The sequence below is a fragment of the Leucobacter sp. 7(1) genome (genome assembly GCF_900163635.1).
GTDB lineage: Bacteria > Actinomycetota > Actinomycetes > Actinomycetales > Microbacteriaceae > Leucobacter.
On record NZ_FUID01000013.1, the window covers coordinates 1 to 43,083 of the forward strand.

Sequence of the window (43,083 nt, forward strand, 5' to 3'; positions counted from 1 at the left end):
ACTTGGAGGCCGGCCACCGATCAGCCGGCTGCTACCAACCTGATGGCCGGGTACAACTAGCGCTGTGCGGCGCGGTATAGGAAGGCCGCCATCGCCTCGCGGGATACCTTGCCCTTCGGCTGATACACGGCACCCTTCGCGCTCTTGCTCCCGGTCGAGATCCCACTTGACCGCATCCAGGCGATTTCCTTCGCGAACTTGTGTGACCTCGGCACGTCCACGAACGGAGCCTGTGCGGGTGCTTTCCCGGAACCGGGACCCTGCAGGCGGTAGAGGAACGCAGCCATGGCCTCGCGCGACACCGCAGCTCGGGGCTCGTAGTATCGTTTGCCGTTCTTGGTCACTCCCGTCGAGATCTTCGCCTGCGCCATCCACGAGATCTCCCGATAGAACTTGTGATTCGTTGGCACGTCCACGAACGGCGAAACACGCGGTGCCTTGAACGATTTGGGAGCGCTCTGTCGGAACAGGAACGCCGCCATCGCTTCACGAGACACGGCCGCCTGGGGCTGGTAGGCCAGGCCCTGGGAGGTCTTCACACCCGTGGTGCGGCCGGTGCTGCGCATCCACTCGATCTCGGTGAAGAACTTGTGATTCTTCGGCACATCGACAAAAGCGGGTTTGGTGTCCTTTTGCAGCAGCGTCACCGTAAGTCGGTACTCCTCGCCGATAAACGCCTCAGAACTCGGGATCACGGACACGTAGGCGATGCCACGGGGCAGACGAACGTCCACCGTCTTTCCGCGCCAGTCCCCAGCTTTCACGGCCCACCGCTTGATCTGGTCACCCTTCGAGTTCAGCGCGGCCACGGTGTAGTAGTCGGTCGACGCGGGATCGTAGGCATTCCCGAACGAGATCTTCACACGGTACAGGCCCGCCTCGGCGTTGACCGAGTAGAAGTCCTTGTCGAGGCTCAGACCGATGTATCCGCACAGCGTCGCTCCCAGCGGCAAGGGATCAGGCCGGTACGTACTGTCGTTTTCATCCCAGCCATCAGGCTTCTCCCCCTCAGCAAGGCACCCCTCCGCGTTCGGCGAAGTGTTCGCCGGAGCACCCGACACCTTCGCCACACTCAAGGTGTACTTCTTCCCAACAACCTTGTTATCCAACGGCGTAATCGCAATGTACCCGCCACCGTTACTCAGCGTGGAGATCTGCTTCGCGAGCCACGTACCGTTTCCGGCCGAACCCGTAAGGTTCCAAGACTTGACGAAGTTCGCCCTGCCGTCATACAGCCACACCTTGTAGGCGTTGCCCTTCACCTTCGGGTCGTCGAACTTGAAGGTGACGCCATATCGGCCATCACCGTTTCCAAATTGGTAGAAGTCCTTGTCGAGGCTCAGACCGATGTATCCGCACAGCGTCGCTCCCAGCGGCAAAGGATCAGGCCGGTACGTACTGTCGTTTTCATCCCAGCCATCAGGCTTCTCCCCCTCAGCAAGACACCCTTCTGTACTTGGCGGAGTATTCGCTGCAGCACCTGACACCTTCGCCACACTCAAGGTGTACTTCTTCCCAACAACCTTGTTATCCAACGGCGTAATCGCAATGTAGGAGGTCCCGCTCGGGAATCGGGTCAGCTGCTTGGAGATCCACCCGCCGTTTCCGGCGGTTCCGGTGAGGTTCCAAGATGCGAGGTAGCGCTGACTCGAGTCATATGCCCACACCTTGTACGCGTTCCCCGGGGTCTGCGGAGAGTCGAAGCTGAAGGAGATGCGGTGTGTGCCCGCAGAGCTCTCGAACTTGTAGTAGTCCTTGTCATTGGTAGTGCCGATCCGGCCGCACGTGCCAGTCCCGAGCGTCAGCTTCGTGGCAGTACGCAGGCTGTCGTTCTGTCCGGACTGATTTGTCTTCTCCGGTTCAGAGGCCTTGCACGTTGCCGCAGCATTGGGGACGGCGTCGGAAACCGGCCCGGGCGTGGGTGCCTCCTTGACAATTTCCGAACCGGAGTTCACTTCCGGCTCCGTCGAGTCGGGAGCAGCGTCTTCCGTGGGGCTCGGCGCCACGGGTTCGGGCAGTTCCGGCTCACTGCCAAAGTCGCTGGACCCGTCGGGGCCCGGCGAGGGCTCTTCGCTCGGTTCGCTGTCGCCGTCGCTCACGCCGTCGACGTCTTCTCCCCCGGGCTCGTCAGTGGGAAGCGGTTCCCCATCCGGGGCCACGTCCTCCCCGATATTCACCGGTTCGAGCGCCTCGGTCTGCACGGCCTCGACAGGGGCGGAAACAATCTCGCGCTCCGGGGCCTGGGGCGCAAATGTCAGCGCTGACATCGCGATCACTCCGGAGGAGAGCACCCCAATACTTCCCCGGAGGATCCGACGCACACCCCACCTCGAAACAACAACTTCACCCTTGAAACCCAATTGTCCCCCACGTTAATAACAAAGAATCCTAATAGACTTCTCATCTTAATGGACAAAGTGTCCTGTGATGCGCGGTCGAGTGCCCTACCCGCCGCTTGCGTTCGGCGGGAGCTCCCCGGTCCGCACGACCTGCTTCGCGCCCGCGTCCCATGTGTAGGTCGACACGGCGCGCCCCGAAGCGGTCGCGGTGATCTCGCCGGGCTGCATCCACAGATAGTCGGCGCTGATCGAGTCATCGCTGATCCGCGTGACCGTCGGACGAAACGCGATGCCGTGTGCGCTGTCCGTGCCGACGAACTCTCCCCGGCTAAAGAACATGAGGTGTGTCGGAGAGGAACCTGTCGCTTGGGCGGTGGGCAGGAGAACCCACGACAGCGCCGCGCACTGATCGTAGCTGTCTGGTGCCCACGCGATCGCCTGCGCCAGATCCCAGCCGCCGAGCGAACCCGACGCCGCGCCTTCTGCCCGCGGCGCGATCCGCTTGACCCCGGCTTCGATGATTTTCGCGACGGGCTCCGACGCACAGGATCCGGCGTCGCTTGCGGTGGCGTCACCCCCTGCCGTACCTGCCGCATCACCGTCCGCAAGCGCGGGATTCGCGGCGAGCACCGCGTCAATGGCGGCCTGCTCGTAATTCTCGGCCCCGGTGTCGATGATCGTGATCCACACGTCGCCAAGGAAGATGTGTGTCGCGGTTGTGGTAATCTGGGCGATGCTCGTCGAAACACGATCCACCACGTGGGTAAACACAGTTGCTGCCCCGCGGGCGCTCTCAATGTAGTCGGAGTCACGGAGCGCAGCAAGGAACGAATCCCGCGTCTCCGGAGGCAACTCCGCCGTGGTCTGCGTCATCGCGTTCACCGTATACAGCGCCCAGCTGCACACGCGACGCTGCGACGCCTGAGCCGCGGCGTCCTGCGCACTCGGCCCGGTGTACTGCGCGAAACTCAGCACCTCAGTTTCGTAGTTCCAGGGCTGCAGACTGCTCGCCAGCCCGGACGCGAAGAAGGTCGCTTGCTCGCCCTCGGCCGTGGCGTTCGCTTCCTCGCAGTCGGGAAGCACGATCGGCTCTGGCTCGGGTTCCGCGGACTGTGTGGGTGCGGGGCGCTCTGACCCTGGGGCTGCGGGTTCCGCCGCGGGCGCTGTGCCTTGCGGATCCTTGGCCGGGGCGCTGCTGCAGCCGGCAAGCAGGATCACACCGCCGAGCACACCGCCGGCCACTGCGCGACGATACCAACCTCGCCATGTTCGCATCTCCACTACGCCGTCCCCTCGCTGTCCACGGGGCACGACTCATGTGAATACCGCGCCGCTCAGCTCAACCGTAGGGGCGTTCCCTTCCGGACGGACGCTCCCCGGAAAACCCGGACGTTTCCGAACGCGTACATGCGGCCCGCAGAACGCACTGCGGCCCCGCACCCATGTGGGTGCGGGGCCGCAGTGCAGTCCAGCAAACGCCCGACGTCGCGGGCGAGAGGACCTAGTCCGTGCCGGTGTCGAACGCGGCCGACAGACCGAGCTCGTCCGCGTTCTCGTCGATGCCGGTGACAGCTTCAGCGATCTCCGCTGCGCCGCCCTTTTCAAGCTCGCCAACGAGGTCTGCGACGGCACCGCCGACCATGCCCATCTGTGCGTACTGTTCGAGGCGCTGACGCGAGTCGGCGATGTCGAGGTTGCGCATGGTGAGCTGACCAATCCGGTCCTCGGGGCCAAACGCTGCGCCCACGGTGCGCTCCATGGAGAGCTTCTCGGGGTGGTAGCTCAGGTTGGGGCCCTCGGTGTTGAGGATCGTGTAGTCGTCGCCGCGGCGCAGGCGGAGAGTGACCTCGCCAGTGATCGCAGACCCGACCCAGCGCTGCAGGGACTCGCGCAGCATCAGCGACTGCGGGTCAAGCCAGCGACCCTCGTACATGAGGCGGCCGAGCTTGCGACCATCGTTGTGGTAGCTCGCGAGGGTGTCCTCGTTGTGGATCGCGTTGACGAGGCGCTCGTACGTGATGTGCAGCAGAGCCATGCCCGGTGCCTCGTAAATGCCGCGCGACTTCGCCTCGATGATGCGGTTCTCGATCTGGTCGGAGACGCCGAGACCGTGGCGGCCGCCGATCGCGTTTGCCTCGAACACGAGCGCTACGGGATCGGAGTACTCGACGCCGTTGATCGCGACGGGGCGGCCCGCCTCGAAGCGCACCGACACCTCCTCGGTCGCAACCTCAACGTCGTCGCGCCACGCGGCAACGCCCATGATGGGCTCAACAACGTCGAGGCCTGCGTTCAGGAACTCGAGGGTCTTCGCCTCGTGCGTCGCGCCCCAGATGTTCGCGTCGGTGGAGTACGCCTTTTCGGTGGCGTCGCGGTACGGGTAGCCACGCTCAACGAGCCACTCGCTCATCTCGTGGCGGCCGCCAAGCTCACGCACGAAGTCGGCGTCGAGCCACGGCTTGTAGATGCGCAGTGCCGGGTTGGCCATGAGGCCGTAGCGGTAGAACCGCTCGATGTCGTTGCCCTTGTACGTGGAGCCGTCGCCCCAGATGTCAACGCCGTCTTCCTTCATCGCGCGAACGAGCAGGGTGCCGGTCACGGCGCGGCCGAGCGGCGTCGTGTTGAAGTACGTCTTGCCGCCGGATCGGACGTTGAATGCGCCGGTCTGCAGTGCAACGAAGCCCTCTTCGACGAGGGGTCGCTTTGCGTCGACGTGGCGCGCGATCTCGGCACCATATTCTTTGGCACGATCGGCGACGCCATCGATATCGGGCTCGTCGTACTGGCCGATATCAGCGGTGTAGGTGCAGGGCACAGCGCCCTTTTCGCGCATCCACGCGACCGCGCACGAGGTGTCGAGACCACCGGAGAAGGCGATGCCGACGCGCTCGCCCACGGGAAGAGAAGAAAGAACCTTGGACATACTCTCTATCCTAGGGCGCACAGCGGGGTGCCCGCGCACTGTGGCACGAGCACCCCGTCATTTCTGCGGCCGATTCGGCTGCAGGCCACCCGCTAAGACGCCGGAATCAGGCCCATCCCGGCGACCTGGTCGCGCTCGGCGACAAGCTCGGCCACGGAAGCGTCGATCCGCTCGCGCGAGAAGGCGTCAATGTCGAGCCCGTGCACGACCTGCCAGGCCCCGCCCGAGGCTCGCGCGGGCACCGAGGCGATCAGGCCCTCGGGGATCCCGTAGTCGCCGGTGGAGTAGCGCGCGACCGAGGTCCACGCATCCCCCGTCCCCAACGTCCAGTCCCGCACATGATCGATCGCGGCGCTCGCAGCGGACGCGACAGAAGATCCGCCACGAACCTCGATGATCTCGGCCCCGCGGTTCGCAACGCGCTCGACAAAGGCACTGCGACCCCAGTTCTCCCCCACGGTCTCCAGCGCAGCCGATCCGGCGACGGTGGCATGGCTGAGGTCCGGGTACTGGGTGGTCGAGTGATTGCCCCAGATTGTGACACCCGCAATGTCGGCTACCGCCGCCCCGGTGTGCTCGGCAAGGAGCCCCACAGCGCGGTTGTGATCGAGGCGGGTCATCGCGGTGAAGCGGTCAGCGGGCACGTCCGGCGCATTGCGCTGCGCGATCAGCGCATTTGTGTTGGCCGGGTTTCCCACCACGAGCACGCGGATATCGGCGGCGGCGTTGTCGTTGATCGCACGTCCCTGCGGGCCAAAGATTGCACCGTTTGCGGCGAGCAGGTCCGCACGTTCCATTCCGGCCGTTCGGGGCCGCGAACCGATGAGCAACGCCACGTTTGTCCCCGCGAAGCCCTCGTTCGGATCTGTGGAGATGTCCACGCTCGTGAGCAGGGGGAACGCCCCGTCAACGAGCTCCAGGGCGGCGCCTTCTGCCCCCTTGACTCCCTGAGGGATCTCAAGGAGTCGCAGCGCGACCGGCTGCTCCGGGCCGAACATCGCGCCCGAGGCGATGCGGAACATCGCGGCATAGCCAATCTGGCCCCCGGCACCGGTAAGTGTGACGGTAATCGGCGACAGTGCAGTACTCATCTATTTCGCTCCAAACTCGCGGGGATCTGGTCCGTAATTCGTGCCGGACTCGAGTGCCGTCACAAACGCGTGCTCGGTCTCGGTCAGCTCGAAATCGAACAGGTCCGCATTCTCGATCAGCCGCGCGCGGCTGCTGGTCTTCGGGAAAATGATCGTGCCGTTCTCGATGTGCCACCGCAGCACAACCTGCGCGACAGTCTTGCCGTGCGCCGCAGCGACCTCGAGGAGGCTGGGCTGGGTGAGCAGGTCACTCTTGCCCTGGGCGAGCGGCCCCCACGCCTCGATCTCAATGCCGTTGGCACGGCAGAACGCGGTGAGTTGCTGGCGCTGGTGCTCGGGGTGCAGCTCGATCTGGTTGACCGCGGGGAATTCCCCGGTCGCCTCGATGATGCGTTCGAGGTGCTCGATCTCGTGGTTCGAGACGCCAGCGTCCACTGTCAGCCCCGCCTCTCGGAGGTCGAGGACCTGTTCCCATGCGGTGACATAGGTGTCCTGGCTGGGCACGGGCCAGTGCACGAGGTACAGGTCGACGCGGTCGAGGCCGAGCTTGTCGAGGCTCTCGCTGAGCGCGGCCCGCGCGTCGCGCTGGCGGTCGTTCCACAGCTTCGTGGTGATGAACAGTTCCTCGCGCGGGATCCCGCTGCGTGCGATCGCTGCCCCCACTTCTGCCTCATTGCCATAGATCGCGGCGGTGTCGATGTGGCGGTATCCCACCTCGAGCGCCTCGGACACGATGCGTTCGGTATCTCCCGGTGGCACCAAGAAACATCCAAAACCGAGCTGCGGGATCTGCGCCCCGCTCGTGAGTTCGATCGTGGGAATGGGCAGTGCGGCGGTCATAGACTCTCCCCTGCGAGTGGAATCGGTGAAGCGGTCATTCCGCAGTCTACGCGCGTGGGCCCCGTCGAAGCCGGTGACCTGAAATAATGGGTGGATTATGTCAAACCCCGCCGTGCGCATCGATTTCCCCGAGGACCTTCCGGTCTCCCAAATGCGGGAGGAAATCGCGACCGCGATCCGCGACAACCAGGTCGTGATCGTCGCGGGTGAAACCGGCTCGGGGAAGACAACTCAGCTCCCCAAGATTGCGCTCACGCTGGGACGCGAGCGCATCGCACACACGCAGCCGCGCCGGATCGCCGCGCGCACAATCGCGGAGCGGATCGCGGAGGAGCTGGGCTCTGAACTCGGCGGCCTTGTCGGCTATCAGGTGCGATTCACGGACAAGGTCTCGGCGGACACGAAGATCCGCCTGATGACCGACGGCATCCTCCTGAACGCGATCCACCGGGATCGTGATCTCACCGCCTACGACACGATCATCATCGACGAAGCGCACGAGCGCAGTCTCAACATCGACTTCCTGCTGGGATATCTGCGCACGCTGCTGCCCCGCCGCCCGGATCTCAAGGTGATCATCACCTCCGCCACGATCGATCCCGAATCGTTCGCGACGCACTTCGCGGATCAGCGCAGCGAGACCCCGGCCCCGATCATCGAGGTCTCTGGCCGCACCTACCCCGTGGAGATCCGCTACCGACCGCTCATTGAGCGCACCGAGGTGCCGGATCCGAAGGGCGGGCCGGCGAAGGTCCGCACAGTTGAGCGCGACCTCTTTGACGCGATCGGGGACGCCGTCGACGAGCTTGCGAAAGAAGCGCCGGGCGATGTGCTCGTCTTCCTCTCCGGTGAGGCCGAGATCCGTGACGCCGCCGACGCACTGAATGGACGCATGCGCGCGCAGAGCAAGGCGCAGCGCACCGAGATTCTGCCGCTCTACGGGCGTCTGAGCGCCGCCGAGCAGCACCGTGTATTCGAGCGCCGCAGCGGCGCAAACGCGGGGGCGCGCCGGATCGTCCTTGCCACGAACGTTGCCGAAACCTCGCTGACGGTGCCCGGGATCCGCTACGTCGTGGACGCGGGAACAGCCCGCATCTCCCGCTACAGCGCCCGCAGCAAGGTGCAGCGCCTCCCCATCGAGGCAGTGTCACAGGCGAGCGCAAACCAGCGTTCGGGCCGTTCAGGGCGCACGAGCCCGGGCATCGCGATCCGACTGTACAGCGAAGAGGATTTCCTGGGTCGCCCCGAGTTCACCGAGCCCGAAGTGCGCCGCACGGGTCTCGCATCCGTGATCCTCCAGATGCTCTCGCTCGGGCTCGGAGACATCGCTGCGTTCCCGTTTCTCACGCCGCCAGACCAGCGTGGGATCGCGGACGGCCTGGGCCTCCTCACCGAACTCGGTGCCGTCACCACGGCGGCGGATCCGCGCCGGCGAAACGGCACGCGCGGCGGCGAGCGCGCCCCGAAGCGCTCGGGTGCGACGCACCGCATCACGAAGATCGGCCGCGAGCTGTCCCGTCTTCCCATCGAACCGCGGTTCGCGCGCATGGTGATCGAGGCGAAGCGACACGAGGTGGTGCCCGAGGTGCTCGCCATCGTCGCGGGGCTCACGATTCAGGATGTGCGCGAGCGGCCTCAGGCCGAGCGTGGTCGGGCCGACGAGCTGCACGGCCGGTTTGCGGACCCGCAAGGCGATCTCATGACGCTGCTCAACCTCTGGAACTACCTCCAGAAGGAGCAGCGCGAGCGGTCATCGAGTGCGTTCCGGCGCCTGTGCAAGGCGGAGTATCTCAACTTCCTCCGCGTGCGCGAGTGGATGGATCTGTACCGGCAGATCGCGCGGATCGCGGGGGTCTCTCGCGAGGAGTCTGCGGCGCGTGAGGCGGCCGGCGGCTCGAGTGAGCCCGTACACCGCTCGATCCTCGCGGGCCTACTCTCCCAGCTGGGCGTGCGGGATGACCGGCAGGATCGCAGCGTGCCGCAGGGCCGCGGCGTGTCCGGTGCAACCCGGCGCAAGCCATCGCAGGAGTATGTCGGATCCCGCGGTACCCGGTTCGTGCTGTATCCGGGTTCGGTGCTTGCGAAGAAGCCACCCGAGGTGCTCATGAGTGTTGAACTCGTGGAGACTTCTCGCTTGTTCGCCCGTTCCAATGCGGTTGTGGATCCGGCTTGGGCGGAGGAGCTCGCGGGACCGCTCGCGAAGCGCCAACTGTCCGAGCCGCACTGGGAGAAGAACCAGGGCGCGGCGGTCGCCTACGAGAAGGTCACCCTCTACGGGGTGCCGATCGTTGATCGTCGCCGGGTGCAGCTCTCCCGATATGACGAGCCACTGGCGCGCGAATTGTTCATCCGCCACGCGCTCGTGGATGGTGACTGGGATTCGCCGCAGGCGTTCGACCGTGCAAACCGGCAGCTGCGTCGTGAACTCGAACAGCTTGAGGAGCGCACCCGCCGACGCGACATCGTGGGCGACGACGACGCGGTGTTCGAGTTCTACGACGCCCGGATCCCCGCAGACGTCACCTCGACACGCAGCTTCGAGGGCTGGTGGAAGAAAAAGCGCCTCACCGACGCGAATTACCTGCATCTGCGCCGCGCTGACCTGTTGGAGGACGAGACGCAGGAGGCTGACGAGGCCGAGTATCCGCGGCAGTGGCAGCACGGCGATCAATCGTTGAAGCTACGGTACCGCTTTGATCCGACCGCGGAGGACGACGGTGTCACGGTGAACGTACCTTTACCGCTGCTCCCCCGACTCGACGGGACAGACTTTGAGAAGCTCGTCCCTGGGCTGCGGCAGGAGCTCGTAACGGCACTGATCAAAACGCTGCCGAAGGCGATCCGGAAGCACGTGGTCCCCGCGGCGGACTGGGCTCGCACGCTCCTCACAGCGGTGGGTCCGCAGCTTGATGCGCCAGTGGCACCGGGGGCGCAGCCACCGCAGCTCACCGCGCTGCTCGCGACTGAGATCCGGCGTCGTACGAGTGTGCCGGTCTCCCCGAGCGACTTCGACGCGGAGCGGCTCCCGGCGCACCTCACGCCCACGTTCCGCGTGATCGATGCTCGGGGCCGCACCATCGGCACCGGCAAGGACCTCGGCGAGCTCAAGGCCGCGCACAAGGACCAGGCCACGCAGGGCGTGGCGAAGGTCGCCGCCGCGGCGCTTCCCAAGAGCGACCTCGAGAAGACCGGAGTGACAAGCTGGGACTTCGGCGATCTCCCCCAACACGTCGACACCACCTACGCGAAGGGCCGCTCGGGCGGTGCCGGGGTGGTGCGGGCGTACCCGGCGATCCGGGATCGCCGCACCAGCGTCGATCTCGTGCTTGTCGCCGACGAGCACGAGCAGGCGCGGCTCACACGACGCGGGATCCGGCGGCTCCTTGCCCTGAGTTCCCCGTCCCCAGCGAGCTATATCCGCGACCACCTTTCTAATCAGGAGAAGCTCCTCTTGGGTGCGGGGCCTTATCGTTCCTTGGACCAGGCGATTGCGGATGTGTCGCTCGCGGTGGCCGATCGGGTGATCCAGCGCCACGCCCCAAACGGCCTTGTGTGGCGGGCCGCAACGTTCGAGGCCATCGCCAATGACTACGCCCGCTCCCTCATCGACGACATCTACGCCGCGATCGCCCTGACCGCGCGCGTGCTGGACGGGGTACGGCTCGCACGCAAGTCCATCGACGCGGCGAAGTCGATCCAGGTGCTCGGACAGGTTGCCGACGCTGCGCAGCAGGTGGACGGGCTCGTCTTCGATGGCTTTGTGTCCCGGACAGGTCTCGCGCAGCTCGAACGGATCCCGGTCTATTTGGAAGCTGTACAGCAGCGCATGCGCGGGCTCACCGAGAACTCGGGCCGGGACCGTGCCTGGCAGAACGAGGTGGATCGGGTGCGCGAGGCGTTCGCGCAGGCTGGCGGCACGATCCCGCTGCCGGATCAGGCACCGCCCCACCTCGTGCGCGCGCGCTGGCTGATCGAGGAGCTACGCGTCAGCCTGTTCGCGCAGCAGCTGCGCACGGCCGAGCCGGTCTCGGCGCAGCGCATCCAGAAGGTGCTCGCGGGTTAGCTCGGTTCCGGCCGGACACTACCGAAGCCGTTCACCTCGCGGCCCAGGTGGCGGTAGAGCCTGAGCATTGTCATTCGGCTCTTCACCTCCATCTCGGGCACGAGCTGCGCGAGGGCGATCTCCGCAGTGAGGAGCCCGGGGCGATCCCGCGCTCCCATCGCGAGGATCACGTTCGCCGGTCCCGTCGAGACTGCCGCAAATTGGACGGCCTTCACCGAGATGATCTTCTCGAGAGCGCTCGCCACGCGTGGCGCGGGGAGCTGCAGGAACAACCAGTTCACCGCGGGGTAAGGGGTGAACCGCTCGGACATGTCGGTGCGCAATTGCAGCAGGCCTTGCTGCCGCAGCCGCGCAAGTGAATCAGCCGCGCGCTGCGCGCTGATCCCAACGCGCCGGCCCAGCTCTCCCACGGGCATCCGGACGTCACGCTGGAGGGCTTCGCGGAGCGCTACCGCGAGCCGTGGGTCGACGTGCTTCGCCGCCCCCGGGCGGGGCGGGCGCGGTGCGGGGATGTGGCGCACCTGCGCATCGCTGAGCGCCTGGATCGTCCATTCGGACCCCTCCCGCGCGACGTGGCTGACAAGGTGGGCACGCACGCCACGGATTTCGGGGATCGCCCCAATCTGTTCCAGCAGGAAGCCCGCGAGCGCGTCGTCATCCTCGGCAAACAGTGTCACGAAAAGGTCGCAGGCGCCCGTCGCGAGCTCGATCGATGCCACCCCGGGAAGCACCGCGATTGCCTGTGCCGCGCGCAGCACCTGTCCGGGAAAGCTATCGACCTCAATCAGTGCCAGCGCGTCAAGTTTCTTGACCCCGTGCAGCGCCGTCAGCCACGCCGCCCCGCTCGCCTCGATGCGTTCCCACCGTCGCGCCAGCGTGTGCGCGTCAACGCCGAGCACGTCGGCGAGCGCAACCCAGCGCACCCGAGGGTCGATCTGCAGGCCGTGAATAATTTGAAAATCAAGCTCATCAAGCACGAGTTCTGTCATTGCTTCCCCCTGAAATGCAGAGTATCGACATCTGATCCGAGATCTTGTGGTCTCTGCCAGAGTACCGATTCGTCACCCTTTCGTTTTTACTTCCCGTCAGGATTCAGAGCACCATGACAATTGACAGTGCCGTCATCGCCGCCCCGCCGCTTCATCGGCAAGCCCGGCTCCTCGTCCCCACCTTCATCGCCATCGAACTGTGCGCCGGGCTGATCCAGGGGTGGATCATGCCGTTGCTCGGGGAGATCGCGAAGTTCCACGGCGTCCCCGCCGGATCGATCAGCCTCTACTTCATGGTGACGATGCTGTCGTCGGCCATGTGCGTTCCGTTCCTCTCGATGCTTGCCGACCGCTATGGGAAGCGATTGCTCCTCGTGATCGCCGTGCTCTGCACCGCGATCGGCTCAGCGATGATCGCGTTCGCGCCTTCATTCGGCTTTGTGCTTGTCGGTGCAGCCGTCCAGGGCCCGGTTGCGGCGCTGCTCCCCATTGAGATGGGAATCGTGAAGCAGCAGCGCCCCGCACAGGCGAACCGAATCGTGAGTGCCCTCGTCGGCACGCTCACGTTCGGCATCGCCCTCGGAAGCCTCCTGAGCGGCGCAATTATGGACGCCTCCGGCGACCTCGTCCTCACGCAGGCAATCCCCGCGGTTCCCCTCTTTGTACTCGCCGCCGCCGTCATGGTGACGCTGCCGCGCGATGCGGGAAACCGCACGAACACCGTCGACTGGCTCGGTGCCGTGCTCTTCAGCGCATCGCTCGGAGGCCTGATGTACGGTCTCACGGCAGGCACTGAACTCGGATGGACCCACCCGGCAACGCTCGGCTCGCTCGTCGGTGGCGTGCTCGGAAGCGCGCTGTTCCTCTGGGTCGAATCGCGCGCAGCGGTGCCGCTGCTCGATTTCACGGTGCTGCGGCGCGTGAAGCTCGGGGTGCCCATGATCCTCGGCTTCCTCGTCGCGCTGACAGCGTTCGGCATGTCCACTCCCACCACGCTGTATCTGACCGCTCACCCCGGTGACGTCGGCTACGGTGCCGGAATGAGCACCGGCAACGCCGGCCTGATCGTGTCCCTCGTCTTCCTGAGCTCCAGCCTCGGCGCGTTCCTCGCCCCGCTCGCGGTGCGTCTGCTGGGCACGGCCTGGGCGATCAGCGTCGCCGCGGCACTCTCAGCAGGGTCACTGCTCGTGATGATGACGGCCCCCACGTCCCCCGTGTTTGTCACCGTCCTACTCGCGATCAACTCGCTCACAGCCTGGGTCGTCCTCGGGATCCTGCCCGGCGTCATCGTGGCGCGCGCGCCCCTCAGCGTCGCCACCACGCTCAGCGGTCTCTACAACTGCCTGCGCTCGCTCGGCGGTTCAGTGGCCGGCGCCCTTGTCGCCGCGGTCATGGCCACCCTCGTGCTCGCCCAGAACGACACCGCTGCTGTGGCGGTGCCGGCGCTCGGATCCTTCCAGGTTATCTGGGGCGTGTTCGCCGCCTGCTTGCTCGCGACCGCCGCGCTCGCGCTCCTGCTCTCACGGCAGCCGTCACACAGGACCGAGGCGGTCATGACCGCGCCGGCCGAGCCGCTCGTGACGCCGTAGCGGCACACGATCCCCCGTTCCGCACAGATTCCCAGAGAAAGCAGCACCATGACCTCCCTCTCCTCCGCACAGCAGCGCGCCGCACAGGCCATCCGCGACGCCGCCCCCGCGCTGCTGGAGCTCAGCCACGCGATCGGCGCGGATCCCGAACTCGGCTTTGCTGAGCATCGGGCCGCAGCCCGGGTCGTTGCCGAACTCGAGCGCGCCGACTTCACCGTTGAACTCGGTGCCTACGGGCTCCCCACCGCAATTGAGGCGGTGTTCGGCACCGGAGACATGACCGTCACCGTGGTGGGCGAGTACGACGCGTTGCCGGGGGTGGGTCACGCGTGTGGCCACAACATCATCGCGGCCGCCGGGGTGGGGGCTGCCATCGGGCTGCGCACCGTCGCAGAGGAGCTGGGGTGTCGGATCCAGTTCCTCGGTACTCCCGCCGAGGAGAACGGCGGCGGCAAGGTGATCATGCTGGAGCGCGGGGCCTGGGACGAGAGCACATTTTCGCTCATGGTGCACGCCTCAGGACGCGGCCAGATTCGCACGGCCGGTGGCAGTAGCCAGGCCCTCGACTACTGCGAGGCCACGTTCCGCGGCAAGCCCGCGCACGCGGCCTTCGCCCCGCAGGAGGGCATCAACGCCGGTAGCGCCGTCACCCTCACCGAGGTGGGGATCGGCCTCCTTCGGCAGCACCTGCCCAGCGACGCGATCATCTCTTCGGTTTCTGCAACCCCCTCGGCGGTCAACGTGATCCCCGAGACCGCAACGATCAAGCTCGAAGTGCGCGGCAATAACGCCGATACCTGGGCCGTCACGAAGGAGCGGGTGCGCCAGGTTGTTGCTGGCGCGGCCCTCGCAGCCGGGTGCGAAGTCGACATCGCAGTCCCTACTCCGGGCTACGCGCCGCTTGTACAGGATCCCGAGCTCGCGGAGTTCTTCGATGCCGCACTCGCCGAGCTCCGCGGCGACCGCGCGGAAGACTGGGGGCCCGGGATGACCCTCGGATCCACCGACATGGGTGACGTGTCGCAGTATCTCCCGTCGATCCACCCGATGATCGCGCTCGAGGGCACCGACGCGACCCCGCACCAGCACGAGTTTACGGCCGCCGCCGTGTCAGAGCTTGGCGACACCGCCGTCATGCACGGCGCGCTCGCCCTCACCAGTGCGGCGATCGCTGCACTCGAAACGAGTACCGTGCGCGAGCGACTCATTGCGCAGCAGCGCGAACGCGCGCCGCATCCGCGGGGCGTCTGGACCGATGCGGAGATCCCTGAGGCTGCAGGCACGCACACGGAGTAGCCCGCTACTGGGCGTTGCGCAGCGGGAGCTCGCGGTCGCTCGTGAAGAGGCGCTCCAATCCGTCGACTGGGTCACGGAAACGGAGCTCGCTCGCGAGCAACTGCAGCGGTGTCGAGAAATCATCGACCGCAACGTCCAGGACCTCCGGATAGAGCGGATCGCCCACGATCGGCGCACCCAGTCCCCACATGTGCAGGCGGAGCTGGTGGGTTTTGCCCGTGCGGGGCGTGAGACGGTAGACGCCCAGCCGGTCCGAGCCCGGCAGCTTCCCCTCGCACTCGACGAGGGACTCGGCGTTGGGTTCCGCGCCGGACACGACCTCACCCTGCAGGATCCCGCGCTGCTTTCGCAAATGGTTGCGCACCGTCACCGGCGTACTGAGTTCGCCCCGCAGTTCCGCGAGCGCCCGGTAGGTTTTCTGGACCTCACCGGGCCGCATGAACATGCTCTGATAGGCGCCGCGCCAGCGCCGCTCGGTCGCCATGAGTAACAAGCCTGAGGTAACGCGGTCGAGCCTGTGCATCGGCGTCAGTTCGGGAAGCCCCAGCTGATCCCGCATCCGAACGACGACGCTCTCGCGAACATGTTTCCCGCGCGGAATCGTGGACAGGAACGCGGGCTTGTCGACCACCACGATGCGTTCGTCCCGGTGCACCACGCGCACCTGTCCCGGTACCGGCGCTTCCGGGGCGAGGTCCCGGTGAAACCACACAAAGGTGTTGGGCCGGTACGGGGTATCCGCGCGCACCGGCGTCCCGTCCTCCGCGACAAATCGCTCGTCCGTGAGAAACGCGTCGACGTCGATATGCGCGGACAGCCGATGCGCGAGCCAGTCGCGCATCGTGTGCCACGGGGCCGGATTGCGGGGATCCCCGTCGAGCGTGCGCAGCCAGGCCGCGTCGAGCCCGAATCGCTGCGGGAGAGGGGAACGCGGAGGCACCCGTCGAGTCTAGTGCGGCGCGTCAGGCCCGGAAACCCGGCTCCCGGATGACATCCCCACCGACGGATTCTCTCCTCCCCGAGCGGTTCTTTGCGAAATTGCGCTCAGTTTCGATAGAACGCGTAGGTAGTCATGGTGTTTCGGGGTTCCGGGCTTCCGGGGTTCAGGCGAGCGGCACCCGGCAAGCGGCACCCTGAGAACCACACCCGGTGGTTGACACGCACCCCGCTGGCGGGGATCGTTGCAGTGTAGGAGCTCCGGCGAGCACTCCCACGCCCGCCCGGCGCCAGGAACGGGGATGATCATGATTGATGTTGCGGCGCAGATCGACGCGGTTACGCGAGAACTTGAGGACACCACACACGACGGCGAGGAGGCCCGCGTGCAACGACTGACGCAGGACCTTCCCGCCACGCTTCCGGAGGCCTGGGGGGCCGTAACGGATCCAGCGCGGATCACGTCCTGGTTTCAGCCAGTCTCTGGTGACCTCACCGTCGGCGGCAACTACCAGATCGAGGGCAACGCTGGCGGTACGGTGCTTGCCTGTGATCCGCCGCGCAACGGACGCGCGGAATTCCGTGTGACGTGGGAGTTCGGCGGCAACGTATCCTGGCTCGAAGTACGGCTCCGGGCGGTGACACCGGAGCGGACGCGGGTGGAGCTCGCCCACACGGCGCCGATCGCGAGCGTGCCCGCAGAGATGTGGAACACGTACGGCCCCGGGGCGACGGGAGTCGGCTGGGACGGCGGCATGCTGGGGCTCGCCCTCAACCTCGGCGCGCAGGACGCGGCGCTCTCCCCCGCTGAAGCCGAGGCCTGGGCGTTCACGCCGGAGGGGCAGGCGTTTTACCGCGCAGCGGCCGACAGCTGGGCCGTGGCTCACGTCGCGTTCGGTGAAGACCCAGAGACGGCAGCGCAAGCCGCCGATGCGACGTACCGTTTTTATACGGCTCAGGCACCACCCGCCTAGCGCGAGCAGTGCCTGAGCGGAATTTCACACGCGCCGACTATTGCTGCGCGGACTCCGTGAGTACCCGCCGCGCCTCGTGCACGAGATCGGGCGCGGTGATGAGGTCGTAGCGGCTCGCGACCATCTGCATCACTGACGAAAAGTCGCGTCGGTTGCGGTTCATCGCGTAAGAGAGCACGCCGAAGAGCATGCCGAACCCGGCGCCGATGGCAACCGCGGCAAGGAACACGCCAAAGATCGCGGTGTTGTCGGGCTGGAAGATGAACAGCAGCAGGCCGAGGAAAAGACCGAGGTACGCTCCCGAGAGCGCGCCCATGAGCGCCACACGGCCGTAGGTGAGGCGGCCCGTGACTCGCTCAACGCTGCGGACATCGTTGCCCAGGATGCTGATCTGCTGCACCGGGAAGCTCGCGCGCGCGAGCACGTCCACGGCGTGCTTTGCGTCCTCGTAGCGGTCGTACGTGGAGACGATGTCTCCCTTGGGGATCTCCGGCATCGCCGGGAGACGGGAGGCGGACAACGGCCTGGGATTACTCATAGTGTTGATTCAATCACTCCCGAGCCCCAAACGCACTCACGTTTCGCGCGCGGCTGAGCTACGGGGCGGGAAAACTCACGATCGCCTGCGGGTATCCGGGCACCGAGAGTTCCCGAACCGAGGGGGCGGCGGGATCCCCCAGCCCGACGAACGTGATGCCTTCCCACCCCTCCTCCCGCGTGTTTCCGCCCGCGACCGCGGCAAACTCGGAGCCGTCCGCAGCGCGCCACAGCGCCACAGTCTCGTGCGGGACGCGCAGCGGCACCTCCCACTCGCTGACCGCACTGAGCTCCGGTGTCGCGGTGTCTCTGATCGAAAGGTTCGGGCTGCCTGTGGCCGATCCGAAGGCTCCCGTTCCCACGGTGAGCAGCCGGGTCCCCGCGAGGGCAGTACCGTGGGCGTGCGAGTTCGCGGCGCTCGAGATCGACTCGGTGGCCCCGCTGCGCGGATCCAGTCGAACGATCACCTGACCCTGCACGGGCAGCAGGATCGTGCCCGCAGGTTCGACGGCACCGTAGTGCGTTTTCTCCCAGGAGGCGAGGCCGCCCTCCGTTCCGAACGGGGCCACCTCGTGTGTCGTAGTGGCGAGGGTGTGGGCGTCGAGAACAGTGACCGTAAAGCTGTCGTGATCAACGCTTGCTGCCCAACTCCCATCGGGCGCGACAAGCACATCGAATGGGCGGGTGCCCACCGGGGCGCTTCCCAGCCAGCTCGCGCTCGCCGAGTCGAAGACCTCGATGAAGGAATCCCCGGCCCCGGGCATCACCGCCACGTACACGCGGGAACCGTCGGGGGCGACCGCGAGCCCCAGCCCGCCCGGCCTGTATTCGCCCTGCCCGAGCCGCTCGGCCGGGTGCTGGTAGGGAACGAGCGCGGTGCGCTCCCCGGCGGCGAGGTCAAGCACGGCAAGCCCCTCGGCGGTCGCGACGTAGCCGATGCTCGAACCATCGTCTGCAGTGGACACACCCACGCCCCAGGGCGCGGCGCCCACCGGAATGTGGCGCACGGCCTCAGCGTCGGGGAGCGCCGGATCGATCACGGCCACGGCATCGCTGTGCGCAAGCGAGGCGAGGAGCAGCTGCCGTGCGGCGGCGCTGCTCGCCTCCGGTGGCGCTGGATCGGTCTCGGGCGTTGGCGAGGTCGACGGTGCCACAGGCACGGGCTCCGGCGCACACCCCAGAAGCCCGAGCGCAAGAGCCGCGGGCACGGCGAGGAGCAGGCTGCGGCGGGAGGGCGCATACGGAGACATGTGCCGAGTCTGCATGAGCCCAGCTGGCAGCAGGCCGAAAAACGGGGCTGACGTGAGGTTTCCTCAGCTTTCGTCTCCCGTCTGCCCCCGTCATTCACCCGAGCGCGCTAGCGTAGGGGTGTGAGGACTTCAAGGGTATTCGTGGGGCGGCTGGCGGGGCGAAACGTATTCGACCCTGTCGGTGACAGGATCGGGCGCGTCCGCGACGTGCTTGTTGTCTTTCGGGCCACCGCCGCGCCGCGCGTGGTCGGTCTGATTGTCGAAATTCCCGGCAAGCGCCGCGTGTTTGTGCCGATCAGCCGCGTCACATCGATCGGCTCCGGCCAGGTCATTACGACAGGGTTGATCAACGTCCGCCGCTTTGAGCAGCGCGGCGGCGAGACCCGGATGATCGCCGAGCTGATCGGCCGGGACGTGCAACTTGCCAACGACACCCCGGGCGCCGGCCCCATCACCGCACGTATCGAGGACGCAGCGATCGAGCGTGGCCGATCCGGTGAGTGGCTTGTGTCCGAGGTGTTCGTGCGGCTCCCGAAACCCGCCGCTCCTTTCAGCCGCGGCGATACCCGCACTGTGCGCTGGTCCGACGTCCGCCTGCCGGCGGCCGGTGCGCAGTCCGCGGAGCTCCTGATCCAGACGCTTGTTGACCTCAAGCCTGCCGACCTCGCTGAGAACCTGCTCGAGCTGCCCCTCGCCCGCATGGTCGAGGTCGTGGGCGAGCTGCCCGATGAGCGCGTCGCCGATGCCCTCGAAGAAATGTCAGAGCAGGATCAGCTCGCGCTGCTCGCGAATCTCCGGCCAGACCGCACCGCCGACGTGCTCGATCGTATGGAGCCCGACGACGCGGCAGACCTCATTTCCGCGCTCCCCGCCGCGAAGGGCGAGGAGCTACTCGACCTGATGGAGCCGGAAGAAGCCGAAGACGTGCGTCGTCTCTTGGAGTATGACGCGGACACCGCGGGCGGCCTGATGAGCCCGTCACCGATCGTCCTCTCCGCCGAATCCAGTATCGCCGAAGGTCTCGCGATGATCCGGCGCGCCGAGATCCCGCCCGCGATGGCGTCCGCCGTTTACGTGACGCACCCGCCCTACGAGACGCCCACTGGAGAGTTCTTGGGCATGGCCCACTTCCAGCGGATGTTGCGCTTCCCGCCCCACGAGAGGCTCGTTACCCTCGTCGACACCGAACTCGAGCCGGTCACCGTGCACGCGAGCGCTGCCGAGGTGTCGCGCCGCCTCGCGAGCTACGACCTCGTTGCACTCCCGGTCGTCGACGATCAGCACCGCCTTGTTGGGGTGGTCACGGTCGACGACGTCCTCGACCATCTCCTGCCGGACGACTGGCGGCACGCCGACGACGACGATCCTCGTCCCGCGAACGCCGCGAACCGGGTTTCCGGACGCACGATCATCCCCGGGAGCGCACGATGAAGCTGTTCCGGCTCGACCCTGGGCTCGACGCCCCTCGCGTCTCAGGATCCCGTGCCACGGGCAGCAACGCGGGAGTAAGCAGCAACGAACGCTTCGGCCGTTGGACCGAGAACATCGCGCGCGGCATGGGCACGCCCTGGTTCCTGCTGATCCTGACCTTTGTGTGTATCGCGTGGCTCGCGTGGAACACCTTCGGGCCCGAGCGGTGGCGCTTCGACTCCGCCGCGCTCGGATTCACCGCTCTCACACTGATCCTGTCGCTGCAAGCCTCCTACGCAGCCCCCATGATCCTGCTCGCGCAGAACCGGCAGGATGACCGCGACCGTGTCCAGATGGAGCAGGACCGGCAGCGCTCCGAGCGCGCGCTCGCAGACACCGAGTTCCTCGCCCGGGAGGTCGTCGCGCTGCGCCTCGCGATGAAGGACCTGCCCGACCGTGAGTTTCTGAGGTCCGAGCTCAGAGCATTGCTCGCCGAGCTCGAAGCAGATCCCGAGCTCGACGCGACCCCACTCCCCGCCGACGACCCGGACTCCCCTTCCACCGGCCCCGTTGCGACGCAGGACCCCGCATGACCGCCGCCGAGATTACCCCGGGCCGAGCCGACGCCAGCCCGAGCGAGCGAGCGGTCTGGGACGCCCTCGACCGCGTCCGCGACCCGGAGATCATGCGCCCCATCACGGAGCTCGGCATGGTTCAGGACGTCACCGTCTCAGAGGACGGTGCCACCTCAGTTTCCATCCTGCTCACCATCGCCGGCTGTCCGGCAGCCCGCCGCATCGAAGCGGACACGCAGGCTGCCGCGGCGAGCGCCGCGGGTGTCACCGCAGCAACTGTGGACGTGGGTGTGATGACCCCGACAGAACGTCGCGCATTTACCGAGCGCGTCCGCGGCCCGGGCGGTGCCCGGGCGCAACAGTTCGGCCCTGATTCCCTCACCCGAGTGATCACGGTCACGAGCGGAAAGGGCGGGGTCGGGAAGTCGTCGCTGACGGCAGGCCTTGCCGTAGCGCTCGCGCAGCAGGGACTCACCGTCGGGCTCATCGACGCCGACATCTTCGGGTTCTCAATTCCGGGCATTCTCGGCCTCAGCCGTGACGGCCACGTCACTCAGCCCACGCGCGTCGACGACATGATCCTGCCACCCGTCGCCCACGGCGTAAAGGTCATCTCCATTGGGATGTTCCTCGGCGAGGCCGATCCGCGCACAACTGCCGTGTCGTGGCGCGGGCCGATGCTGCACCGCACAATCGAACAGTTTTTGCGCGACGTCTGGTTCGGTGATCTCGACGTGCTACTCCTCGATCTCCCGCCGGGGACGGGCGACATCGCCATCAGCGTGGGCCAGTTGCTCCCCCACGCTGAGGTGCTCGTGGTCACGACCCCGCAAGAAGCGGCCGCAGACGTCGCGGTGCGTAGCGCCCTCGTTGCGCGGCAGACCGGTCAGCGCGTCATCGGCGTTGTCGAAAACATGGCCGGGCTAGTGCAGCCTGATGGCACGGTCATTGACATCTTCGGCAGCGGCGGCGGCGCGCTTGTCGCCGAACGTCTGAGCGACGAAGAGCACGGGACGGTGCCGCTGCTCGGCAGCGTCCCGCTCAGCCCTGACTTCCGGGCGGGCGGGGATTCTGGTGACCCGGCAGTCCTGACCGATCCCGCAGATCCCGCTGCCGCGCAGGTCATTCACGTAGCACAGCGCGTGGCGAGCCTCGGCCGCGGCTTGGCCGGGCGCTCGCTCGGGATCGCGACGCGGTAGCCGCGCGGCGGGTCCGTGCAGTCAAGGGCTGTGCGGTCAAGGGCTGTGCGGTCAAGGCCTGTGCGGTCAAGACCTGTGTAGCGAGTCCTGCGCAGTGAGCCCTGTGCAGTGAAGGGCTTATGCGGTGAGGATCATTTCGCCGATCGGGCGCGGCCGCCCAAACAGGTAGCCCTGGAACGCGTCCACGCCGATCTCTCGCAGCTTCGCGAACTGACCCTCGGTTTCCACGCCCTCGGCCACGATCTGGAGATTGAACGCGCGGCCCAGCCACACGATCGTTTCCGCGATCGCAGCGGCCTGGGCATCTTCCACGACGCTCGACACAAACGAGCGGTCGATCTTGAGCTGCTGCACCGGGAGCTGCTGCAGATAGCTCAGCGAGGAGTATCCGGTCCCGAAATCATCAAGCGAGGACTTGACGCCCTGGCGTCGAAGCGCACCAAGCAGGCCCACTGTGCGGTCGAGGTCGGTGTGGAGCACACTCTCCGTGAGCTCCAGAGTGAGCCGGTCCGGGCGTACACCGTGCCTGTCGATGATCTCACTGACCCGCTCCCCGAATCCGTCAACGCGCAGTTGACGCTCGCTCAGGTTGACCGAGAAGGTGAGGTCGGTGAGTGCGGGATCCACGCTCCAGTCCGACAGCGTGCGACAGGCCTGATCCAGCACCCACTCGCCGATCTCAACGATCGCGCCGGTCTGCTCGGCGAGCGGAATGAAGTCAGCAGGGGCGACAGTGCCGAGCGCGCTGCTAAACCACCGGATCAGGCCTTCTTCGCCGATCACCCGACGCTCGCGATCCACGATGGGCTGCGCAAAGAGCCGCAGCTCCCCGCGCTCGATCCCGCGGTGCAGCTCGGAGATCAGACGCACCCGATCTCGGGCCTCGTGCAGCATCCGCTGCTCGAACTGCCGCACGCGGTGGGTGCCCCCTTCACGGCGCACTCGCTTCCGCGCGATCTCCGAGCATTTCACAACCTCGTGTGGATCGTCACTCACGATGTAGTCGTTTGCCGGGCAGCGCGTCTCGCCCGCACGCACGGGTTCGGCCCCGATCGCCGTCCCCGTCCAGACGACGTACCCCACACTGGCAGACGCATCCACGAGCACGCCAGGGGCAAGTTCCATCGGTCCGGACAGTGCCTCCAGGACGCGGTCGATAAGCGCGCGGCACGCCACCGCGGCGGCCAGACAATCCGATCCGAGATCCGGCAGCAAGAGACCAAATGTGTTCGAACCGATCCGGCCGATGTTCACGCCGCTCATGTCCGCGTCGCTCAGGCGGCGGGCGGACTCCAGCAGCAAGCGGTCGCCAGCTTCGAAACCGAACGCGTCGTTCACCACGGACAACTCGTCGACGCTCACCGAGACGAACGCGTGGAACCCGGCTCCGGCTCCGACAGCAAACACGGAATCGATCGTGCGCAGCATCGACTCACGGTTGACCAGCCCCGTCACCGAGTCGTAGTAGGCGAGCCGGCGCACCTGCTCTTCGGCCTCGTGCCGCTGCGTTTCCTCGGTGCGGATAGAAACGTAGCGTTCCGGCTTGCCCCGCTCATCGAGAAGGGGGATAACCGTCGTGTCGACCCAGTATTCCGAGCCGTCCTTGGCCCGGTTGCAGATCTCGTTTTTCCAGACCTCGCCCCGACCGATCACGCGCCACATCTCCTTGAAGAATTCTTTCGGGTGCCGCCCCGAGTTGATGATGTTGTGCGTGTGGCCGAGCAGTTCCTCGCGGCTGTACTGCGAAATCTCGCAGAACCTGTCATTCACGTGAGTGAGGATGCCACGCCGATCAGTGATCGCAACAATTGACGTTGCATCGAGCGCATACATGATCTCATCGAGCACCTGCGCGGACGCCGTGTGCTGCGATCTCAACGGGGGGGAAAGGCCCTGTTGCCTCCCCGTCACCACTCTCTGCGTTCACTCCCGCTCCTTTGAGTCACGTGGCTTCCTCATCAAAGTAGACGCCACCCTCCGGCGGGCCCGCCGCAGCGGCCGCACTCCGTTTTGCGGAGGCCTCTGCGATCCGGGCGCGTCGTGCCTCAGCATGGGCTTCCCGCTCGTCTTCGACAAGCGCGTCGCGAATGATTCGGCGGGGGTCGTACTGGCGCGGATCCAACTGACGCCAGTCGACTTCGTCGAACTCCGGGCCCATCTCGTCTTTCAGACGATCCTTGGCACCATCAGCCATACGCTTCAAGTTTCGGACGAGCTCGCCGAGCTTTTTCGCGTACACGGGCAGACGGTCGGGACCCAGCAAAAAGAGGGCGATCAGCATGATCACCATAATCTTTTCGAAGTTGAGTCCCATGGGTGACCATCGTACCGCTCGCGCGCGCACAAACGCGGAACGCGCGGGGGTGAAATACAGGGCGAACAGGCGTGGGATCATCTGAATGCGCTCCCCCACCTCTACGCTGGGGACAGCGCGCACCAGGGTTCTCCGTCGAAACCCCGGCAATGCCGGAGTTCCGGACGGCGCAGCAGACATCCGGAGGGAACCGTGAGCAAGCTCGAACGTAACTGGCAGTTCGCCGAACAGTACCCGGAAGAGACAGCGGCACTCGTCCGCGCGCGCCGGCTCGCCCTCGAGCTGGGGATCGAACCCGTGAGTCGTTCCATTGGGGCGCAGCTGTCTGGGCTCGCCGCACTCACCCGCGCCCAGGCGATCTGCGAGGTCGGGACGGGTGTTGGCGTCAGCGGACTCTCCCTGCTGCGCCACACACCCGATGCCACGCTCACCTCAATCGAGGTCGAAGCCGAATACCTGCGCGAGGCACGCAACATGTTCGCCGAGGCGGGCGTACCGGCGGCACGCCTGCGGCTGATCGAGGGCGATGCCCGGCACGTGATGCCCCGGCTCAACCTCGACTCCTACGATCTTGTGCTTCTTGACGCGGATCCCGCGCAGCTCCTCGAGCACTTCGAGTACGCACTCGGTATTGTGCGCCCGGGCGGCTGCATCGTTGTGCCTGGTGCCTTCTCCCACGGGCGGGTGCCGGATCCCGCGGCCCGAGACGCCGAGACCCAGGCCGTGCGCGATCTCCTGACCCTCGTCGCAGAATCCCCCGCGATCGCCCCCATGCTGTCCCCCGCGGGCGACGGTCTCCTCACGCTGGTCCGCCTCGAAATCTAGCGGGCAGCCCCGCCGAGAAGCCGCTTTCGCACGTTCACCGCATGATCGCGGTGCGAAAGTGGCTTCTCGGCGGGGTGTGTATGTGTGTGGCAGGGACTCGGGTCGGGAACTCGGGTCTGTGTCTAGGCCCCGGGCTCCTCAGCGGTGCGGGCTGTGCGGCGCAGTCGCGCCACGAGGAACGCGCCCGCTCCGGCAAGCACTGCGAACACGGCACCGCCCACAAGCAGGCCCGGGACCGCGTCGCCGCCCGTGACCGCAAGCTTCGCGCCCGCGTCTGCGCCCGTACCCGAAGCGCTGCCCGTACCTGGCGTCGGCTGCGTGCCCGGATTCGGCGTCGTACCGGGATCAGTCGTCCCCGGATCAGTGGTGCCTGGATCAGTGGTGCCTGGATCAGTCGTCCCCGGATCAGTAGCGCCCGGATCAGTGGTGCCCGGGTCAGTGCCGGGATCAGTGGTCCCCGGATCAGTACCCGGATCCACTACCGGGGTCACCGTCAGCTCGTGCGTGATCTCCGTGCCGTCGGCCCGAATGATTGCGAGTGTGTGATCCCCCGCGGCCGTGTCAGCCGGGATCGTAAGTTCCCCGGCGAAGCCACCTGTTGCGTCCGCCGTGATCGCACCGAGACTCACCGGCGTAGAGCGGAGTTCCGCAGTGACACGCTCCTCGGAGGCAAAGCCGGCACCGGTCACGGTGACCGCACCACCCGCGGCGACGCTCGGAGCCGAGAGCGACACGGTAGCCGGGGCCACCGGGGCCTCGGGCTGGCTGAAGCGAACTTGATCGATCACCCAGAACGCGGAGTTGTTCCCCGAGTACGAGAACTGCAGGCTCAGAGTCTTCGGGAGCGCCCCGTTCTCGCCGCGGGGCAGCTCGATCGTCTGCCGCTCCACCGCATTCACGGGGTTCTCACGGGTGCCGTCAGCCTGGTAGTCAACGAGCTTCTGACGCGGGATCCCTGACGCCTCGTCAAACGTGACCCACACGCTCGCCCCCTGGGGGCCGTCAACGGCGTAATCCGAGACGAACGACACATCCGCAGTTGCGGCCCCATTGAGCTCATAGGCCGGGCTAACCAAGGTCGAGTCGAACAAGTTCCCGCCGCGCGGATTCACGTCGGCCCACTCGTCAGAGTCGGCAATAGCGAACACATCGCGCGAGCGAACGTTGTTCTCGCGGTGCTGTCCGAGCTCGACATTGGAGAAGAAGTTGTCGGTCATGAAGGTCCAGCCGCGGAACTCGGGCGCTCCCCCGGTCGGCATCCGAGAGTTGTCGGCGTTCCAGCCCTCCGGTGCCACATCGGTCCAGCCGAGCAGCTGTCCGGGGCCTGCCTCCTGCGCCGCGGTGCGCAGTTGCGGGCGCAGAGTGTCGAAGTCGTCCGGCATGATGTCCGGCACGTTCTGTCCGTCGAGGTCCCACGCGGGGTCCGCGGCGATCCCGGTGTGGGCGAGAACAGTTGGCGCGATGTCTGAGATCCGCACGTCGTGACGCACGGAGCCCGGGACAAACCCGCCGCCCTGTGCAATGACGTAGGTCTGTCGTTCGAGCTTCGTCGAACCGCCATGGCCCCCTCGGGGGGTGTGGCCGTGGTCCGAGGTCACGAGAATCAGCCAGTCCTCATTCGCCGCGTCGGGGCGCGAGGTAACCGCGGCAACCATCTCACCGATCTGCGCGTCTGCCTTCGTGAGTGCGGCCAAGTATGCCGCGGAACTGGACCCGCTGCTGTGTCCCGCACCGTCAACCTCGTCGAGGTGCACAAACACGTCGTCGGTTTCGGGCTTCTGCAGCTCCTGCACGACCCTGGCAGTCGTGGCCGCGTCGCCGGCACCCCGCTCGCGCAGATCAACCGCCGGACCAAACACTGTTGTCGAGATCGGCCCCCAGGTGCCAATCGCCGCAGTGGTCCGCTCGGGTGTCGTCGCCTCGATGCGCGTCAGATAATCCGGGTACTGCGCATAGTTCGGTGCGGTGAAGTCGTTGTTCACAACGTGGTGCTTGTCCGGCCACACTCCCGTCGCAATCGTCGACCACCCGGCACCCGAGACTGTCGGGGCCATCGGATTGCCCGGCAGATTGCTTGCCGCGGTGAGCCCGCCGGCCTGCAGCGCCTGCACGTTCGGCATGCTGGCCCCGGCCATCGCGTCAAAGGTCGCGCCGTCAACGCCGATCACGAGAGTTTTCGGAACGGCAGTCGCCGCGGACAGCGTGCCCTGTAGCGCCGACGCCGCGGGCACGACACCGGCGCAGACGCCAGTCACTCCCAACGCGATAGCACCCAACGACGCCGCAAATGCGTGTTTCCTCACAGTGAGTCACTCCAAGATGTCTTGAGAAGCAGTGGATCGGCGCGTCCCACGTGGGACGCGCCGCGTTCCAGTCTGCGCAATGCTTCTCCGGCCGCCCGCGACACGCATCACGGCCATGCACCTTTCCCCACGGAGTCACCCTGCGTTCAGTTGTCCACACAACTCTGCACCCCGCAACGTGCCAGTGCTCAGCCCGGTAAGGCGAGGTTCCCGGTTCGCGGGATCGCCACTCCCCGGGCAACTGGACCCCGCAGGAAACACAACGGCCCCAAGACTCTCTGAGTCTTGGGGCCGTTGTGTTTCCGGGCTGCATCCCGGCGACGACACTTAGCCGTCGAGTACTCCAGCGAGCACGTCTCGCAGTTCCGCCGCTTCCTGGTCGTTGACCGAGACGACAAGACGTCCACCGCCCTCGAGCGGAACCCGAACGACGATCAGCCTGCTTTCACGCACCGCCTCCATGGGTCCATCCCCAGTCCTCGGTTTCATTGCAGCCATGACGCCTCCTCGCATAGTTTGGTGGTTCGAATCCATTTTATCGGAGTGCGAGCGGCCAAGGCGAACCCGAGGGGCAAACCGTGACGTCCGGTGACCGGAATCCGCGGGAATTCTGCCGCCGCTGCGGGCCGATCTAGGCCTGCGCGAGCCACGCGCGCAACGCCGCGGCACTCTCTTCGATCTGTGCCACCGGCACCCGCTCGTCGTCGGCGTGCGCGAGCAGCGCGTTGCCTGGGCCGAAGTTCACCGCGGGAATTCCGAGTGCGGAGAACCGCGAGACGTCAGTCCAACCGAGTTTGGCTGTGGGCACGGCACCGACCGCCGCAACGAAGCCCTGCGCGAGCGGCGCGTCCAAGCCAGGGCGGGCCCCGGGCGCGAGGTCGACGATCTCGACGGTGTCGGCATCGGCGAAGAACTCACGCACAACGCCCACGGCCTCATCCGCAGACCGACTGGGGGCGAAGCGATAGTTCACCTCGATGACGCAGCGGTCAGGGATCACGTTTCCCGCGACGCCCCCCTCGATCCGCACCGCATTCAGGCCCTCGCGGTATTCGAGCCCGTCGACCACGATCCGCGCAGCCTCCCAGCTCGCCAGCCGGTCCAGGAGCACCCCGGCGCGGTGGATCGCGTTCACACCCATCCAGCTTCGCGCCGAGTGCGCCCGTGTCCCGTGCAATTCGACACGGGCGCGCAGCGTCCCGTTGCAGCCGCCCTCGATCGTTCCGTTCGACGGCTCACCCAAGATCGCGAAGTCCGCGTCGAACAGTTCAGGGTGATTCCGCATCGCACGGCCCAGGCCGCTCAGCTCCGACGCGACTTCCTCGTGGTCGTACCAGACCCAGGTGAGGTCCACCGCGGGCGCGGTGAGTTCGACGGCGAGTGCGAGCTGCACGGCCACGCCGGCCTTCATATCGACTGTGCCGCGCCCCCAGATCACCGCCTCCCCGGTTGCGGGATCGAGCTCGTCACGCACGGGGAGATTCGCGTTGATCGGTACGGTGTCGAGGTGACCGGCGATCGCGACCCGTCGATCTCGCCCGAGTTCCGTCCGAGCGATCAGGGTGTCGCCGTCTCGAGTCAGGGCCAAGTGCGGTGCGTGCGTCCGCAGCATGGCCTCGACAGCGTCGGCGATACCACGCTCGTCGCCAGAGACAGACGGGATATTGCAGAGCTGCCGGGTGAGCCCAACGGGTCCGGCGCTCGGGTCAAGCTCGAAGTGGGGACGCGGTGCTTCCTGAGCGGTCATCCGTTCAGCCTACGTGTTTCCCCGCGTGTCTCGCGCGTGCACCGAGCGGCTTTCACCCCATTACCATTGAACGCATGACTGACTCTCGCACCGCCTGGGCCGCCGGAATCGCCACGATCGCAGCCGATGGCTCGACGCTCGACGCCTGGTACCCCGACCCCGTGCTCGGGCGACGGCCAACAGACCGGGATCCCTGGATCGCCCCGGCAGAACTCGCGGGCCTCACCGGCACCGATGCCGCCCGCGGCGTGGAACTGCGGTTTGTCAATCTCGAGATCGACCTGGATGCGGCACCCACATCGACGGAGGATGCGTATCTCCGCCTGCATCTGCTCTCCCACTGCCGCGTTCTCCCCAATTCGCTGAACCTCGAAGGGATCTTCGGCAAGTTGCCGAACGTCGCGTGGACGACGGCGGGACCGATGCTGCCGCAGGACTACGCTGCACGGCTTCCGCTCCTGAAGCGCGCGGGCATCACCGCTGTCGGTGTCGACAAGTTCCCCCGACTCACCGACTATGTCGTGCCGGAGGGAGTGCGGATCGCGGATGCCTCCCGGGTGCGACTGGGAGCGCATCTCGCCCCCGGCACCACGGTGATGCACGAGGGGTTCGTGAACTTCAACGCGGGCACCCTCGGGGCGTCAATGGTGGAGGGCCGGATCTCGCAGGGCGTCGTCGTGGGCGACGGCTCGGATATTGGGGGTGGTGCCTCGATTATGGGCACGCTCTCGGGTGGTGGGACACAGCGGATCACGATCGGCGAGCGTACCCTGCTCGGGGCGAACTCCGGGATCGGAATCTCGCTGGGCGATGACAGTGTCGTCGAGGCGGGCCTGTACGTGACCGCGGGCACAAAGGTGCGCCTGCCGCGCGGTACCGCGGACTCCGCGGGTGAGGCAATCGAGGTGAAGGCCCTGGAACTCTCTGGGGTACCGCAGCTGCTCTTCCGGCGCAACTCGCGTTCCGGCGCGGTCGAGGCCCTTCCGCGCGAGGGCAGCGGCATCGTCTTGAACGCTGCGCTGCACGCCTAGTACTCGAACGAACTGCTGCGGGCCACCCGGAGCATTCCGGGTGGCCCGCCGCGCTGCGTGCGGCTACTCGCCGATGACGGGAAGGGCGCGTGTGCGAGTGTCCCCGCGGCGACGCCCACAGGCAAGCACTCCGGTGGCCACCACGCCAAGTACCGCGGCCGCCAAGAGGGCAAACCCAGCTGGGTCACCGCCGGTCTTCGCGAGGGTGCTTGCCTGCGATGCTGTCGTGGACCCGGCGGGAGTGACCGGCTTCACCACTGGCGGGGTTGTCTCTGGTGTTTCGGTCCCCGGCGTCTCCGTCCCCGGCTCCTCGCCACCGTCGGTGGGCGGTGTGGTCTTGGGAGCTGTGAGCGATCCGGCGTGCAGCGACTGAGTCGGCACCCCGTCGGTGAACCACCATGCGGGGCGTGAGCCCTCGTTCGTGAGCGAGGCCGGGGCGGTGGCGAAGCCCTCATTGTTCGTGTTGGGAAGGTTCGCGGGACGCGCGAAGTGGGCGACATCTGGCGTGTCGGTTCCGTTGAGGGTGAGGAAGGCCGATGCGCCGTCACAGCCGTCGTCACACACGGCCCAGAGCCCACCGCGCACGGTGTCCCAATCGAGCGCCATGACGCCCGGCAGGCCCGGCTGTACCTCGGCGACGCGCTGCGCCGTGCCGTCAGAGTTGAGGGCAAACGCGAAGACCTGTCCACCGTCTTCGACCGCGACGAAGAACAGACCGCCGCCGTGCAGCGGGTAGCGCGCCGGATCATAGGCTGAGCCTGTGTTCGCGTCAACGAGCTTCCCGGCGAGGTCCGTATCGGCCACCCACTCGACAGCTTCGATGCCGAGGTTCGCGCTCACCTGCGGGAGCAGCGCGGTGAGGTCCCACTCGCTCGTGGAGACAACATCGGGGCCGGGGGCTGCGGGATCCATTTGCAGCACAACATTGAAGTTCACACCTTTCGCGCTGTTGTCGCGCTCCGAGGCGAGGTAGACGAAGCCATCATCCGCGACGGTGATGCCCTCGGTGTCGGGGCCCGCAGCGCGCGGGCTATCGGCGTCCTTCTGGAAGCGCGCCCGCTTGCCCGCTTCCCAACCGTCAACAAAGGTGGCGCTGCCGTCAGCGGCGACGCGCAGCTTCCAGAACCGCCCCTCGCCGTTGTCGACTGCCCACAGGAACGTGCCGTCGGCGGTCTCCTGCGTATCGAGCCCCGAGCTGTCCTCGAGGAACATCGACGCCTCATCGATCGCGGTAGCGTCCGCCGAGCCGGGCCACACCGCCGTCTCAAGCGACGGCTGCTCCGGTTCCCCACCGTCGTCAGTCACGCACTGATTCGCGGCACCGGGAGTGGGGTGGGCGAGGACAAACGGTCCGGTGCCCACCGCGCAGCGCGCGAGCGTGGCCTTCGCGGCGTCGCCATCGAGGGTCGCGTGTGCGGTCCACGCCCCGGTGCCATCGAGCAGGGTTCCCGCAGGATCGAACAGGCGGATCTGATCAGCGCTTCCAATCCCGATCGCTTCGGGGAACAGCCCCGGGGTCTCACCGATCACCCCGAGTGAGGTCTCATCAACCACAATGTAGGCACCCGCCGCGATCGTGCTCCCGGCGGGGAACCGCCAGCTGTGGTCGTCTGAGTTGTCTCGCAGTTCGAATCCCGAAATATCAAGTGTCGCCGTGCTTGTGTTCACGAGCTCGACCCAGTCAGCGGGCTGGGAATCGACCTCGCTCAGCCGCAATGCTTCCCCCGGACTCGCCGGCTCTGCGAAGGTGTTGAGCGCGCCCTTCGTGGGGCCGCTCGTGTCCCGCCAGTCCCCGGCCGCAGTGCGGCCGAGCGTCGTGGTGGCGTGCTGCGTCCAGCTCACCTCATCGACGAGGGTACCCGCCGCGTCGAACACGCGCACTCGGTCGTCTTTGCCGAGGCCGAAGTCGAAATGCCCGGTTCCCGACTTCGCGAGCTCGTCAAGCACAAGGTATGCCCCCGGGGCGACAATCGTTCCCGCAGGCACCGCGTATACGTGGCTATCGTCGCTGTCTGAGATCACTGCGCCGGAGAGGTCCACGGGGGCGGCCCCCGCGTTCAACAGCTCGATCCAGTCCCCCGGCTCCCCGCCGTTCGATTCGATCTCGGTGAGCTGGATCCCGGCGATGCTGGGCGAATCGACCGGAGCGACTGCGACCGCAGCGGCCACCGGGCCGAGGGCGAGGCAGCTCGCGCCAAGCGCGCCGGCGGCGAGTACAGCAAGTGGGCGGTGAGAACTCAAGTGTGGCTCCTTTGCAGCGGGTGGATGATTCCATCGCACCAGCCGCGGGTAGCCAGAGTGTTACACGTGGGTGTCGCGCAGGTGTCGCGGGTCCGAAGATTCCCCGCGACCCCGCGCAACACACCCTGGCTATTGCTGCGCGCTGAGTTTTTCCATCAGGCCCGGGGCCCGGCGATCGTACAGACTGCCGCCCCAGCGCACGCCGAGCCAGCACACAAGCGCGCCCCAGACGAGCCCGACCCCGAAGGTCAGCCACGCCCACAGCGGATCGCCGGTGATGCCCGCCGCAATCGTCAGCGCGGCAATCGGGAGGGTCAGCACAAACAGCGACCCAAAGTTCGCCGCGGTCCCGACAAGGCTGAGCACCGCGGCGCCCGGCTTTGACACAAACGGGTTCTCCCCCGATTGCGGAACCGGCATGACAAACAGCGCGGAGCTGACGCTCGCTATGCCGAGTCCGCTCAGCAGCACTGCGCCCGCAAGGCCCAGCAGCGTCGGCAGCTGATCCAATCGACCGACAATCACACTCGTCACGACCGCAACGAGAATCACCAGCGGTGCGGAGACGAGGCCGGTCGCCCAGGCGCGGCCGATCCGGTCGTCAATGCCGCGCACGCCACGCAGAAGGTGTGTGCTGAACGCGGTACCGTCGTAGGAGAGGTCAGTGAATGTGGTGAGCGAAATCATTGCGGCCACGAAGATCGTGGAGGCGGTCAGCATGATGGGCTGTTCGGTGCTTCCGGCGAGGAATCCGAACACGACAGGCATCACGAGCACCACGATGAGGCTCTGGAGGTACCGCGGGTCGCGGATCCAGTAGGTGAAAGACCGTGCCGCAATTGCGCCGCGTGGGGTCGCGGGGAAGCGCCCGAACCAGCCGGTGCCCGCACGTCCCTTCGCCTGCGAGCCACCAGCGTGTGTGCCCACGTTCGCGAGGTACAGGGCGCGCCAGCCCAAGAACAGCGCCGCAACCGTCGCGAGCGCGATCAGGAGCTTGAGCGCGGCGACGCCCCAGTTTCCTGCCGCGGCCTCGACAGGCACCGCCCAGACGGCTCCGAGCGGGGTCCAGCTCAGTGCTTCGGCGAAGCCGGGCAGCTGCTCACTGAACGTGGCCACGCCCGACCCGAGCCCGGCGAGCAGCGGACCGGCGAGCACAAGCAGCAACAGCAGGAGCCCACCGATGATCTCGCGGAAGCGGCGGTTTGCGGCAGCGCGTGTCATAAGTGTCATCACAAGCTGGCACGCGAGCACGCAGCTCAGCGCCGCGACCGGTGCCAACACGAGCGCGATCACCGCGGCCCCGGGCGAACGCAGCCAGGCGAGCGCTGTGGCCGCCGAGACGAGCATCGTGACGATCCCGGGAACACCAAACAGGCTCGCCACTGCGATGCCGGCGACCTGCGTGCCCGGGCTCATCGGGAACATCACTAGCCGTGCCGGATCCAGCGTCCGGTCCATCCCTGAGACAAGTATTGGGCCGAGCATCCAGCCGAGCACCAGCGCGGAGCCGCCCAGGACGAGGGCGGTCCGAGCGAGTTCGACATCTGCCCAGGAGAGTGCCACGAGTCCCCCCACGGCGAGGGCCAGCAGGCCAAGGCCATACAGGGCGCCGAGGATCGCGCCCACGAGCTGCCACGGATGCCGACTCAGCGTGTTCCACAGCACGCGGAATCGGAGCGCCACCATCACGCGAATCCGCGCGGCAGGCCCCGTCCGCGGCAGCTGAGCAGCTTCCGGGTGGGGCGGCAATACGCTCGCCGGGGTCAGCCCTGGTTCAGCCACGTCGGCCCCTCCAGGTGCTGCCGTCCACCGACGAGTTCAACAAAGCGTTCCTCCAGCGTGGAGCCGCCGCGCACCTCGGCGACCGTACCCGCGGCCAGGACGCGGCCCTGTGCGATCACCGCGACGTGGTCACAGATGCGCTCCACAAGATCCATCGAATGGCTCGACACAATCACCGTGCCGCCACCGCGCTGGAAGCCCTGCAGGATGTCACGAATGTTCGCAGCCGAGACCGGGTCGACAGACTCGAACGGTTCGTCGAGCACAAGCAGGCGTGGCGCGTGAATCAGTGCGCACGCTAGCGCGATCTTCTTGGTCATACCCGCGGAGTAGTCGACAACGAGCGTGGTGCCCGCCGACTTCAGATCCAGCATGTCGAGCAGGTCCGAGCACCGGCGCGCGACAGTCTCTGCGTCCAGTCCTGCAAGAAGCCCGTTGTAGGTGATGAGCTGCTCACCCGTGAGCCTGTCAAACAGCTTCACCCCGTCCGCGAGCACCCCAACAAGCTGTTTCGCTTCTTGGGGCCGCTCCCACACGTCGATCCCGGAGATCAGCGCCTGCCCAAACTCGGGGCGGAGGAGGCCCGTAGCCATCGACAGCGTGGTGGTCTTGCCGGCGCCATTCGGGCCGACAAGCCCGTAACACGAGCCGCTCGGAATTGACAGCGAGATACCGTTGACGGCGATCTTGTCGCCGAAACGCTTGGCGAGGCCGCGCAGTTCGAGCGCGGGAGGGAGGGGTGCGGAGTCCATGATTCCACCCTATCGAGCCTGCCCGGCCCGACTCCTCCCCCGCTCGGAGGAGATTTAGCGGTCGAGGTGCCGCTCGGGCGAGCCGATGTAGAGCTGCTGCGGGCGACCAATCTTGGTCTGCGGATCCTCGCGTGCTTCACGCCACTGCGCGATCCAGCCGGGCAGCCGGCCGATCGCAAACAGCACGGTGAACATGCGGGTCGGGAAACCCATCGCCTTGTAGATGACTCCCGTGTAGAAGTCGACGTTCGGGTAGAGCTTGCGCTCCTTGAAGTAGTCGTCTTCCAGGGCGATCTGCTCAAGTTCGCGAGCGAGACCCAGCAGCGGGTCGTTGACTCCGAGCTCTGCGAGCACCTTGTCGGCGCTCTCGCGCACGATGCGCGCGCGGGGGTCGTAGTTCTTGTACACCCGGTGTCCGAAGCCCATGAGCTTCACACCGTCTTCCTTGCGCTTGACCTTCTCCACGAACGTCTCGACGCTCTGCCCGGAGTCGCGGATCTGCGCGAGCATGTCGAGCACCGCCTCGTTGGCCCCACCGTGCAGCGGACCCGAGAGTGCGTTGATACCGGCCGACACAGAGGAGAACATGTTGGCACCGGTCGAGCCCACGAGGCGCACCGTCGAGGTCGACGCGTTCTGTTCGTGGTCGGCGTGCAAGATCAGCAGCTTGTCGAGCGCATCGACGAGCACCGGATTCATCTCGTACTTCTCGGCCTTGTTCCCGAAGTTCAGGCGGAGGAAGTTCTCGACGAAGTTTAGGTTGTTGTCGGGGTACAGGAACGCCTGGCCCACAGACTTCTTGTGCGCGTAGGCAGCGAGCACGGGAAGCTTCGCGAGCAGGCGGATCGTGTTCACTTCAACGAACTTCGGATCTGTCGTGTCGAGCGAGCTTTCGTAGTACGTCGACATCGTCTGCAGGCCGCCCGAGAGCACCGCCATCGGATGCGCCGTGTGCGGCACGCCCTCGAAGTAGTAGCGCATGTCCTCGTGGAGCAGCGTGTGGCGTCGGATCTCCTCGTCGAAGGCACCGAGCTGATCAGCGGTGGGCAGCTCGCCGTAAATCAGGAGGTAGGCAACCTCGAGGAAGGTGGAGCTGCGTGCGAGCTCCTCAATCGGGTAGCCGCGGTAGCGCAGGATCCCCTCATCGCCGTCGATGTAGGTGATCGCAGACTTCGTCGACGCGGTATTCACGAAGCCGTAGTCCAGCGCTGTGTATCCGCTCTGCTTCGTCAGCGTGCTGACGTCAATAGCGGCATGGCCGGAGGCCGCCTCGCGGATGGGGAACTCTGCGGAGCCGCCCGGGAACGTGAGTTTCGCAGTGGCCGCGTTCTGGCCCTGAGTCGATTCGGTCACGTCGTCTCCTCGTGGGGTCTCAATACTGACTGGGCATCGGGTATGACGCCGTTGTTCACCACCTTATCGGCTCCTTCGGAGCCGGAGCACCCCCGGGTGGTTCGCGAGGGGCGCTCCTGAGAATATATCTCGACGTCGAGCAAAAAGTCGATTCGAGATCGGATCACGTGTGGGATCGCTGATCCTGCGTGGGATCCGCGATCCCGTGCAGGAAGCTCAGCGTTCCCGGGCGAGTTCCGCGAGCCTGCGTGCGGCCGTCGCAATATCTGCGTCGCTCGCGGTGAGCGCGAGGCGCACATGCTGCGGCGAATTGTCACCATAGAAGTGTCCTGGCCCCACCACAATGCCGCGCGCAGCACATTCGGCGACGCTCTCCCACGCGTCCACTCCGCGTGTCGCCCACAGATAGAGCCCTGCTTCACTTCCCGATATCTCATACCCTGCCGCTTCGAGTGCGGGGCGCAGGATCGCGCGCCGCGCTCGGTAGCGGTCGCGCTGCTCAGCCACGTGGCTCTCGTCCCGGAGTGCCACGATCATCGCAGCCTGAACCGGGGCAGGGAGCATCAGTCCCGCGTGTTTGCGGACGGTGAGGAGGCGCTCCACAAGTTCGGGATCGCCAGCAAGGAACGCCGCGCGGTACCCCGCGAGGTTCGACTGCTTGCTCAGTGAATACACGCTCAGGACGCCACTGTGGTCGTCGCCAACAACCGCAGGATCGAGGATCGAGGGAATCGCCGTGGTGTCCCAGGGCGCATCCCACCCGAACTCTGCGTAGCACTCGTCTCCCGCGATCACCGCCCCCAGCTCACGCGCACGCGCCACCGCGGCACGCAGCTGCGCAACATCGAGCACGCGGCCGTCAGGATTTGCGGGCGAGTTCAGCCAGACGAGTTTCGTGTGCTCGGGCCAGAGCGCCGGGTTATCCTCAGCGATGGCATCCGCACCGACCATCGCGGCACCCATCGCGTAGCTCGGATAGGCGATACGTGGAAACACCACGGCCTCACCGGCGCCCAGTCCCAGCAGGAAGGGCAGCAGCGCAACAAGCTCTTTCGAGCCAACCGTCGGGAGGACCGCCTCGGGAGCGACCGCAACGCCTCGACGGCGCAGGAACCACTCCGCGATCGCCTCTCGCAGCTTCGGACTCCCCGCCGTGGCAGGGTACGCATGCGCATCGGTCGCGGCTGCGAGCGCCTCACGCACGCCCGCGGGGCTCGGATCCACGGGGGACCCGACCGAGAGGTTCACGGCCCCGTCCGGATGCCGCGCCGCGTCTGCCGCGAACGGTGCCATCGCATCCCAGGGGTAATCCGGCAGCGCCGCCCGCATGCGCGCTACTCGCCCTGCGGCGGCAACGCCGCCACGATCGGGTGATCGAAGTCGTATACCCCGGTCTTTGCGGCCCCGCCCGGGGAACCAATCTCGGTGAAGAAGTCGACGTTCGCGGTGTAGTAGTCGGCCCACTCACCCGGCAGGTCGTCTTCGTAGTAGATCGCCTCGACGGGGCAGACAGGCTCGCACGCGCCGCAGTCGACGCACTCGTCCGGGTGGATGTAGAGCATCCGGTCACCCTCGTAGATGCAATCCACGGGGCACTCGTCCACACAGGCGCGATCCTTCACGTCCACGCACGGAAGCGCGATCACATACGTCACGACGCCCACCTTTCACTCAGCACAACGAATACGTTTCAGTCTAACGCCGCCACACTGAGTGCCGTGCACGCGGGGAGACCGTTCGGGGCCCACGAGTCCCGGATCAGCCAGCGATGTCCCGGCACAGAGCCCCCGCCCCGAGCGCGAGGCCGGTCCAGCACGCGAGCAGCAAGATCGGTCCCGCAGCAAACTCCGCGCGCCCGCGGCGGTGAGCGACCACACCCGCGAGCATCACGCCCAGCAGGAGCGTTCCCGCATAGCCTGTCGCGACAAGCAACGGGTCGATGGCCGCCACAGGAAACACAGTTACCGGGACGAGTTTCAGATCACCCGCCCCGAATGCGGCCGGGCGAGCCACCCACGCCGTGAGCGCGGCCCCCAGGACGATCAGCGTGGTCCCCAGCGCGGCGAGCAGCCGGGAACCCGCTCCGAGAGCGAGTAGCGCCGCGACACCCACGGCAATCACGGAGAGGGTCGCCCACACCAATACCGGGTTCGGGAGCCTGTGCTCACGCAGATCCAGCCGCGCGAGCCACACGCTCCACCCGCCAAGCAGCAACGTCGCGAGCGCCGCGAGTATGATCCCCAGTTGCGCGAGCGCGTGTGCGGCAGGCCCGCCAACTGGGCTCGGCGTGGCCGCCTGGCAGAGCACTGCTCCTCCCCCGATCCCCGCGGTACTCGCGCCCGCGGCGATCCACCACCGATCCGCGACGGCGAGCGCCGCGGCCTCGGCGCGGAGGCCCCGGATGCCGGGAATCACGGCACGACTTCGGTGCCAATCCCCCGCTCGGTGAAGATTTCAAGCAGCACGGAGTGCGGCTCTCGGCCATCGATGATTGCCGCTTTCGGCACGCCACCGCGCACCGCGTCCAGGCAGGCCCGCATCTTCGGGATCATGCCTGATTCGAGGGTGGGAAGCATCTCCTCAAGCTCTGCGGCCTCGATCGAGGACACGAGGGAGTCGCGGTCAGGCCAGTTGGCGTAGAGCCCAGCAACGTCGGTGAGGATAACAAGCTTTTCTGCGCCGAGCGCTGCGGCGAGCGCGCCGGCTGCGGCATCCGCGTTCACGTTGAGGGAGTCGCCCGGTCGGTCCGCGTCGGGGGCGATTGAGGAGATGACGGGGATCAGTCCGGCCTCGAGCAGCGCGAGGACCGGTTCTACTCTCACGTCAACGACGTCGCCTACGAGGCCGAGATCTACGGCTGTGCCGTTCACGTCGATGGGGGGCCGGCGGCGGCCCACGAACAGGCCAGCGTCCTCTCCGGTCGTACCTGCCGCGAGGGGACCGTGGGCGTTGATCTCGTCGACGAGCTCGGGGTTCACCTTGCCCGTGAGGACCATGCGAACAACTTCCATGGTCTCGGGGGTGGTGACACGATACCCGCCCTGGAACTCGCTCTCGATCCCGAGGCGTTCCAGCATCGCATTGATCTGGGGCCCGCCCCCGTGCACCACGACCGGGCGGATGCCGGTGTGGCGAAGGTAAACCACGTCTTCAGCAAAGGCGCGCAGGAGCGACTCGTCAATCATGGCGTTGCCACCGAACTTGATCACCATGATCGCGTCGCGGAATTTCTTCAGCCAGGGCAGGGACTCGATGAGCACCTGTGCCTTGGCGGCGGCGCGGGTGTGGTCGAGGGTCTCAGTTGTTGTGGTCATCCGGCGTCCTTAGCTCGAGTACGCGCTGTTCTCGTGCACGTAGTCGTGCGTGAGGTCGTTGGTGCGGATCGTTGCCGTGTGGTCCCCCGAGAACAGCTCGATCTCGACGTGTGTGCGGCGCGGGGTGAGATCGCACTCCTCGACAGGACGGTCCGGCGCTCCCGCGTGGCAGAGGCGCACCCCGTTGAAGGACACATCGACCTGGTAGGGATCGAAGGCGGCCTCAGTGGTGCCGATCGCAGCGAGCACTCGGCCCCAGTTCGGGTCGTTACCGAAGATCGCTGCCTTGAACAGGTTGTTGCGCGCGACCGAACGGCCCACGTCGACGGCATCAGCAACGCTGGCTGCGCCGCGCACCTCGATGTCGATATCGTGGCTGGCACCCTCGGCGTCCGCCTGGAGCTGCGCGGCGAGGCTATCGCACACCCCAGCGAGGGCCGCCGCGAACTCGGCCTCATCTGGCGTGATCCCGGAAGCACCGCTCGTCAGGAGCGTCACCTGGTCGTTTGTCGACATGCAGCCATCGGAGTCGAGTCGGTCGAAGCTCGGCCCGGTGGCGCCGCGCAGTGCGCGATCGAGCGCCGCGTCATCGAGGACCGCGTCAGTCGTGATGACCACGAGCATTGTCGCGAGCCCGGGCGCGAGCATGCCCGCTCCCTTGGCCATGGCTCCGATTGTCCAGCCATCGGCCGTATGCACGGCGGTCTTCTCGACGGAATCAGTGGTGAGGATCGCGGCGGGCGCGGTGGCGTCGGTGTCGCTCAGCCGGTTCAGGAGTTCGGGGACGCCGCCGACGATCTTGTCACGGAACGCCTGGTCACCGGTGCCGATCAACCCGGTGGAACACACAAGGACTTCCGCTGCCTCGGTCGGCTGCCCCGCGGCAGTCAGACCGGTCGCGACGGCCTCGGCGGTGAGCCGGGTCGTGTCGTAGCCAAAGTCTCCGGTGAAGCAGTTGGCGCCGCCTGAGTTCAGGATGATCGCGCGTGCGGGTCCCTCCTGGGCGACCTTGCGGCTCCACAGGATCGGGTTGGCCTGCGCGCGGTTGCTCGTGAAGACCACCGCGCTCGCCGGGGCGGGCCCGTCGTTCACCACGAGAGCCAGATCCGGCTTCCCCGTGCTCTTCAGGCCGACGGCGATCCCCGCCGAGCGGAATCCTGCTGGGGTGGTGACGGTCACGATCTCTCCTTGCGCGTGTAGTTGTGCGTGTCTGTGTGGTGTGTGCGGGTTACGGTGCGACGCCGTTGACGCTCAAGCCCGTGCTCTCGGGGAGGCCAAGGGCGATGTTCGCGGACTGAATGGCCGCGCCCGCGGTCCCCTTCGCGAGGTTGTCGAGCGCCGCGACAACAACAACGCGCCCCGCGGCCTCGTCGATCGCAAGGCCCATCAGGCAGGTGTTTGCCCCCAGTGTGTCTGCGGTGCGCGGAAACTCGCCGTCGGGGAGCACATGCACAAACGGCTCGTCCGCATACGCTGTCTCCCACGCCGCCCGCACTTCGGACGCACTCACCCCCGGGGCGAGCTTCGCCGTCGAGGTCGCGAGAATACCTCGGCTCATGGGAACGAGCACAGGTGTGAAACTCAGGGTGACATCCCCGCGCGCGCCTGCCCGGCGCAGCGACTGTTGAATCTCGGGAATGTGCCGGTGCGTACCGCCCACCGCGTAGGGGTTGGCCGTGCCCATGAGCTCTGCGCCAAGCAGGTGGGTCTTCGCTGCTTTGCCCGCACCGGAGGGGCCCACCGCGAGTACCGTGACGATGTCGTCGGGAGCGATCACACCGGCCGCAATACCCGGGGCGAGCGAAAGCGCCACGGTCGAGGCGTTGCATCCGGGAGCCGCGATGCGGGGTGCACCGATGAGTGCGTCCCGCTGCCGGGTCTGCCCGCTGGTGGCTGCGTCCGTAACGATCAGTTCGGGGACGCCGTAGCTCCACGCCTCGTGATGCTCCCCACCGTAAAAGGCCGCCCAGTCTGCGGCGTCCGTGAGTCGATGATCAGCACCACAATCAACGGCGAGACGCACATTGCTCAGCTGCGCCGTGAGTGCGCCTGACGCACCGTGCGGCAGCGCGAAGAACACGATGTCGTGCCCGTCGAGCACTTCCGGAGTCGTCTCCCCCAGGGTCAAGTGCGCGAGCGAGCGCAAGTGTGGCTGCGTCGCGATGAGCGGCTGGCCCGCGGTGGAGTGCCCGGTGACTGTGCGCACCTCGAACTCCGGGTGCGCGGCCAGCAGCCGCAACAGCTCTCCTCCGGCGTATCCTGACGCCCCTGCAACCGCCACGCTGTACGTCATCGACGCTCCTTCCGCATGCCAACCTCTCTATTCTGGCACTTCACGGCGCACCAGCGGGCGCGCTATCCACAGCGACGCGGGAGGACTCCCCCGAAGTCGTGGATATGCGCGACCTGTGAGCGACGCTCGCGCGGCGGCCTAACGGTGCGTGAAGTTCGCGTCCCGCTTCTCGGAGAAGGCGCGCATGCCCTCCTTCTGGTCCTCTGTGGCAAACGCTGCCGCGAACGCGAGACGCTCAAAACGCAGCCCCTCAGCCAGCGGCATTTCTTGCGCCGCCTGCAGCGCGTCCTTCGCAGCGTAGAGCGCGGGCAGCGACTTCTCGGCAATTGTCGCGGCAGTCTTCTCGGCGTCGGCAAGCAGCTCGTCTGCCGGGACGACGCGTGCAACGAGCCCGGAACGCTCTGCCTCATCGGCGCGCATCATGCGCCCGGTGAGCACCATTTCCGCGGCCTTTGCCTTCCCGATCGCGCGCGGAAGTCGCTGTGATCCACCGAAGCCGGGGAGTACACCGAGGTTGATCTCGGGCTGGCCAAACTTCGCGGTGTCTGCCGCCAGAATGAAATCGCACATCATGGCAAGCTCGCAGCCGCCGCCGAGCGCGAAGCCCGCGACCGCGGCGATCACCGGGGTCCGCATCCGTTCGAAGCCGCCCCACCCGGGGAACGGCCCGCCGAGGAACATGTCGCTGAAGCCAAGCTCGGCCATCTCCTTGATGTCAGCCCCCGCCGCGAACGCGCGCTCCGAACCCGTAATGACAATGCAGCCGATCTCGGGTGAGGCGTCGAACGCGAGCGAGGCCTCGATCAGCTCAGTGACGAGCGTCGAGTTCAACGCGTTCAGTGCCTCGGGCCGGTTCAGGGTGATCCAGCCGACCCGGCCGCGCACCTCCGTCAGGATTGCCGTGTACTCGGGCTGTGCTGCTGCGCTCATGGGGGCCTCTCGCTCGGGGTGCAGGATCGTGGGGTGCCCGCGCAACCGCGCGCGGGGCGTACCCTCACCCTAAGCCTGCCACTCCACGCTCTACGCCAAAAGCGCGAAAACGCACCGCGCCAGCGCCCTAGATGTACCCGGCCAGGACGTTGGTAGCGGCGAGCCTGGTTGAAATCACGAGAACCTC

At 66.7% G+C, this 43,083-nt stretch carries 34 protein-coding genes; 9 read left to right on the forward strand and 25 right to left on the reverse strand.

Going from position 1 to position 43,083, the window contains the following annotated elements:
* Positions 1–56: 56 nt before the first annotated feature.
* The 5 genes from FM113_RS02905 to FM113_RS02925 all read right to left on the reverse strand — a co-directional run bounded on the left by FM113_RS02905 (position 57) and on the right by FM113_RS02925 (position 7,193).
* Complete coding sequence (locus FM113_RS02905) at positions 57–2,321, reverse strand: S-layer homology domain-containing protein (protein WP_140393272.1); 2,265 nt, start codon at positions 2,319–2,321, stop codon at positions 57–59.
* A 123-nt stretch (positions 2,322–2,444) separates the two neighbouring features.
* The gene (locus FM113_RS02910) at positions 2,445–3,581 is read right to left on the reverse strand and encodes an LppP/LprE family lipoprotein (RefSeq protein ID WP_176387060.1); all 1,137 of its coding nucleotides are present in this window, start codon (positions 3,579–3,581) and stop codon (positions 2,445–2,447) included.
* Between the two features lie 259 nt (positions 3,582–3,840).
* Complete coding sequence (gene argG, locus FM113_RS02915) at positions 3,841–5,262, reverse strand: argininosuccinate synthase (protein ID WP_087011339.1); 1,422 nt, start codon at positions 5,260–5,262, stop codon at positions 3,841–3,843.
* 92 nt (positions 5,263–5,354) lie between these two features.
* Entirely contained in the window at positions 5,355–6,353 is a 999-nt protein-coding gene (locus FM113_RS02920; RefSeq protein WP_087011341.1) for a malate dehydrogenase, read from the reverse strand.
* Entirely contained in the window at positions 6,354–7,193 is an 840-nt protein-coding gene (locus FM113_RS02925) for an aldo/keto reductase (protein WP_087011344.1), read from the reverse strand.
* Positions 7,194–7,290: 97 nt separating this feature from the next.
* On the opposite strand from FM113_RS02925, the gene hrpA reads away from it, so the two are divergent.
* A complete protein-coding gene (hrpA, locus tag FM113_RS02930) occupies positions 7,291–11,256 on the forward strand; it encodes an ATP-dependent RNA helicase HrpA (RefSeq protein ID WP_087011346.1) in 3,966 nt (1,321 codons plus the stop codon).
* On the opposite strand, the gene FM113_RS02935 is transcribed toward hrpA, so the two are convergent.
* On the reverse strand, positions 11,253–12,245 hold the full coding sequence (locus tag FM113_RS02935; protein ID WP_087011348.1) for an Lrp/AsnC family transcriptional regulator: 993 nt from the start codon (positions 12,243–12,245) through the stop codon (positions 11,253–11,255). The two genes, hrpA and FM113_RS02935, sit on opposite strands and share 4 nt — an antisense overlap.
* Positions 12,246–12,358: 113 nt before the next feature.
* Between FM113_RS02935 and FM113_RS02940 the strand changes: the two genes are divergently transcribed.
* Positions 12,359–13,834 (forward strand): MFS transporter, encoded by a 1,476-nt coding sequence (locus tag FM113_RS02940; protein WP_087011350.1) that lies wholly within the window; start codon positions 12,359–12,361, stop codon positions 13,832–13,834.
* A 48-nt stretch (positions 13,835–13,882) separates the two neighbouring features.
* Complete coding sequence (locus tag FM113_RS02945) at positions 13,883–15,130, forward strand: amidohydrolase (protein ID WP_087011352.1); 1,248 nt, start codon at positions 13,883–13,885, stop codon at positions 15,128–15,130.
* Positions 15,131–15,134: 4 nt separating this feature from the next.
* Here FM113_RS02945 and FM113_RS02950 read toward each other — a convergent pair whose 3' ends face one another.
* Positions 15,135–16,070: a pseudouridine synthase gene (locus tag FM113_RS02950; RefSeq protein ID WP_087011354.1), complete on the reverse strand. Its 936-nt coding sequence runs from the start codon at positions 16,068–16,070 to the stop codon at positions 15,135–15,137.
* Between the two features lie 298 nt (positions 16,071–16,368).
* On the opposite strand from FM113_RS02950, the gene FM113_RS02955 reads away from it, so the two are divergent.
* Positions 16,369–17,040, forward strand: a complete 672-nt coding sequence (locus FM113_RS02955) for an SRPBCC domain-containing protein (protein ID WP_369676681.1) — start codon at positions 16,369–16,371, stop codon at positions 17,038–17,040.
* 37 nt (positions 17,041–17,077) lie between these two features.
* Here the strand turns inward: FM113_RS02955 and FM113_RS02960 are convergent, their stop codons facing one another.
* Positions 17,078–17,578, reverse strand: a complete 501-nt coding sequence (locus FM113_RS02960; protein ID WP_254908840.1) for a general stress protein — start codon at positions 17,576–17,578, stop codon at positions 17,078–17,080.
* Between the two features lie 58 nt (positions 17,579–17,636).
* Positions 17,637–18,827: a YncE family protein gene (locus tag FM113_RS02965; protein WP_087011356.1), complete on the reverse strand. Its 1,191-nt coding sequence runs from the start codon at positions 18,825–18,827 to the stop codon at positions 17,637–17,639.
* A 120-nt stretch (positions 18,828–18,947) separates the two neighbouring features.
* On the opposite strand from FM113_RS02965, the gene FM113_RS02970 reads away from it, so the two are divergent.
* From FM113_RS02970 to FM113_RS02980, 3 genes are read left to right on the forward strand one after another with little or no spacing between them, the layout of a single operon-like run.
* On the forward strand, positions 18,948–20,258 hold the full coding sequence (locus tag FM113_RS02970) for a CBS domain-containing protein (protein ID WP_087011359.1): 1,311 nt from the start codon (positions 18,948–18,950) through the stop codon (positions 20,256–20,258).
* Entirely contained in the window at positions 20,255–20,830 is a 576-nt protein-coding gene (locus FM113_RS02975) for a DUF1003 domain-containing protein (protein WP_087011360.1), read from the forward strand. The genes FM113_RS02970 and FM113_RS02975 overlap by 4 nt, the downstream gene beginning before the upstream one ends.
* Entirely contained in the window at positions 20,827–22,011 is a 1,185-nt protein-coding gene (locus FM113_RS02980; RefSeq protein ID WP_087011362.1) for an Mrp/NBP35 family ATP-binding protein, read from the forward strand. Before FM113_RS02975 ends, FM113_RS02980 begins: the two co-directional genes overlap by 4 nt.
* A gap of 117 nt (positions 22,012–22,128) precedes the next feature.
* On the opposite strand, the gene FM113_RS02985 is transcribed toward FM113_RS02980, so the two are convergent.
* Together FM113_RS02985 and FM113_RS02990 are read right to left on the reverse strand one after the other, a co-directional pair.
* Entirely contained in the window at positions 22,129–23,889 is a 1,761-nt protein-coding gene (locus FM113_RS02985; RefSeq protein ID WP_087011397.1) for a bifunctional diguanylate cyclase/phosphodiesterase, read from the reverse strand.
* 64 nt (positions 23,890–23,953) lie between these two features.
* A complete protein-coding gene (locus FM113_RS02990) occupies positions 23,954–24,325 on the reverse strand; it encodes a twin-arginine translocase TatA/TatE family subunit (protein WP_087011399.1) in 372 nt (123 codons plus the stop codon).
* 192 nt (positions 24,326–24,517) lie between these two features.
* Here FM113_RS02990 and FM113_RS02995 point away from each other — a divergent pair, with 192 nt between their 5' ends.
* Positions 24,518–25,150, forward strand: a complete 633-nt coding sequence (locus tag FM113_RS02995; RefSeq protein WP_087011365.1) for an O-methyltransferase — start codon at positions 24,518–24,520, stop codon at positions 25,148–25,150.
* A 122-nt stretch (positions 25,151–25,272) separates the two neighbouring features.
* Here the strand turns inward: FM113_RS02995 and FM113_RS03000 are convergent, their stop codons facing one another.
* The 3 genes from FM113_RS03000 to dapE all read right to left on the reverse strand — a co-directional run bounded on the left by FM113_RS03000 (position 25,273) and on the right by dapE (position 29,200).
* Positions 25,273–27,453, reverse strand: a complete 2,181-nt coding sequence (locus FM113_RS03000) for an alkaline phosphatase family protein (protein WP_140393273.1) — start codon at positions 27,451–27,453, stop codon at positions 25,273–25,275.
* A 327-nt stretch (positions 27,454–27,780) separates the two neighbouring features.
* Complete coding sequence (locus FM113_RS03005) at positions 27,781–27,951, reverse strand: DUF3117 domain-containing protein (protein WP_075201434.1); 171 nt, start codon at positions 27,949–27,951, stop codon at positions 27,781–27,783.
* A 133-nt stretch (positions 27,952–28,084) separates the two neighbouring features.
* Positions 28,085–29,200, reverse strand: a complete 1,116-nt coding sequence (gene dapE / locus FM113_RS03010; protein ID WP_087011369.1) for a succinyl-diaminopimelate desuccinylase — start codon at positions 29,198–29,200, stop codon at positions 28,085–28,087.
* A gap of 74 nt (positions 29,201–29,274) precedes the next feature.
* On the opposite strand from dapE, the gene dapD reads away from it, so the two are divergent.
* Positions 29,275–30,231 carry a 2,3,4,5-tetrahydropyridine-2,6-dicarboxylate N-succinyltransferase gene (gene dapD / locus FM113_RS03015; protein WP_087011371.1) on the forward strand — a complete coding sequence of 319 codons (957 nt, stop codon included), beginning with the start codon at positions 29,275–29,277 and terminating at the stop codon, positions 30,229–30,231.
* A 63-nt stretch (positions 30,232–30,294) separates the two neighbouring features.
* Here dapD and FM113_RS03020 read toward each other — a convergent pair whose 3' ends face one another.
* The 11 genes from FM113_RS03020 to FM113_RS03070 form a co-directional block, all read right to left on the reverse strand.
* The gene (locus tag FM113_RS03020; protein ID WP_140393274.1) at positions 30,295–32,472 is read right to left on the reverse strand and encodes a lamin tail domain-containing protein; all 2,178 of its coding nucleotides are present in this window, start codon (positions 32,470–32,472) and stop codon (positions 30,295–30,297) included.
* A gap of 129 nt (positions 32,473–32,601) precedes the next feature.
* A complete protein-coding gene (locus FM113_RS03025) occupies positions 32,602–34,254 on the reverse strand; it encodes a hypothetical protein (protein WP_140393275.1) in 1,653 nt (550 codons plus the stop codon).
* On the reverse strand, positions 34,236–35,006 hold the full coding sequence (locus FM113_RS03030; RefSeq protein ID WP_087011377.1) for an ABC transporter ATP-binding protein: 771 nt from the start codon (positions 35,004–35,006) through the stop codon (positions 34,236–34,238). The genes FM113_RS03025 and FM113_RS03030 overlap by 19 nt, the downstream gene beginning before the upstream one ends.
* 54 nt (positions 35,007–35,060) lie before the next feature.
* Complete coding sequence (locus FM113_RS03035) at positions 35,061–36,359, reverse strand: citrate synthase (protein WP_087011379.1); 1,299 nt, start codon at positions 36,357–36,359, stop codon at positions 35,061–35,063.
* A 216-nt stretch (positions 36,360–36,575) separates the two neighbouring features.
* The gene (gene dapC / locus FM113_RS03040) at positions 36,576–37,688 is read right to left on the reverse strand and encodes a succinyldiaminopimelate transaminase (protein ID WP_087011381.1); all 1,113 of its coding nucleotides are present in this window, start codon (positions 37,686–37,688) and stop codon (positions 36,576–36,578) included.
* A 5-nt stretch (positions 37,689–37,693) separates the two neighbouring features.
* Positions 37,694–38,014 carry a ferredoxin gene (gene fdxA / locus FM113_RS03045; RefSeq protein ID WP_087011401.1) on the reverse strand — a complete coding sequence of 107 codons (321 nt, stop codon included), beginning with the start codon at positions 38,012–38,014 and terminating at the stop codon, positions 37,694–37,696.
* A 103-nt stretch (positions 38,015–38,117) separates the two neighbouring features.
* The gene (locus tag FM113_RS03050; RefSeq protein WP_087011383.1) at positions 38,118–38,774 is read right to left on the reverse strand and encodes a hypothetical protein; all 657 of its coding nucleotides are present in this window, start codon (positions 38,772–38,774) and stop codon (positions 38,118–38,120) included.
* Entirely contained in the window at positions 38,771–39,673 is a 903-nt protein-coding gene (gene argB / locus FM113_RS03055) for an acetylglutamate kinase (protein ID WP_087011385.1), read from the reverse strand. Before argB ends, FM113_RS03050 begins: the two co-directional genes overlap by 4 nt.
* A 9-nt stretch (positions 39,674–39,682) precedes the next feature.
* A complete protein-coding gene (argJ, locus tag FM113_RS03060; RefSeq protein ID WP_087011387.1) occupies positions 39,683–40,852 on the reverse strand; it encodes a bifunctional glutamate N-acetyltransferase/amino-acid acetyltransferase ArgJ in 1,170 nt (389 codons plus the stop codon).
* Between the two features lie 49 nt (positions 40,853–40,901).
* Positions 40,902–41,966 carry an N-acetyl-gamma-glutamyl-phosphate reductase gene (argC, locus tag FM113_RS03065; protein ID WP_087011389.1) on the reverse strand — a complete coding sequence of 355 codons (1,065 nt, stop codon included), beginning with the start codon at positions 41,964–41,966 and terminating at the stop codon, positions 40,902–40,904.
* 138 nt (positions 41,967–42,104) lie between these two features.
* Positions 42,105–42,896, reverse strand: coding sequence for an enoyl-CoA hydratase (locus tag FM113_RS03070; RefSeq protein ID WP_087011391.1), 792 nt, complete (start codon positions 42,894–42,896; stop codon positions 42,105–42,107).
* Positions 42,897–43,083: the final 187 nt, after the last annotated feature.

Bases quoted from the DNA above. Each gene is read 5' to 3' on its own strand.
- argG (WP_087011339.1), bottom strand. From the start codon at position 5,262: ATGTCCAAGGTTCTTTCTTCTCTTCCCGTGGGCGAGCGCGTCGGCATC.
- FM113_RS02920 (WP_087011341.1), bottom strand. From the start codon at position 6,353: ATGAGTACTGCACTGTCGCCGATTACCGTCACACTTACCGGTGCCGGG.
- FM113_RS02925 (WP_087011344.1), bottom strand. From the start codon at position 7,193: ATGACCGCCGCACTGCCCATTCCCACGATCGAACTCACGAGCGGGGCG.
- hrpA (WP_087011346.1), top strand. From the start codon at position 7,291: ATGTCAAACCCCGCCGTGCGCATCGATTTCCCCGAGGACCTTCCGGTC.
- FM113_RS02935 (WP_087011348.1), bottom strand. From the start codon at position 12,245: ATGACAGAACTCGTGCTTGATGAGCTTGATTTTCAAATTATTCACGGC.
- FM113_RS02940 (WP_087011350.1), top strand. From the start codon at position 12,359: ATGACAATTGACAGTGCCGTCATCGCCGCCCCGCCGCTTCATCGGCAA.
- FM113_RS02945 (WP_087011352.1), top strand. From the start codon at position 13,883: ATGACCTCCCTCTCCTCCGCACAGCAGCGCGCCGCACAGGCCATCCGC.
- FM113_RS02955 (WP_369676681.1), top strand. From the start codon at position 16,369: ATGATCATGATTGATGTTGCGGCGCAGATCGACGCGGTTACGCGAGAA.
- FM113_RS02960 (WP_254908840.1), bottom strand. From the start codon at position 17,578: ATGAGTAATCCCAGGCCGTTGTCCGCCTCCCGTCTCCCGGCGATGCCG.
- FM113_RS02965 (WP_087011356.1), bottom strand. From the start codon at position 18,827: ATGTCTCCGTATGCGCCCTCCCGCCGCAGCCTGCTCCTCGCCGTGCCC.
- FM113_RS02975 (WP_087011360.1), top strand. From the start codon at position 20,255: ATGAAGCTGTTCCGGCTCGACCCTGGGCTCGACGCCCCTCGCGTCTCA.
- FM113_RS02980 (WP_087011362.1), top strand. From the start codon at position 20,827: ATGACCGCCGCCGAGATTACCCCGGGCCGAGCCGACGCCAGCCCGAGC.
- FM113_RS02990 (WP_087011399.1), bottom strand. From the start codon at position 24,325: ATGGGACTCAACTTCGAAAAGATTATGGTGATCATGCTGATCGCCCTC.
- FM113_RS03005 (WP_075201434.1), bottom strand. From the start codon at position 27,951: ATGGCTGCAATGAAACCGAGGACTGGGGATGGACCCATGGAGGCGGTG.
- dapE (WP_087011369.1), bottom strand. From the start codon at position 29,200: ATGACCGCTCAGGAAGCACCGCGTCCCCACTTCGAGCTTGACCCGAGC.
- dapD (WP_087011371.1), top strand. From the start codon at position 29,275: ATGACTGACTCTCGCACCGCCTGGGCCGCCGGAATCGCCACGATCGCA.
- FM113_RS03030 (WP_087011377.1), bottom strand. From the start codon at position 35,006: ATGGACTCCGCACCCCTCCCTCCCGCGCTCGAACTGCGCGGCCTCGCC.
- dapC (WP_087011381.1), bottom strand. From the start codon at position 37,688: ATGCGGGCGGCGCTGCCGGATTACCCCTGGGATGCGATGGCACCGTTC.
- argB (WP_087011385.1), bottom strand. From the start codon at position 39,673: ATGACCACAACAACTGAGACCCTCGACCACACCCGCGCCGCCGCCAAG.
- argC (WP_087011389.1), bottom strand. From the start codon at position 41,966: ATGACGTACAGCGTGGCGGTTGCAGGGGCGTCAGGATACGCCGGAGGA.
- FM113_RS03070 (WP_087011391.1), bottom strand. From the start codon at position 42,896: ATGAGCGCAGCAGCACAGCCCGAGTACACGGCAATCCTGACGGAGGTG.